Here is a 57,671-nt window from a genome sequence, read left to right on the forward strand (position 1 = left end):
TTATGGAACGGGAGAGAGCTATGGACACAAATACGGTACAGCAAGTGACCCTCGAGGACACCCCGCGTATAAAAAGAAAAAGCAGCTACAAGCAACCCTGGATGCTTCATTTCATGGTGCTTCCGGCCGTTGTGTTCGTTTTTATTTTTTCTTATGTTCCTATGTCGGGAATTGTTATGGCGTTTCAAGATTACAAGGCGGCATTAGGAATATCCGGCTCTCCGTGGGTTGGCCTGAAGCATTTTCGGTATATGTTCGAAAATGAATATTTCTTGCAAATTACATGGAATACGTTGTTCTTTGCATGTACTAAGATCCTGATGAACTTAATCATTCCGTTTATTTTCGCTTTACTATTGAATGAGGTAAGAAATACGGGATTAAAAAGATCCATTCAAACGCTTGTCTACCTACCCCACTTTCTTTCCTGGGTTATCCTTGCCGGGATTCTAATTGATTTGCTTGCCCAGACCGGACTTGTTAATCAAATGCTTACGCATTTGTTCGGCATTAAGCCGATTTTCTTTCTTGGTGACGGGACTTGGTTCAGATTTACGATTATCTTCAGCGACGTCTGGAAAGAATTCGGCTTCAATACGATTGTTTTCCTGGCAGCGCTTGCCGGCATTAATCCGGCGCTTTATGAAGCGGCAGAAGTCGACGGGGCAAGCCGCCTAAAGCAAACCTTTCATATCACAATCCCTTCCCTCGTATCGATCATCGTCGTTGTCGGAACCTTGGCGCTAGGCAACGTACTTAACGCTAACTTCGACCAGGTGTTTAATCTGTACACTCCTCTCATCTACAAACAGGGAGATATTATCGATACGTTCGTCTATCGGCAAGGTCTTCTTAGCGGACAATTCAGCTTCGCAACGGCAGTTAGCCTATTCAAATCTATGATCAGCTTAACCTTAATCGTTATTTCCTATCGTCTTGCCTATAAAATCGCCGGATATCGGATCTTCTAGCGTCCCAAGGCCGGCGAAGCCGTTTTAATTGAAAGGGTGACAATTCATGTACCACAAAGCGCTTTCTTATCGCGTATTTACAGTGTTTAACAACGTGCTGTTAACAACTACCGCCATTGCCTGCCTATTGCCGTTGTTTCACTTGCTGATGGTGTCCTTCAGCTCAACCGCCCCCGCCAACTCAGGACTGGTTACGTTTTGGCCGATCGGTTTTACATTGGAAGCCTACGCCAAAACATTTAACAACGCCAACTTCCTTTCCTCCCTGTGGGTATCCGTGCAACGAACCGTTATTGGAACGGCGCTTGCCATGTTCGTTAACGCGATAGCCGCTTACGCCCTTGCCAAAGACACTCGCATATTCCGGGCGCGCAATATTTATCTTTGGTATTTCGTCGTTACGATGCTGTTCACTGGCGGCCTGATTCCAAACTATATCCTTATCCTGAAGCTCGGCTTGATGGATACGTTGATGGCTCTTATCCTTCCAGGATTGGTTACGGTCTATAACGTCATTCTGCTGCTGAACTTCTTCCGCACCGTCCCCAAAGATCTTGAGGAATCTGCATTTATCGACGGTGCTGGCTACTTTCGCAGCTTCATTTCGATATACCTTCCGATATCATTACCGGCCCTTGCGACGATTGCCTTGTTTACGATGGTTGGACATTGGAACGCCTATTTTGACGGCCTGATCTATATTAAAGAATCAAAGAACCTTCCGCTTGCGAGCTTCATGCAGACGATTATCGTACAAGCCGATATGACGAAGTTCGATCCGGTAATGGTTGCCAATATGTCTCCGCGAACGATCCGCGCATCCCAGATCTTTATCGGCGCCCTGCCCATTCTGGCGGTCTATCCCTTCCTGCAACGCTTCTTTGTCAAAGGGGTCATTATCGGCGCGGTTAAGGAATGACCGCTTGGCGCAAATTCAAAGCCCTCGGCATCGAGCCGAGGGCTTTGTTTGTAAGCCGGTTTGCTTATATCTCGTAAATCCGAGCTTCATGGGGATTTAGCTCGATTCGGTCATTTGATGCAGCGTCGTTCGCTAAATAGTTGGATAACAATAATTTCAGGGAAAAGTCCTTATAAGCGGGAGACAATTGAATAGAAGATTTCTCATCCGAGTGGTTAAGCAGGATTAACCATCGGGTATCGCCCAAAGTACGGGTATACACATAGAGATGCTCGTTTTGCATCCACTCCGGCAACTCTTCAAATTGGCCATAAACCATAACTTCATTATTTTTGCGCAATGCGATCAACTTCTGATAATAACGATAAACCGAGTTCGGGTCCGATAGATCCTTTGCCACGTTAATCTCGGCGTAATTCGGATTCAGGTTAATCCATGGGGTTCCGGTCGTAAATCCCGCGTGAATCGTATTCTCCCACTGCATGGGCGTTCTGGAATTATCCCGGCTTAAGGCTTGAAGGCTTTGCAGCACCTCCTGCGGATCTCTGCCTTTACCGACCTCTTCCTCGTAACGGTTTTTCATCGCGATATCATTGTAATGATCGATGGAGTCGAACTTTACGCCGGTCATTCCAATCTCTTCGCCTTGATAAATATAAGGAATCCCCGGCAAGGTGTGCAACATGGTGGCTAGCAGTTTTGCGGACTCCACCCTGTAAGGGCCGTCGTTTCCAAATCGGGTAACTTGCCTAGTATGATCGTGATTGTTCAGAAACTGCGAATTCGAACCTTTGCCCCAGAGCCCCTTATACCAACGCCTCTGAATATCCTTGAATCGAAGCATGTCCCACGACGGCATCTCATCGCATACTTCAAAATGGAACAACATGTTTAGCTCCCCGCGGTGTTCCCCTACGTATTTCAATCCTTCTTCCGGCGTTACGAACGCCGTTTCGCCTACCGTCACGATATCGTAATGACGGAATACGCGTTCATTCATTTCCCGCAGATAGGCATGCAATCCGGGATGATTCGTTAAATACTGAATATCGTCGCGGTTTTCCGCATCGGGATATCCTTCCGGTTTGGCCAATAAAGCAATCGCGTCCAACCGGAAGCCGTCAATGCCTTTATCCAGCCAATACGTCATCGTGCGATAAATTTCCTCACGCAATTCCGGGTTCTCCCAATTCAAATCCGGTTGCTCGACGGCAAAGGAATGAAAATAACACTGCTCCGTCGCCTCGTCCCATTCCCACGTCGAAGGAGAGAAATAAGAACGCCAATTGTTAGGGACTTCTCCGTTTTTCGCATCTTTCCATATATACCAGTCCCTTTTGGGATTGTCTCTGGACGACTTTGACTCCAAGAACCAGGAATGTTGGTCGGATGTATGATTGACGACGAGGTCCATGATCAGCTTCATGCCGCGAGCATGAACCTCGAAGAGCAGTTTCTCCCATATTTCCATCGTGCCCGCTTTCGGCATAATAGCTTCATAACCGGAGATATCATATCCGTTGTCTAAGTCAGGCGACTCGTATACGGGGTTCAGCCATATAATATCGACGCCCAACTCGTGAATGTAATCCAACTTCTGGATCAAACCTTGCAAATCTCCATAGCCGTCCCCGTCGGAATCGTAGAAACTTCTCCAGTAAACTTGATAAACCACGGATTGTTTCCACCAATTTTTGTTTATATCCGTCATTAAACATACCCTCCGTCATTCGTGAAGCCGTTCTGATGTCGATCCTGGATGTCATCCGATCGCGAAAAACGTATTTTCATTTTACCGCTCCGGCCGCAATGCCCTTAATAATGTATTTTTGCGCGAAAAAGTAGAAAATCACTACCGGAATAATCGTCAAAGTCAACCCTGCCATAGCCAAGTTCCACACAATGGTGAACTCTCCGAAGAAATAGAAGGTCGACAACGGAATCGTGCGCAGGCCTTTATCGGATAGCGTCAAAGACGGAAGCAAGTAGTCGTTCCACATCGCGATAACGTCCAAAATCGCAATCGTGATCGTAATCGTCGTTAACATCGGAAACACGATTCTCCAAAACACGCCGAACTTGGTGCAGCCGTCTAAAGTCGCGGCCTCCTCTAGAGCGATAGGAACGGACTTGATAAAGCCGTGATAGAGGAATACCGCCATACTCGCATGGAATCCTATATTCATATAGATCAGTCCCCCATGCGTATTCAGCATCGGGATATGAAGATTGCTGCGAATCCAGTCCATAACCTGCATCAGAGGCATCATCAGCGTTTGGAACGGAATCAACATCGTGGAGACTAACGTCAAAAAGATGATTTTGCTTAGCTTATTGTCCGTCCTTACCAGCATCCACCCCGTCATGGAAGCCAAAATAACGACGATGGCCACCGAAACGATAGTGACGAATAATGAATTGCCGAAAGCGGTGAGATAGTTCATCTTGTCCATCGCTTTGGAATAGTACTGGAAGCTCAAAGAAGAAGGCAGCGCCAATGCGTTTTCATACAGCTCAGCACGGTTTTTGAAGGAGTTGACCACCATAATGTAGACCGGGGACAAGAAGGCAAGCGCAATAGCGGCAAGCAAAATTTCAAATATCAGTTTGCTTGATCTTTTCATTACATTTGCACCTCTTTCCGTTTCGTGATGGCAACTTGGGTTAAGGTAAGAATCGCCACGATCAAGAAAAATACGATGGCTTTGGCCTGACCAAGTCCGTAATGACCGTAGCCGAATATTTCATTAAAAATATTCATGGCGAACATTTCCGTGGCGTTATTGGGTCCTCCCTTAGTCAAGGACAGGTTAACGTCGAACATCTTGAATGCACCGGAAAGCGTCAAAAAGAGACAAATAGTGAAAGAAGGCATCAACAGCGGGAAAATGATTTTGGTAAGCCTGTGCCACATATTCGCGCCGTCTACCTTGGCGGCTTCAATCATATCGTCCGGAATTCCTTGAAGGCCCGCAATATAAATAATCATCGTGTAGCCAGCCATCTGCCAGGTAAACACAATGACCATCGCGTATAACGCAAATTGCGGATCGAGCAACCAGTTAAAGAAAATATTTTCAAGACCTGTTTTCTGACCGATTAATTTGAATGCATCCGTAAATATGAACTGCCAAATATAGCCGAGAATTAAGCCGCCGATAAGGTTAGGCATAAAGAATAACGTCCGTGCCGTATTGCTTACGCGCAGCTTGGACGTAACGAGCAGCGATAGCAAAAGTCCAAACAGATTAACGGCTATCAGCGATAAAACCGTAAATTTAATGGTATGCCAAGAGGAAGCGAGAAAGCGATCGTCATGGATGAGCTTGACATAATTATCGAAGCCGACGAACACTTTGGGATTGGCGGGAATGCCGTCCCAACTCACGAAAGAATATACGATCCCGATAATAAACGGTATGATTACGACGGTTGTAAAGACAAATAGCAACGGTACTGTAAATAAAACGAACCACGCTTTGTCTTTCTTTTTACTCATTATTATTCACTCTTTTCAGGTGATTTTGGAAAGGTCGTGCGGAAAAACGAAAGCCTAACGCTAATGTCTGTTAGGCTTTCGTCCTATTTCATGGCGAGTAGTTTATTTTGTAGCTTTAGCCCATACAGCGTCCAGCTTTTGCAAGAACTGTTGGCCAGTCATGTCTTTTTTAAGGAAGAACTCTTGAGTCGCCGGGGCTAGGTCATTAACGATAATCCCTGGCGGGAAGTCGTTAAATGCCCAAGAAACAGTTTGCCCGCTTTTCGTTGCTTCGAATACGTCTTTGGACAATGGATCCAGTGAGTCTGCTTCGATGTTCGTCATAGCCGGAATAAACTTAAACTCGTTCACGATTGCGTTTTTACCTGCATCGCTTGTCAACAGCCAGTTCAGGAATGCGCTGGACGCTTTGATTTCATCCGCGTCGGACTTTCCATTGATAACCCAGTTGCTAGCTACGCCAATGGAAAGTTTAGTATTGCCCGCCAACGGGAATGGCATCATGCCGACGTCGAAACCTAAATCCCCGTAATCCTTCAACATACCGTAACTCCAGTTTCCTTGATGAACCATCGCTGTTTTGCCAGTCGCAAAGTCGCCCATCTGGGAGTCATACTTAACTTCCATCGGATTACCGCTATTCGCTTTAATCGCATCCATGAATTTCGCGAACTCTTGAAACTCTTTCGTATCCGCCAGCTTGACTTCGCCTTTGTTCAGTTTTTCTATAAAGACTTTCGGGTCAGGCTGCAACGCAAAAGGCATATTGATGATGTGCCCGATCAAGAAGTAGGCTTCTTGAGAAAGGCTCAGACCGTTCTTGCCGTCTGCTTTAAGCTTTTCCAGCGTTGCGGTGAAGGAAGCTAGATCCGTTACGTTCTTAGGATCGACCAACTTTTTGTTGTAAACCAAACCGAAACCTTCAACGCCGTAAGGTACGCCAACGACTTTGCCGTCCAATTTTAATGCCACGTTGGGCGCAATATTGCTCACATACGGTTCATTGCTCAAGTCGTATAAGTACGATTTCAACTTCTCGGCTTCCGAACCGGTACCGACGCTGAAAATATTCGGGCCTTGGTTAGCTGTAAGCTTGGCTTGCAATTGCGTTCCGTAGGCATCACCAGCAGAACCCCATACTTCGACTTCATTACCGGTTTCTTCTGTATATTTCTTGGTCAAAGCTTCCAGCGATTCCGCTATTTCAACCTTCGATTGGAAAATCGTGATTTTCTTCTGCTTTTCCGGTGCTGCGGGCGAAGAATTCGAAGCGGAAGGAGAACTGCCGGAACCGGAGCTTGCGCTCGGGCTGGAATTGCCATCATTTGAGCTTCCACAGCCTACCATTGCCGCGATCAAAGCTGTCACTGTTAGTAAACCAATACCCTTTTTTACTTTTATCAATTTGTACGCCCCCTTATGAAAATAGGTAAAACGCTTACAATCACATTGTACTGCCATAACAATGGGGAGTCAATAAAATTTTACGAAGTTTTAGTATAATAAAGACAAAATTCGATAATATTTTACTTAAATTTTACTAAAAATCATGATTACTTCACAGTTTTTCTCCATTCGACTGTGGCGCCAAGCTTAAAAGGTTTTCTGTTTACTGTGCCTTCGATGATTCCCAGCAGCTCTTTAGCTGCTAAATAACCGCTTTCATAACGCGGAATGGAAATGGTCGTCAATCCCGCCATGACCGCCGCCTCGGAATCGTCGAACCCTGTAACGGAAATATCTTCCGGAATTCTGATATTGTTTTCTTCGAATGCTTTCATTGCTCCAATGGCCATATTATCATTCGCACAAACTAACACCTCAGGCAAAGCATTGCTCAAGATCATGATTTTTGCCGCCTGATACCCGCTTTTCTCGCGATAGTTTCCGTGAAAATAATTTTTACGGTCGAACTCGATATTGTTCTTCGCCAACGTATCCGTGAATCCGGTAAAACGCTCTTGATTATCCAATGTAAATTCCATCCCGCCAATAAATCCGAACCGCTTAAACCCCTTATCGACCAGCCCCTGCACCATTTCACACATCACGGGATAGTTGTCGATAATTACGCTTTTAGTATTGGCTAGTTCATTCGAGATGATTCTGTCCATTAGAACGACAGGAAAGTCAGGCTTAGAAACAGAGATCACATAATCATCATTCATTTTGCTGTCTAGAACGATGGCACCGCTCGCAAAGCTGCTACGCATAAAGTTTGAACTGGATTTATTGGTGCATATAATTAAGTCATACCCGTTTTCAGTAAGACAATCACTCATTCCGTTAATAATTTTCAAATAAAATTCGCGGTCAAAGTCGCTGAAGATAAAAACAATGGTCTTCGTTTTACTATTCGACTTCGCTTGCTCGCGTAAAGTCTTCGGATAATACCCGTATTCCGAACAGATTTGCAGAACGCGTTCCCTTGTCGCCTGTCCTACATTATTACGTCCGTTCAGCACATTTGAAACAGTCGAAACCGATACGCCCGCGATGTTTGCGATTTTCTTCATTCCATCCATAATAACTGCTCTCCTCTGCTGACTTTGTCCTTTTAATATAACATGTAAATTGTTTTATATAAAATTTACTTTTAAATTTTACTAAAATGATTAACTAATTATGAATCATGGAACAATTTCAAAAACAGTACCTTGGTTAGAATCAGCCACTTTCATAGAGCCATAAACCCCTAAATAGAGTCTGGTTTGATTCAGATTCGTTCCCAAACTAACATAATAAGCGGATTGAGACCCGAAATTATAATCGGTTTCAATCACGCTAAAATCATTTAGTTTACAATCTGTTCTTACCCTGGTATAAGCTAAAACCCCTCTAACCGGAAGTTGAGATTCTTTACCCCGAGCCAGATCGGTAAACACAACGTTTCCCGATAACTCCGGGATTTCATTTCCCATATATGGCTGTACTCCTGTAAGTGCAATTGCTTTAAACTTATCGGGTCGGGGATCTTCATGAAAATAACTGATTAGAGGCTGAAGACGCCGCACTGAAGTTTTCACTGCTTCATCGTAATAAGCAATTGTTTTCTCATTCAAAGCCGGATTTGCGGAGCAGCCTGTTATTATCGAAGTAGGAAAAGCACCTTCCCACCCTCGCCAGCCAAAGTTAATAAATCCTTCTTGGTCAGGTTCGGATTTCATTAAAAAAGCTTGAATAAGCTGGGTAACGGGTATTGGTTTATAATGAATGAATGAAAAAATCGACTCTACGAGATCCTGTCCGACAATTCCTGCGTATTTGATATACTGATTACGAAACCTTTGAAATGAAATGCCTGGTATATTGCGAACTCCTTTGGCGATTACCGTAAGAGTTTCCTGAATAGGTACGGGTAATTCGTTAAAACGTGTAACTACGGGTGGATTATCGATAAATGTATTCTTAACTACATCAATTTCGATTATTTTACCTGCTATTTCCATATCATCTTGGCTTAAATTAAATGGATCATAGCCTGATCCGCCATCACCGGTTGTCAAAACAAGTTTTCCTGTTTCAGGTGAAAAGTTTAAGCTATTGACACCATTATGGTTTAAAAATGGTCTTCTTATATTAAGTAATGTCCGCCGTTTTTGAGGTTGGCCATTCGATTGTAGAATCCATTCTTCAACTGTATCGATATGATCATATTGAATTTCTCTATTTATCCACTTTAGGTTTAAGGTTTTAGAATCACACGGGTTAGGCTTAAAAGATTCAAGAAGAGCGCCTGGAATAGCACCCGGACCTTGGGTCCCAGCTGCTGAATAATGGAGATAAAACAGACGATTATAATAAAATTGGGGATGAAATGCTAGCCCTAGCAATCCCCGTTCATCATATCCGCCACTAGAAACACCTAGTTTAATAATTCGTGGGCGAATATCTAAGAAAGTCTCTATAACTCCGTTTCCTATGTAAAAGATCTCTCCTACCTGGGTTGCAATAAATAATCTTTCGATTGAGTCACCCGGAAGAATAGCTGTTTTCAAAACAGTGGGTAAATTTAACTTACTAACAATGGGCCGCAAACTAACTTTAACTTTTATCAATTAACTTACACTCCTTTTTATTGTTTTCTTTTATAAAAATATGATTAAAATAGTTTATAAATACCCAATTGCGGCTTGGTGTCTGAGGATGCGGTGCACCTTCAATTCCAGTTCCCTCCCCAATTAGCCCAATGCATAAAAAAATAAAAAGCCTGCTATAGCAGGCTTCCATTAGCTATGAATCTCGTCGTTCACCCTCAGTCCATTCGTGATTAGGTAATAGCTTTAACCAAACTTAGTCCATAAGCCGCAGCTAACAGCATCGTCATATGAGCATCATGACCGCAAGCGTGCATTTTACCTTCCATATCAGAAACATACTCATGCTCGCTAAGTTCACGAATCGGCAATGCGTCCATAGGCTCTAATCGCGTAAACACTCGTCCCGTATCCACCGCTCTATCAGCTATTTACTTTGGCAACCGAATAACGGTTGGCCGGGATCGGCAACCCCAAGTTGCCGCGAAGCGTATCCGACTCATATTCGGTACGATAGACGCCGCGCTCCTGCAAAATCGGTATAACCAATTCCACGAAATCCCGAAGCCCGCTAGGCAGCGCGGAGTAAACAATAAAGCCGTCCGCCGCTTCTTCTTCGTGCCACTTCTGGATCAGATCCGCGACTTTCTCCGGCGTGCCGATGAATTGACCTCGAGGAGTCGCGGATTGCAAAGCGACTTGACGTAAAGTCAGTCCTTGCTCCTTCGCCGCCTTCTTGATCTTGTCCGTGCCGCTGCGGAAGCTATTGCTGCCCAGATCCCCAAGCTCCGGGAACGGTTCATCCAGCGGGTATTGCGAGAAGTCATGGTGCTCGAAGAAACGTCCAAGATAATCGAGCGCGTTCTGGATGCTGACCAAGCTAGCGATTTCCTCGTACTTGCGCTCCGCTTCCTCCTGCGTTCTGCCGATAATCGGAGCGATCCCCGGTAAAATCACGATATCGTCGACCGATCGGCCATTGGCGACCGCACGACCTTTAACGTCCTTATAAAATTCCTGCGCCTCTTCAAGAGTTTCGTGTCCGGTGAAGACGGCGTCCGCACCTTTGCCTGCCAGGTTCCTGCCGCTCTCGGAGGAACCGGCCTGGAATACGACCGGCTGTCCCTGTTTCGATCTTGCGATGTTAAGTGGCCCTTGAACGTTGAAATATTTCCCTTGGTGATCCAGGCGGTGGAGCTTGGAAGGATCGAAGAAAACGCCCGTTTCCTTGTTGCGAACGAATGCATCGTCCTCCCATGAATCCCACAAGCCCCGAGTAACCTCGAGATGCTCTTCCGCGATTTTGTAACGCTCGTCATGCGTAGGATGCTCCGGCTTACCGAAGTTTTTGGCCGATCCTTCCAGAGGAGACGTTACTAAATTCCATCCTGCGCGACCTCCGCTTAGATGATCAAGGGAACTGAATTGTCTGGCTACGGTGAACGGGTCGCTGTAAGAGGTGGACAACGTTCCTACTAAACCGATATTTGTCGTCACGGACGCCAATGCGGATAAAAGAGTAATCGGTTCAAACCGGTTCAGGAAATGCGGGATCGACTTCTCGGTAATATATAAACCGTCCGCGATGAACACAAGATCGACTTTGCCTGCTTCCGCGATTTGAACTTGTTCCTTATAATAAGGAAAATTCACGCTTGCGTCCGTCAGCACCTCGGGATGCCGCCAACCGGAAATATTACCGCCAACACCATGAACGAGAACGCCGAATTTAATTTGCTTACGTTTTGCCATTGTTTATTCCTCCCTCGATTTTATACGTTTAATAAAGTGGTTTCCCGTAAAGGAAGACGGTAGCTTTTAACGAGAATGTCTCCGTTCATGAACTCCTTATCGAAAGCCCTTTCGAAACCAAGCCGCTCATAAAGCCTTATGGCCGAGTCCATTAAGTCGGAGGTGTGCAGGTGGAGGGTATCCGCCCCCCATTCTAACGACAGCTTGGCGCTCGATCGGATTAATTCCGTAGCCACACCAAGCCCGCGCGCTTTCCGCGATACTCCGAGCAGGCGTATGATAGGGGTATGGATTTCCAATTGCGGCGCCCCGTAAGCAGTCTCCGACGAATCGTAGATGAACACGCTGCCTACGACCTCTCCACCCACCTCGGCGACAAGTCTCGCTTTGGTCGTCTCGGCGTTAACGGACAACAAAATACTTTCCTTATACTGCTCCCAGCGTTCCGCCGAAAGCGTCTCCGAGTATTGCTGATAGGCATCCAACAGAACTTCTCTCACCGAGTCGAGATCGGAAATCTCCGCGTAACGGATAATAACTTTTTTGTCCGACATTTTCTCCACCTGCTTTCTCATTTAGAAGTTAACGGTCTATTAAATCGCGCAGCTAGAATTTTGCGAACTCGATTCGCCTTGTTTGATTCTGCTGATCTGCGCGAGGTGAACTTGGACATGCGCGATGAAAGACTGAATAATGGCCGCCAAAGTCACCGTTTCACCCTTGAAATTAACCCCGGTTTTGTTCCAATCCTCAACGGTCAAACGACGAAACAACAAGCTGTTATAGATGAGCAAATTTCGGAAAATATCCAATATATCCGAAGCCTTTCCTTCATTCGCTTTCTGGCCGGCGACCCACGGATCCTGACTGAAGGCGGGCAATCGAACTTCGGAGCCGGATAACACTTCGCGAATGCGGAAAGAAACGACGATGTTATGATCCGCCAAATGCGCAAGCACTTCGGTCACGCTCCACTGCGCGTCCGTCGCTTTCCATTTCAACTGTTCGTCCGATAATCCTTCGATCGCTTCTTGCAATTGTTCGTACGTATGCAAGTAGGTGTCAATGTTAACAGATGCTAGACTCATAGGTATTCCTCCTTGAAAAAACGCTTAATTATCTTCCTGAGCGAAACGCCTCGCAGAGAACAATCCGACGTCCTGTCCCCACTTGCCAAGCTCGACTTGATCCGCAAGCATTTCACCAACAACGCTGGAAAATTTGAAGCCGTGACCTGAGAATCCTCCCGCCAGCAGCACGCTTGAAAACTCGGGATGAGTATCGATAATGAAGTTGTCATCCGGCGTGAACTCGTATTTGCAAACCGCACTCCGCAGAAGCTTTCCCGCAGCTCCCGGCAAGAACGACTCCAAAACACGTCGCAAGTCATCCTCATCCTCCGGATAGGTTCCGAAAGGCTCGAGCTCTTCACCGGGCCGCCATTCGACCCCGGTATCATGACGACCGATCTTGACGCCTGCTCCTCCTATACTCGGAAAGCCGTAATAACCGCCGCTGGCGTTTCCGAACGTAAATCCGGGAAAAGCGCCTGCATCGAACGATTTGCCGCTTGGCTCAAACCAACCAACTACTTTGCGGACGGCGCGGATCGGCAAATGAACGAATGGCTCAAGCGTCTTAAACCAAGCACCGGCGCTAAGTATGACTTTGGCCGCCATGAATTCATCGTCTTTCGTCGACACGGTAACGTAAGATTTCTCCGGCTTTATGTTCGTTACGAATGTATGGGTTAACAACGTCGCGCCTGCCTGCAAGGCTACTTTCTTGTATGCGGCAACGCACTTTTCACTATAAAGATAACCTGCATTCGGCTCGTACATCGCTCGAAAATGATCGGGCAATCGGACGCCTGACCACCGCTCATGGATTTGTTGCGCGTCGAGCGATTCGATGGAAACCCCATGAACGGCCGCGTCCTCAAACCGTCCTTCATAGGAATAAACGTCCGGGTCCGCAATGTTCAGTACGCCGGATCTCTCTAGCAACTTCTCGCCGGTTGCCTCTTCCAGCTCGAGCCAACGCTTATCCGCGCGAAGCGCCATCTTGACGTAAGCGGCGCCGCCTCCATAAGCATGCCGGATCAGGCGCGGCTCGCCATGATGGCTGCCCAACGGATGCGGTGGATCGAAGGCATCGATGAGCAGCGTCTTAAATCCGCGGCGCGCTAGCTCATACCCTGCGCTCATGCCCATCGAGCCGGCACCAACGACGATGACATCGTATAATTTTCGAATGATGCTACCCTCCTACTTAAGCGACTCCGTTAGCTTGCCTAATGCATCGACCGCTAGGGCGGCGAAGAATGAGGCACCAATGGGCAAAGCTTCCTCATCGATATCGAAAGCGGGATGATGCCATTCCTGCGGGCCGGACGTACCCAAGAAGAAGAAGCTCCCGGGCGTTTCTTTTAAGTAAAAAGCAAAATCCTCGCCCGCCGGAGAAGGAGCCGGTTCCACGACCGTCAGACCGATCGATTCAGCCGTCCTTGTCGCTAACTCAGCCCATTTCGGATCGTTCACGACGGCAGGCGGTCCTTCCAGCCAATTCACTTTCGCCTCGGTTCCGAACGCGGAAGCGACTCCCGTTACGATTTGCTCGAAGCGTTCACGCACCTTCACACGCACGCGTTCGTCGAATGTTCGCAAAGTGCCGTCGAATACGGCTTTATCGGCAATGACGTTCCACGCCGTACCGCTATTCAAGCGGGTTACGCTAACGACGGCGCTGTCCAATGCACTAACGTTGCGACTAACGATGGATTGCAACGCGGTAATGATATGGGCTGCGGTCACGATCGGATCTAAACCCGCCTCCGGTACTGCGGCATGCGTTTCACGGCCTTCGACTTCAACGATGAAGCCGTCGGCCGAAGCCATGATCGGACCGGATTTGATTCCGATCGTCCCGACGGACAAGTACGGCTTGTTGTGCAGTCCGAATACGGCACGCACCTCTTCCAATGCCCCGCTCGCGATAACCTGCGAAGCTCCCTCTGCCTTTTCCTCCGCCGGCTGGAAAAGGAATCGCACCGTCCCTTTCAATTCATGCTCCTTATTCTTCAATAAAAGCGCTGCGCCTAACACGATTGCCGTATGGAAATCATGTCCGCACGCATGCATCTTTCCCGGAACTCTCGAAGCGAACGGCAATCCCGTCTCCTCTTGGATTGGCAACGCATCAATGTCGGCGCGAATGGCAATCATCGGGCCGCCATTCAGTCCCCCCACCTCAGCCACAACGCCTGTTCTAAGCGGATAATCCGCGATGCGAATTCCCGCCTCGGTCAGCCATCCGCGAATGGCTGCGGTCGTTTCGAACTCCTCATGGGACAGCTCGGGATTAGCGTGCAAATGCCGCCGGAATGCTACTAATCGTTCTTCGAACGGCTTTGCCTTCAATTGACCCATCACTGACCCTCCTACGCAGGCTGCTCCTCGAACGCTTCCTTCAGCAATTCGAACGAACGTACGCGCTTCTCGAAATCAGGCACGATCGTCGTGAAGATAAGCTCGTCGACATCATATAATTCTCTTAATTCGAGCAATCTCTTGCGGACGGCGTCCTTCGTTCCCCTAGTGATGTCCGCATCGCGAACTTCTGCCGTATACGTCTCTCCCGCTTGCTTCGCGAATTCCTCCGCTTGCTCCAGAGAGCCGACGTTTACTGTCTTCCCGCTTGCCAGCGTGACGCGAACGCTCTTGAAATGGCCGGCGAGTTCATTGGCTTCCTCTTCCGTATCCGCCGCGATAACCGATAAGGCCAGTATCGCTCTCGGTTCGGCACCTTTGGCTCTATTGAAATGCTCCCGGTAAGTCTCGAAGGCAACCCGGGCCGCCTCCGGATCATTGTTGATAAATAACGCAAACGCGTATGGATACCCTCTCTCCGCTGCCAACTGCGCGCTGGAAACGCTCGTCCCCAATAAGTAAATATCAGCAGGCTGCACGGGCAATGGGTTTGCTTGAAGTCCGGCGAGCGGATGGTCTTCTCCGAACGATCCATGCAGGAGGTGCTCAAGTTCGACGAGCTTATCGGCTAACGAATCATGCTCCGTCAGCCCTTTCTGCAACGCCTTCGTCGAACGGGGCAATCCTCCCGGCGCGCGGCCTATACCTAGATCCACGCGTCCCGGCGCTAGCGAAGCGAGTACGTTAAAGTTCTCCGCAACTTTGTATGGGCTGTAATGCTGAAGCATCACGCCGCCGGAGCCGATCCGGATTTTCTCCGTTCGGGCAAGCAGATGGGAGATTAGAACTTCCGGCGACGCCCCTGCCATCTGCGGGGAATCGTGATGCTCCGATACCCAGAATCGCTCGAAGCCAAGGGATTCTGCCAACTGCGCCAGCTTAATCGTATTTCCAAGCGCCTCTGCCGGGGTCTGGCCGGGAAACACGATGCTTTGATCGAGAATACCGAATTTAAGTGCCACTTACGATCCACTCCAATCCATTAAATAGAATAGGCGCTTTCAGGGGTAATCCTTGCGAGGAACTGCTTCGTTCTCTCTTCTTTAGGCGATTGGAATATCACTTTGGGAGGCCCTTCTTCGACAATAGCGCCTTCGTCCATGAATACGACATGGTTCGCGACATCTTGGGCAAACCCCATCTCATGGGTGACGATAATCATTGTGATTCCTTCTTTGGCAATTTTACGTATAACGGCAAGCACTTCTCCTACAAGCTCAGGATCGAGCGCGGAGGTCGGTTCATCGAACAAAATCACTTCGGGGTTAAGCGCAAGCGCGCGAGCAATCCCGACCCGTTGCTGTTGCCCGCCGGATAGTTGACTCGGATAAGAGTCCAGCTTGTTGCCGAGCCCCACCTTCTCCAGCAGCTCTATGCTTTTATTGCGCGCTTCCTCTTTGGGCAGCTTCTTTACGATAACGAGCCCTTCCATGACGTTCTCCAGCGCTGTTTTGTGTCGGAACAAATTGTAATTTTGGAATACCATCGCGGTTTTCTGGCGAAGGGTATGAATGTCCTTCTTATTCGGTTTCCGGCAATGAACGGTAAATTCGTCGATTGATATTTCCCCGTCGCTCGGCTTTTCCAAATAGTTAATGCATCTAAGCAGCGTTGTTTTGCCAGAGCCGCTGGGGCCGAGGATCGCGACGACTTCCCCTTTCTCGACGGTTAGGTCGATACCTTTCAAAACTTGCTGGCGACCGAAGGATTTGGTGATCTGTTTGAGTTTAATCATGCTACACCCCCGCGGTTATACACATTAATGCGCTTCTCAAGCAAAGCCGTCGCTTTTTCGATCAGAATCGTTATTCCCCAGAAAATAATCGCGGCGGCAAGATAAGCCTCGAAGTATTTCCAGTTCGTCGAAGCGACAATCTCAGCCTGAGCGTTGATCTCTACAACCGATACGGTAAAAGCAAGCGTAGAACCGTGCAGCATTCCGATTAAGCTGTTGGACAAGTTAGGGAGAGCAGCCGCGAAAGCTTGAGGAACGACGATCCGGCGCAGCGCTTGGATGGTCGTCATTCCGATGGAATGAGCCGCTTCAAGCTGCCCCCTATTTACCGCCAGCATGCCGGAACGGATAACCTCGGCCAAGTATGCGCCCGCCGTAATGGAGAAGGAAATATAAGCAAAACCTATCATCGGTATGGATACCGAATTGAAGGACCACCCAAACTTGGCGGCCAAATCGTCAACAATTAGGGGTAAGCCGAAATAAATGAGCAATAAGTGAGTAAGCATTGGGGTGCCGCGAATGAAAGTGACATATGAAGTTCCCAACTGGCTAAGCACCGGCACCTTATAAATCCTTGAAAGTGCGACGATCGTACCGATAATAAAACCGCAAGTTACGGAGACGGCCGTAATATAGAGCGTGTTCGGAATTGCCGGAAGCAGTTGCACGAAGGCCGTCCATAGGAATGATAAGTCCACCGTCATAGACTAGAGCCTCCTTTGCTTAACGCGATTTCCGCTTCCAATGTGCGGTTCAACCATTTTCTGCCCATGGGCACTTTGTCTTTCTTGGAAACAAGAGATTCATGCCTGAGAAGCCGTCGCTCTGCCAGGTTGAATAATCTTTCCAGAATAAGGCTGAGAATAAAATAAACAAGAGCAAGCGCGATATAGCTTTCGACGAAATGTCTGGATACCGTAACCAGCGTCTGCGATTTCCCCGTCAACTCCATTACGCCAAGCGTAAAAGCGAGCGAGGTGTCCTTCAACGTCGCGATAATCAGATTAGCCAAGATCGGAATCGATATCGCAAGCGCCTGAGGGAATACGATTCTGGTGAATGCCTGGAAACCTGTCATACCGACCGCATATGCCGCCTCCACCTGTCCTCTGTCCACAGCCGTAACGGCAGCCCGGATACCTTCGGAAATATATGCTCCTGCATGCAAGCCATAAGCTAGAATAACGAAGAACAAAACCGGAACCTTGGATACATCGACGTTAACTAGCTTCAGTATCTCGGGCAAACCGTAATAGATCAGAAACAACTGAATCAGAATCGGGGTCCCTCGGAAAAAAGAAGCATACACCTGCGAGATTCGTTGCAGCACGGATATCTTATATAGCCTAGGAAGGGCGACGAGAAATCCGACGCCCAAGCCTACGAATATGGAACTGATCACGATGACAAGCGAGATTCTTATAAAGGGCAGCAGCTTCAGGAAATAATCATACACATAGGCGATATCGAATTGAGCACCCATATCGACTTCACCCTTTCTTAAAAGATGGACTATTTTTCCGAAGTCGTAGCATCAAAGCCGAGCCATTCCGTGCTGAGTTTAGCCAGCGTTCCGTCCGCTTTAATTTCAACGATCGCTTTATCTACCGCATCGGCAAGCTTTTGTTGGTCAGGATCGTTTTTACGGAATAAAAACAGGATGTCGGCTTCGCTCAGCTCTTTGCCTACTGTTTTCAATTTGCCTTCCGGATCCAAGATAGGTAACACGAAGTCAGCGCCGACCGTGGCATCTACGCGTCCTGACGTTATTTGCGATACGATATCGTTAGCTCCTCCGCTTGAATACACGATCTTCAGCGCGTTGTCATGATCTTTGTTATAATTCTCAAGAATTTGCGCCTCGGCGCTTGTCGGCGACGTGAAAAACTTTTTGCCTTTCAAATCGTCAAGCGACTCGATCGGATCGTTATTGGTTTTGGCTACGATGATTTTGTTTTTCCAATGCGCATAGGCTTCTTTATTAAACAAGTATTTGGCTTCGCGTTCCGGGTTTTTCTCGAATTCGTGAGCAGCCAGATCGATTTTCTTAGTCTCGAGGCTAAGCAATATGTTTTTGAACTCCAACACTTGAAGCTCGAATTCGTATTCGGGAAGACGCTTATCGATTTCTCTGACCAGTTCGACGTCAAAGCCCGTCAGCTTGCCGCTGTCGTCAAGAAAAGCCACTTTGGGAAATTGACTTCCCGTACCTACGACGATTTTCTTAACTTCCGCCGGAGCTTCGGAACTTGCGGCCGCCGACTCGCTTGGAGAAGCGCTTGGCGTTTCGGATGCTGCCGCAGAGCTGGCTGCGGGTGAAGTGGATGACGCGCTGCCGCTGTCATTGTTCTTGTTGCCGCATGCGGCTAAAGCCAATACGAAGATGAGTGCGAAAGCGAATAATGTTGTCTTTTTCATAAGATGATTCCCTCCACTTTTCTTTGTTTTTATTAAACTTATAATTCCTACTTGTTAAGTAAGGATTAACGTTGTGACTAACAATAACACCGACCGTTTGCATCGTCAATGCGTTTGATAATAGAGATATTCTATATATCGATTCAAAAATCCGATAATATCCAATTATTCATATTGTTTTAGTGTGTTTTGAGAAATAAACAAGGGGCTAACCTTAGTCTTATCGACTTTAAGGTCAGCCCCGCTTCCCAAGCCATGCGAAATTACGATGTTACGACTTTCTCCTTGGAACGGATCTCCAACCAGTTAATCTCCTCAGCCAACTCTTCGGCGGAACGATCTAAACGCTCCCGCAATTCTTCCGTCAGCTCGAATCCGCCGTTGTCCAGCCTTTGCACCCATTGATCGATCGCGAACACCCCGCCCAAAATGTTTCTGCTGCCGAGCACGGATAGGACGGGCTTTAATGCGTAATCCAAGCTCAACAAATGAGCTATCGTTCCCCCGATAAACAACGGAAGAGTTACCTTCCCTTTAAGTCCCGTCTGCGGAAGTAAATCCAAGAATGCTTTTAAGATACCTGTGAAAGAAGCTTTATAGACCGGGCTGGCGATTACGACGCCGCTTGCGGATTCCACCAAAGCTAATGCGGCTACAATCTGCTCGTCTTTGAAATTCGCATGAAGCAGCGCCTCGGGAGGCAAATCCGCTACCCGGATATGACTAATTTGGATATCCTGCCCCGCCCATTTACTCTCAATGTGCTGAATTAACCCGTTCAAACGGGACCCTGGCGTGGGACTGCCTGAAATAATAACAATGTGGCTCATCGATGATTCCTCCTATTGTTGAGTCAATACTTTGCCGATTTCCATAATCGCATTCAGAAACTGCGTATGCTCCCCATGATTGGAGATGAGGTTCGTCTGAAGCGAAATGCCGTCCGTTTCGGGAACACGAACGGGATAAAGCTTTCCGTCGGCCATTTCCTGCCGCACGCACAAGCCGGGAAGAAACGATATTCCGATTTTCCCAATGACCAGCTTCTTGGCCATTTCCGAATTATCCGTCTGAATTTGAATATTGGGCGGCTGGTCCAAGTTCTCGAATACCCGGTGAATCCGCAGCCAATCCAAGGCTCCACACTCGAAGAAGACGAGAGGCTGTACCGCTATTTCCTCGACCGTCAACCGCTCGGCTCCAACGAAGGGATGATCCTCATACGTATACAAAGATATCTGATCCTCGTAAAACTTAATGGATTGGAGATTAGGATGATTCACGTTTCGAACGAAGCCGATATCGACTTCCTTATTCAGCACCTTGCCCACGATATCATCGGTAATGCCCGTTACGATTTTGTAATGGGTATTCGGAAAATGACGCTTCAAACGGGGCAGCAGCTCCGGAATGATGTAGTTGGACACCGAAACCGTGCACCCGATTCTGAATTCCTCGGGAAGCGACTTCTTCCGGTTAACATGCAGCTTGCCCTTCTGATAAGTTAACAGAAGCTGCTGGGCATAAGGCAAGAAGCGTTTGCCTTCTTCCGTTATTTGAACTTGCTTTCCCTGCCGGTCGAACAACCTGCAATCGAGCTCCCGCTCGAGCGATTGAATGCGAGCGGTAACCGATGGTTGGGATAAGTATAACGCTTCCGCGGCTTTATTAAAACTTCCGCAGTGGATGACATATACGAACGCCTCGATGTTTTCTATGTTAACAAGAAGCACCTCCCCGGATTATCGTCTTGGCAGCTTTTACTTATCCAATAGGATAACTTGGAATTTAAATGATGTAAAGACAAATAATCAAAGGAAAATCACTGCTGCTTTACGGGATGTAGATTACAGGCTCCGATCCTTGAGAGCTATATCTCTCAGGCTGGGGGCAAAATCCTGGATTCCGCACGCGGAGCTCCTCTGTATATAAGGAATCTCGCTTGGCAAGCTCCACGAAATAGCTGCTTATGACATGATTGCCAGACACCGAGCCATTGTGGAAGGATAGGCCGTTCGAATCCCGGACATGTACGTAGTGATAAGTCGTCTCTCTCTTCGGCAGCTTGTATACATTGGGCGGCAAATGGGTTACGACATCGAAATGGTTATTGATCCGGAAGCTTTGGTTTACCTTGTCCGTGAACGCTCTCGCGAATGACGGATCGCCAACGCGAGGCGAACCATAGGTGTATACGACAGGATCGCTAAATGCAGAATTTTCCGCCATATCAAGTCCGCACAAAGTAGCGAGCGCTCCTCCAAGGCTATGACCGGTAATGAATAATGTTTTGTCAGCGGAAAGCTTGCTTAGAGCCGCCAATATTGGATCCCGAACCGAATAATAAATATCCGAAATTCCTCGATGGCTCTGCCCGGCGTCCTTCACGCACTTGTATTTCGACTGGCTTGCGATCGCGTCGGAAATCCAATCCGTCGTCGAACTCGTACCCCGGAACGCAACGATGATTCGATTGTCGGATTGCAAAATAAAGCCGAACTTCTCCAATTTGCCGGTTAAAGACTTTGCTCGGAATGTCGAAACGACCTCATAAGATTCAGGAACCACAAATTGTCCATCGGGATCGCTATATTGCGCATAAGTTTGACTGCACACGGAGGCCAGGAAGATGGCTGTCCGGTCATCGCATTGTTTAGTCGGCATTCGCTCGCTCAACCTCCGCTTGCTTTCTCTTCCATACATTATTAAGAAGAGAAGCAAGTGGTGCCTATGGCAAACATCCTATCTTCTGCCTATCTTCTCTCTAGGATCAGCGGCAGTTGCTTGACACCGAAGATGAATGAACTATCCAATCGTTCCAACGGGATTTCGCGATCTCCTTGAAAACATCGAATTTTATCCATGAACACATTCAGCGCTATTTTCGCCTCCAAACGCGCAAGCTGGGCTCCCAAGCAAAAATGGATGCCATGCCCGAATGCAAGATGCGGATTTGATTTGCGGTGTATATCAAAATATTGCGGACTCACAAAAACATCCTCGTCATGGTTGGCTGAACCAATCATAATATCGACTGTCTCCCCCTCTGCAAATTGATGTCCGTTTAGCACAACGTTCTTTCTCACCCTGCGCGGCATCGATTGTACCGGCGAACAATAACGCAGCACTTCCTCAATTGCCTGTGGGAGGAGTGAGCGATCGGCCGCTACTTCCGCATAATCCTCAGGCCTGCTTCCCAAACAAAGCAAGGCGCTCGAAATCAAATTCGTCGTCGTCTCATTGCCGGCCACCAGAAGTAAAATACAAAAACCGATCAGTTCTAGAGCGCTTAACTGGGCTCCTTCATCTTGCGCACGCACCAAATTGCTGATCAAGTCATCCTGCATGCAGCTGCGGCGCTGTTCGGCAATTAACGCGAAATAGTCGCTCATATCCTGCTGACATTGCAAATAATGCGCATAATCCGTACCGACCAGAGCATCCGACCATTGCTTGAACTTTTCCCGGTCCTCATTTGGAATGCCCAGCATTTCAGCAATAATCATAATCGGCAGCGGGCTGGCATAATCCCTGACGGCGTCTATCTTCCCTTTCGCTAAGGCGTGATCCAACATATTTTCTGCAACAGAATGTATTTGGGGGGCGAATCCCTCTATGACACGAGGAGTGAATGCTTGCATAACAAGCGAACGCAGCTGTTTATGCTTGGGTGGATCAGTTCGCAAAATACTCGCTTCAATCGGCTGTTCCTCGCTCGGAGTTTCAATAAATCGGGATGAGAAATGTTCATGATCAGCAATTACGATTTTTGCGTCGCGGTACTTGAAGACAGACCATGTTCCTGATGCAGGATCATAAGAAACTGGCTCGGTATTTCTCATTTTCTCATACCGTTCCAAAGATAATAATTTACGCAAAGACTCCAAAGTCATCACCCTTCGTAATTTTTGTACTGACCAGTCAGTTCAATTTTATACCACCTTTATCATTTTGTAAATATCTAGAAATCGTCAGCCCGGCAATACAAAAAAAGCTATCGCATAAGCCCCTCAGCAATCAGGCTCTATTCGACAGCTTCACTCTTATATGTAATTCCATAGATCCAATTAGCTTGAAGTCGTGTTTACAAAAAGTCCTGCAAAAAGCACAGTGTGCATAAACGATTCGATCTTCTCCCGGAGCCCCTCGTCCTTCTGGCGCAAATAGTGCTTGCACAAGCCTTCGAGCATACCGATCGTACCGGAAGCGGCGAGCTGGAAATTCACCGTTCGGACTATCCCTGCGCGGTGGCCCTCTTCCAGCAAACCGGCGACAAAGCGGATATGCTGCTCGCGCAGCACGGCAATTTCCTGCAAGATGTCTTCTTCAATGCCGTTCGTCAATTCGTTAAACACAATATGCGACATCTGGCCGTAATCCAAATATAAATCGATATGATGGCGAATGACTAGACGGATTTGTTCGTCCACCGGCAGGTCATTGTTCAAAGATTCCTGGATTTTCTCGGCAACTGTTGTAAGCCATTCGGTCACGAGCGCTTTAAAAAGCTGGGCTTTGCTTGGAAAATGATAATACAGCGTACCTTTGGCTACATTGGCTTCCACTGCAATGTCATCCATGCTCGCACGATGATAGCCTCTAGTCGCAAACACGGCTCCGGCCGCATACATAATCTTGTCTCTGCTCACCGGTTCATCACTTCCTCCATTATTCGCTCTGGAGCAACCCATTCCGTGGTGCGTCCCGACTTGCGAGTATTGCTGATCATGATTATATCATGACTTGTGCATTTCGTTGTAATGCCCGGTAATATCCCGCTGCCGTCTCGAATGGGTTAGCTGCAGCAATACAAATGGGATCAGCGAGAGCAACATCATGAAAAACGAAATTCCGAACAACAGGCTCGTTCCTAATATACGCATCGTGATAACTCCGCATAAGGGCGCCAAAATTCCTCGCACTCCGACCAAGGTCAGATAGATTCCGCTGAACGAAGTGATATGTTTGCCCGCCGAGCGGGAAATATAATTAATCCAAGCTAAATCCATCCCGGCAGAAGCGATTCCCGCGGCGAATGCCCCGCTAACTAGAAGCCCCATGCTGGGCGCGATCCAGTAAACGAAAGGCATTGCCGCGCCAGTCAAGGCAGACACGAGCAGCACCGGCATGGTGGAATACCGATCGATTATTCTCCCCCATATCGGATTAAAGACTAGCGCGGATGCCGTTGTCGCCATGCTGATTAGTCCGATCTGTCCATTCGTCAGATGCATCTTCTCTACTTGATAGAGAGGATAAGCCGACGAGGGTAATAGAAAGAAAAATTCATAAATGAAAATGCCGGCCAGTAAAAGCTGAAATCTCCGGTCATTCGTGAGTGCCGCGAAAGTATCCTTCCAACTGACCGCGACCGTATTTCTGACCGAATGCAGTCCAGGTTCGCGAATGCGGCTGAACATAACGATGCCGATTATGCCAAGGAAAAAAGCGAGGATCGCCGCCATCCGAAAATGGCCTTCGAACCACGCTCCCGCTGCATATATCCCTGCAAGGGTGGAAATCCCTCCGGACACGCGAACATATGCCATATATTTTCCACGAATCGAATCCGGGTATATCGATCTCATTAGTCCAACGTACGCGGGCATAGCAACTCCCTGCAAAACGAAGAAAAGAAGCGTTAGCACTACAATAACGCTAGAATTCACCGTAAACGCCATGAACAGAACCATAAACCGCGCAAGTCCGTGAAAAAGAAAAATTAAGCGCACTCGATCTGCTTTCTGCGTTAATCTCCCCCACACGATAGCGAGCAAATTCGCTGCTGCGGGAGCGGCCGCAATGATGGCCGTGTCCCATGCATCGCCACCGAACCGCAAAGCCATAACCGCTAGGAAAGGCAATACCAACCCAAGAAACAAACCGTTAACGACGGCTGCCGCAATATCGATGCGTAGATTATGGGCTGCCTGTACGAATAGCTTATCGGAGTCAGTTCGATCCGGATCCACTGGACACACCTTTCAACGAACGAATAACCGTTATTTCTTGGGGTGCTTCGATTTCCCCTAGCATCTCGTCATTCTCATCGAGATGCCATTGAACCTTAATCGGTCCGTGCGGCGTATTCACGATTCCTTGACACTCGCGCATACCGCTTACGGAAACCGGCTGAAAGCTAACGCTTGTAAAACCGGGTTCGATCGCCTGTACTCCGAGCACATTTTCACTGATCCATTTGACAGGAGTACTGGACCAAGCGTGGCATAGACTTATCCGATAGGAGCCGTAGCTGGTGTAAGTCGTAAGCGAATCATGGAAATCACGATCGCTATTTAGCGTATAAGCTTCCCAGAACGTCGTCGCTCCGTGCTCCAGCATACCGCCCCAGACGTCAGCAATCACCCTGAACGCCCGCTCGTGCAACCCGTATTTGGAGTAGCATTCCGCGAGCTGATAGGCAGACAATGGCGTCAGAGGATCTTGAAGTTCATACTGCTCTAGAAACTCGCGTGACTTCGGCTCGGAGACATAACCGCTTGCAATGCCTAGTACCTTTGTCGCGAGTTGGTTATCCGCACTAACGAACGCTTCCTCTTCCAACTCTGCGAGCGGCCAATCGCAAACGAGTCCCAGCTCCGGAACGGCAGCCAGCAACGCTTGAAGATCGGCGCGGGTTAAGGCGAAAACCGCCTGCAAGCCCAGCTGTTTCTCTGCGTCCGAAAGCGGAGTCCATTCGATGAGAATATTGGACTGCTGCTTGATGCCTCCATGCTTAGAATCGATATTTGCCTCAATCCAGCGCATATGACGAGCAAGCGGCTCTCTCATCTCCAGTACGAACGTCTTATCTCCGGTATGAAAATGGTATTCGCAAACCGTCTTAAGCCACCATAGCGTATACTCGCAAATCCCGTTCATCCATGAGCCGTATGGCGTTCCGACCCCGAGCTCGCTTACGGCACGACGTATGACTTTATAATCGTCCCATAGGAAATAACAGGATTTGGCCGCCAAGTAAAAATCGAACGTCCAGTTCAAGCGATCTCTCTTTATGCCGTCCCATAATCCGATTTGATGACAGATTTTATTCGTATGGGCAGAAACCTCGTATACCCGGTCAAGCAAACCCTTATCCGAATGAAAGCTTCCAACTTGCCGCAAGTCAACATGAATCGCTTGAAAAGCGACTAGCATCTGATAATCCCGATTTGGTGCACCGAGCATATAAATCCGGATATACCGCATTCCTTGAGGCAACGTATAATAAGTTTGGCCCGGCAATACTTCGAACGATTCCGTAATGCAGCCCTCATATTGCTCTAGTTCGTGGAGAGACTCCGCTCCGTTCCATACGATTTTCGCCGGGTGCTCCGCTAAGTTGTTCACATAGAACCGACAGTTATGCTCTTTACCCAAATCAACAGTAAGGGAAGATGCCGAGTCTAAGTTCATTTGCTTTTGCCTATCCCTCATAATCTTCCATTGCTCTTGCTTGCGCAAATGGTAGAATAGCTGCAGATTTTGCGGCTCGGGTTTGTCCAGAGTCGCGTCTTGCGTATAACTTCCCGTTATCAACAGCCGCCCTTGGTCTTGGTTGATGAGCATGCGGTTGCTTTCCAAGACGCGATAATCCGCTAAAGTAAAAGCTTTGATATCATCGAATCCCCCACGCACGAACCACTCGGGACCTTCTTCCAAATCTCCGAAAGGCTCTTCCCCAAGCCGGCATATCGTTGCGGCCGCCGTCCCGTTCGCCGTCCAGCGATCATCTGTAGTCAACCAGTAACCCTCAGTTTGCATAAAGGCGATCGCCCCTACACGCCTATCCCGCAAATAACTATTCACGTCCACTAAGGGGATGAATTCCGTGCACTCCAGCTCCAATTGAATTTCGTGTTCCCCGGCAGCTAATGAATCGGGGAAGGTTTTCAGCCGCATGAACGAATCCACGTTCCCAGCCTTCTCTTCAACCCGAGCCACGATTTGACCGTCCACCGACACGGTTGCCGCCCCCGTAAACGCAGCTTGGAAAGTTACGTTGCGCAGAGCGTGCTTCAGGTTGAACCGTCTACTCAGTATAATATGCGGCTTGCTCTCTCGATCCTCGTGCCAAATCCATAACGGTATCGTATGATCATAACCGTTGGTTTCCATTGTTGTCCTCATTTCTATGCCGGATCGAACGATTAGCGGCATACAGTCTATGATTTAACCGCTCCCGTGACCATACCTTCAATGTAATACTTCATACCAAACACGATAACCAGAATCGTAGGCACGCTCCCGATAATATAGCCGGCGAATGAAAGTCCGATATCGGATTGGCCCGATCGGTTCAAGCTAACGGCCGCCATCGTAAACGTCTGCTTCTCTTGGGCAAGAACGATAAATGGCCATAAATAATCGCTGTACACCGCGAGAAAGGTAACAATCCCGACCGTTGCAAGAATCGGAAGGCAAAGAGGAAGCGCGATGCGGGAATACAAGTAAAACTCGTTCCCTCCGTCGATCCTCGCCGCCTCGAACAATTCTTCCGGAAGCGACTCGAAGAATGTCCGGCATAGCAACACTCCGAGCAGCTGCGTACCTGCGATATACGGAAGAATGAGCCCGAGATAGCTATTCGTGAATCCTAGCTTGGCGATTGTCGCGTAAAGCGGCACGATGGTCAGCAAAGAAGGAATCATCATGACCCCGATTAGGAGGATGTACAGCAAACCTTTAAGTGGAAACTTATGTCTGGCGAACACGTAACCGGAAAGGGAACCGAGAACGACCGCTCCGATAACCGTTACGATGCATACATATAAGGAATTTCCAATGCTTGATTTTACGACGTTCCAAGCATCCGAATAATTGGCCCACTTAATGACTTCAGGCATGCCCCAGAAATCGATCAGAATCTCGAACTGGTCTTTAATCGAGAAAAAGAAAAGAATGATGAACGGAACTAGCGTGATGATCAAGAGGATGACCAATACGGCGGATCCCGTCCATTTCGACAAGCGCGCGGTCATGGCGATACCCCCTAATAGTCTGTTTTCAAAAACTTCAAGTTAAAGAACGTTAGCACGAGAATAACTAGGAACAGCGATACGCCAATGGCCGATCCGTAGCCATACTGCGAGCTGCCGAATGCCGCATTGTACATAATCATCGCCGGATTGGTCGTCGACACTCCCGGGCCTCCGGCCGTAAGAACCATGATTTTCACGAAATCCTGCAAGCTGGATATGATCGTCAAGATCGTAATGACTTTGAATTGGGGGATAAGAAACGGGATGTGCATTTTCGTGAACACTTGCCAACGGTTTGCCCCGTCGATCCTTGCCGCCTCGATCTGTTCCTGATTCATGCCGCCGATTGCGGCATAATAAATGAGAAACGGCAAACCCGCGATAAAGGGGAAGCCGAAGAAAACGATAGACCATATCGACGTTGTCTCATCGCCTAGCCAAGCATGGGTCCAGCTATCTAAACCTACCGCGATAAGCAATTGATTAATAAGCCCGTTATTCGGATCGTAGATGTTTTGCCATAATAGGATCGTGACGATCCCCGGCAGAAGCATAGGCAGAATAAACCCAGTCCGGAATAAATATTTGATTTTATTGCCGCCAATGAGGAAAATGAGTTCCGCCGCAACCAGCGGGAATATAAGCGCTTTGAGAATATCCGTAACGGTATAAATCAATTGATTGGTTGCTCCCGTCAGGAATACCGAATCGCTGAACATGACCCGGAAATTATCAAAGCCGATCCATTCCGACGTCACCAAATTCCACTTGGTGAAGGAGTGAATGAACGCCAGAATGACGGGATAATACAAAAACGTGAAAATAAACAAAAAAGACGGCACTAGAAACAGGTAAGAGATGCTGTATTTGCGCAATCTAGATGTACTCATTTGCTCCTTCTCCTTCCTTTGCGGTTAAAAACGGACAAGCGGGAGAAGGACGGCATTTCTGCCATCCCACATCCGCTTGGCTTTGCTATTCTTTATGGATTCGTTTTCGGATCCAAGTCCCATTTGTTTTCCGCGATGTAGTTTTCATTAGTCTTGGTCGTAAAGGCCGCTTTCTTCTTCAGGAATTCCTCTAAGGAAATCTTGTCGTTGTAATATTGCAATTGCAGTGCTTTCATTTCACTGTTCAGGTTGGCTTCACCCTTCGGATTGCCGTTCGCGATTTGACCGATGCCTTGGTTCATGTTACCTGCCGTTATGAAACCCGTCAGGTAGCTGTTGACTTCATCCGACAGCGTAACTCCTTTGACCAAGCTCGGTCCTTGAACGAACTGGCCCGCTTCGATCGTCGTGGTGTAGACGACTTGCGCTTCGGCCGGCGAGAACAGGAACTTCACGAAATCTTTGGCACGAGCGACTTTGTCCTCGTCATTCTTCATTTTATTCGTGATCGCGATTTGGTGCCCCGGTACGAGAATTCCGCGAGGATGATCCGGGAAGTTAGGATCAGGCGTCTTGAAATCCGGGAATTTGAACGTTCCCCATGCGAATGCCTTGTCTTTCAGAGACTTCTGGTCTTTCAGGATCGTACCGACCTGCCAGCTGCCGTTCCAGTAAGCCGCCGCTTTCCCGGCGATGAACAGCTTATAGGAATCCGCGTCGGACATCGTCGCATAACCAGGCTGCAGATATTTTGAAAGTTCCTTCAGAGTAGACCAATATTTTTTCTCGGCAGCGCCTTGCATGTCGTATTTGCCGCTTTTCCATAGAGCCATTCTTCTCTCCGGATCTTCAACTGCGCCGATATCGAAAAATGGATTGTCTGCCGCGTATTTGACTTTGGAATTAATAGCCTCAACATCCGGCGTATTGCGTGCATCTCCGGGTTGGACGAACACCTCAGGCAAGAGCGAACGAGCCGCCCAGTCCGTGAATGCTCCGATCATCCAGCCGGTTGTGTCTTGGCCGGGCACTTGAGTAAGTGCCAGCGGAATCACGCCGGAGTCTTTCAACTTCTGGAACGAAGCGAACATGTCTTCCCAAGTCGTAGGCGCTTCGGTAATTCCCGCTTTCGCGAACAAATCCTTGTTGTAATAAAATCCGGTACCTACAAGATCGAAAGGAACCATGAAGATGTCGCCGGCATCCGAGTAGGCATAAGGCCAGTAGGCTCCATCAACGCCATCCCACAAGGAAGTTCCGTTATTGTAAGGGTTTGGCTCCTTAACGTAATCATTGAGCGGAAGGATGAAGTTTTTCTTAATATTATTTCCCGGGCTATCGCCGAGCAAGTTGGCATGAACGATATCCGGGGCATCGTCGCCGCCGGCCGCCATCTTCGCTTGGAAGGAAGCTGTGTAAGTCGGGTTGTCTACGACGATATCGATTTTGACCTTTGTTTCCGGATGGAGCTTGTTATAATCTTCTGCCGCTTTTTTCAAGCCGTCCGTATAGTAGTTCTGAATCGTCGAGAAGACGATCGTTTTCTCCTCTTTAGGCGCTTCCGATGCGGAAGCCGAAGGAGAATCGGACGCGGTTTCCGATGCTTTAGAACCGCTTGGCGAAGCGCTTTCGGTTCCGTTCGAGTTGGAATTCGATTTCGAGCATCCCGCCAGAATGACTAAAACCATTACGATAGCCAACAACATGGATGATAACTGCCTTTTCTTCATACTCGTTTCCCCCTTGAGATCATTGTTGTGACGTTTGTTCGACACCGATAGTTCTTCTTGTGTTCCATTCGACATTAAAACATAAAAACGTTTTGTATTTCTTGTAAATTTTTACCCAAATCAATGACCTTTAACCCCATTCTCGCCCTTTTCGATAGCCGTACCGCCTCCATCTTGAACTCTAGAACTCATTGTAAGCACTTCCATTCACGTTCATGTGCTAATCATACCATCGTAAAGCGTGCCGGACAATATTAAAATAAAACGTTTTTTGTAAACGCTTAATTCCTTGATACTTCTAGGTTTATTGAGAATTCGTGAATAAAAATAATTGCAAATAATCGCTTGTACAAATAGTAATTGACCGAAATATGAGCGAGTGTTATCTTAAATAAATAAAACGTTTTTATATAAGGGAGACGCATTATGGTAACCATTAAAGATATCGCAAGGGAGGCTGGCGTCTCGATCTCCACTGTGTCGTTCGCCTTTAACGGAACGGCGCCGGTCGCGCCGGAAACAAAGGAACGGATTATGGAGGTCATCCGGCGCCTGAACTACCAGCCCAATTCCGCCGCCCGCGGTCTTGTCACGCGCAAGACGAACAATATATGCTTGTTCACCCCGCAGCCCGCTTCCGAGTTTTTCAACTTCTCGGGGAACAGTATATTCAACGATCTCATGCAAGGGATCGGGGAAATATTAGATCAAAAAGATCATAACCTGCTCATTTCGTGGGATAATCTCGGGCACAAAGCCAAGACGCCCAAATTGGTCAAGCTCATGCGGGAGCGCGCAATGGACGGCGTTCTGATCTGCCTGCCTAAACATGACTCATCCGTAATCGCCGAGCTTACCGAACAGAATTTCCCTATCGTCATCATCGGGAGCAACGATATGAAAAACCAAGTCAATTCCGTCGACGTTGACAACCATGAAATTGCTTACCGGAATACCCGTCATCTGCTTAATCTGGGCCATAGCAAAATCGCTTTTATCAGTCCGGGATCTCTGGAATATCTCGTTTGCGAAGATCGCTTGGAAGGCTACAAAAGCGCTTTGGAAGAGGAAGGCGTTAAGTTCCGCGAGGATTATGTGTATATCGGAGACGATAAGGAAACTAGCGGTTACCGGGCAATGGAATATTTTCGATCGCTTAAAGATACCCCAACCGCCATCGTTGCCGGACGTGATGCGCAAGCTATCGGCGTGCTCGAATATGCCCAAATGCATGGGTTGAACGTTCCGAAAGACATCGCGTTAATCAGCTTCGAGAATACGCCGCAAGCGGTTAAATACGGAATTACCTCGGCAACGACGAACGTGTACGAAAGTGGTAAGGAGGGTGCCAAATTGCTGCTGAAGCTGCTCAGCAGGAAAAAGGAGCGCCCGCCGCAAAATATCGTCATCTCTTCGGAGCTGATTATCCGATCCAGCTGCGGTGCAGCAATCGTCGGCAGCGAATAAGGGGATTTTCAATAAGGTACGAAGAAGCTGTCCCTGAACCTTATGGGCAGCTTCTTTGCTGTTTCTATCGATTATGGTTTTTGCGGGGATGTATCTCCTTCCGGTTGCTGTCAGAATCGTGAAATCTGAATTGGTAAACTCGTAACAAGGAGATTTCACGATTCCGAAGGCAAACGCTGTCGCTCCTACAGGAGATACACCCCTCTTTTTTTTCATCGATTAAAGCAAATAAGCCCATAAGAACGCAAAAAAGGGAACCGTTCTCCGGTAAAATGGATGTGGAGGTCGAGACAACTGCTATCCCAAGATGCTTACCAAGTTCATCATCTACGCCTATACCCAGTGCATTTCGGTTTGAGCATAATTTTCGATAAACGTGAGCTGCTCGGTAAGTGAACTTAGCTACTTTTAGGACAGCCTTATCATACCTCTCTACGAATACATGAGTTTAATCCCCTGCAATACTTCAAACGGTTCTTCCCCGATAGCGTGCGGCTTGTTAACCGAATCTATTATTAGCTCTTTCGGCTTGCTCCTGTTAGAGAGTCTGATGTGTATCGGTTGATTCGTCTTCAGGTTATAAATCCATTGTCCCTCAGAAACTCTCTGCCAACTAATCTCGACCAAACCTTGCTTATGAAGCAAAGGTACTTTCCCCGATGCCTGCGCAAGCGATCCGGGTTGAAAATCAAGCAGGTAACATCCTGAGGCATCCTCCGGCAATGGGATCAATCCCAGCAAGTGTCGCGAAAGCTGCCAAGTCGGCGAGCCTGACCATGCATGGCAGTGGCTCCACCTCGTATCGAACACTTCGAGGAGCGTTGTCGCCCCTTCATCCAACATCCATCCCCAGCAAATCCGGTACTGATTCAGCACGAAATCCACTTCACCCGCTTCCCATAACGCCTGCAAAGCAAAATGCGCGAAGCTGGGCGTAATGAGCCGATCGCTATTGGCCGATGGATTTGCGAGCCTTGGCGCATTCGGGTCATTAGGAAAACAGTTGAGCATATGGTCTTTCACGAAGGATACCGCATGCTCTCTCACCTCGCCTTCCTCCAACAAGCCGAACAATAGAGCCAGCACGGTGGCATGATATCCCGGTTTTCTCTCGTTGGCCGCTAAAATGCCTTCTTGTGGTACGGACTTCACCGGCAGACCGGACGGCGTGATATAAAACTTATTAATGATATCGCTTAGAATGTTGATCTGCTCGCGTCTCAACTCGACTCCAGTGTCGTTGCTCAATAATCGTTCCCACTCCAGCATATCTTTCAAGGTTTTCAGCAGCAGCAAATTCAGGCTCACATTCAATTCATTGTCCGGAATGGAATGCCCCCAATCGAGAAAATCCCAAGCGTCGGCAACTAAAACTCCCCTTTGAGTCATACCTGCCCAGAATATATTTAGCGTACCGACGGCTGTCTCATATACTTGTTCCAACAGCGTATGATCTCCGGTCAACCGACTATACCGCAAGCACCCGTTTATCCAATACAAGGCGAAAGAGGTCAAATAAGCTTCTTGTCCCGGACAAAGACCGGCAGCTAAACCATCTTCCCTTCGTCGATAAGACGCTTGAAGCAAGCTTCTCCGGATTAGCGAGAGATCCCCGAACGATACGGCAAGAACCTCCATGCCGATAACGGCGGCATCCCCGATCCATTGCCCTCTCTCGCGCGTAGGCGTATCGGTTAGCGCATCTTCGCAGCAAGCCCGCAGCGTGTCGACACCAACGCTCCATATTCGATTAAGAAGCGGATCGCTGCAAGTGAAAGTCCCTTTTGATATCTCATAAGCCGTACGCTGAATAGCCATTACGGATTCGATAGTGATTTTATTTGCCGGTGCGGCAACATGGAGTTCCAGATAACGAAAGCCTCGAGGAGAGAACGTCTTGAGCTCCTGAACGCCTCCCCGCGTTATCCAACGATCCATATGGCAAGACGCACCAGCCGACAACGTGATGACGGGATACACTCTTCCTTCCGTCAATGACTCGCCGTAACCTGCCTCGATAACGACTCCTTCCGGCGCATCCAATTGAATGGCCGGTCGGTGTAATCCGATTTTGCCGAAATCGTAACGAATCCAGAACCCGTCCTCCGGAAGCGACGGCTTTAGATCCCGGCTAATAAACCGTACGGGAAGATCGTCATTCACATATCCAAAGCGGTCGGCATATAAACCTTGCGCGATAACCGTTGATTGTACGGGAAGCCGAAGAACATCGCCGATTGTTTTCGGTACGACGGGGTGATCCCCAAGCGGATGAGGAATTTCCATAGGTTTAACCCAATCTGCGCCATCATATAGGTGCGTTAGATTGGGCAGCTTGCGAGTGTCGCACAATTCCGGCCAACCCAGTTGGGGATTGAGTCGACGATCGGAAAACTCGTAAGCATCCAACTCTCGGCATTTCCACTCTAGCGCAATCTCCCCATCCGCGCCTTCGACAACGCATTGCAGGAACGGGGCTATTCCCCCGATTAGAATACGGGTATGAACACCGTAATCATGCACGATAACGGTGAGAATATGCGAATGGCCTGTCAGCCTTACCGAATGTTGGTCATACTCCGGATGATCCGGCGCATATCTGGCTGGGCCTTCAGCGATTTCTATACCGTCTAAATAGACTCTGTACATGCTGTAACCGAAAATTTTGAGAATAACATCCCCAGCCGACTTTATAGCCAATTCACTCTGGAAAATGACGTATATGTTCGTGGATCTGGATGTTCCAGGGTGCCATAGACTTGGCGCTCGCAGCAATTATTTCACGCTCCTAACTTTGAATTGAAGCTACTTTATCACGTATAACAGGTAAAAGAAACAATAAAACTTCAAGTGTTTTTCACTTGAAAAAGCGCGTAATAATGCGGTTTTAGATAGTTATTGTAATAAAAATGATGATTTCTATTGAATTGGCACTAGAAAACCCTCATCTTTTGTGATACTATTCGTGTCATAAATAGTTACAATTTGTATCATCATCATTTTTAGATGGGGGTTTTTGCTTTGTTTAAGCGTGCGCTAGCTATGTATTTGTTCTGCTTTAGTTTATTACTGTTTAACTTCCCTATCTCGGTGTTTGCCGCAGGCCATATTGATATCACGACTCAACATAACGATAACGCACGGACGGGAGCCAACCTTCTAGAAACCTCTCTGAATACGTCCAATGTCAACGTTGAACAGTTTGGCAAGTTATTCTCGATTCCCGTTGACGGACATATCTATGCGCAGCCGCTCTATTTGTCGAACATGGATATCGGGGGCAAAACCCGCAACGTCATATACGTCGCTACCATGCACAACACCGTCTATTGTTTTGACGCGGATGACCCTGCCGGCGTGCCCTTATGGTCCGTCAATCTCGGACCGTCCGTCCCCCTTCCTGACGATGACATCGGTTGGGGAATGAATTACAAAGATATTATGGTGGAAATCGGAATTCTTTCAACGCCTGTTATCGATAGGGCTAACAACACCATCTATTTAGTCGCAATGACCAAGGTGGACGGCGAGTTCCGCTATCATCTTCATGCGCTTGATATAAGAACCGGTGAAGGGAAACTCGCAGAACCTAAGCTTATTGAAGCCGTTTATCCCGGAAAAACGAAAGACGGACATTCCTTTACTTGGCAATGGCGCAGCAACCGGCAATCCCAGCGGTCCGCGTTGACTTTAGCGAATGGAAGAGTTTATTTCGGCTCCGCAAGTTTCGCCGACACAGGGACCTACAATGGTTGGATTCTTGGCTACAATGCTCAAACCTTGGAACAAGAAGTTGTTTACAATACGACTCCTGATTGCGAAACGTTATCTCATTGCGAGGCTGAGGGCGGCGTTTGGATGTCTAGCCAAGGAGTTACCGTCGATGAAGAAGGCAATATCTATTTTATGACAGGCAATGGGGCGACCGATATTGTCGATGGTCCTAATCGCGGCAGCAGCATCGTTAAGCTGAGCGGCGCAGCGGGAACCCCGGCGGAAATCGTCGATTGGTTCACTCCGTTTAATTATGAGTATTTGAATTATCAAGACCTCGATCTGTCTTCCGGCTTGCTTCTCGTACCAGGTACGAATTTTCTCATTGGAGGCGGTAAAGAAGGTCGGTTATATGTAGTGGACAAGACTAATTTGGGTAAATATCATGTCGGTGACGACTCGCAGATAGTTGCGAGCATGCAACATGCTGCGGTAGGCAACATTCATAGCAGCCCCATTTATTGGGAAGGTCCGGCGGGAAACTGGTTCTACATCTGGGGAGAATCCGATCGCCTTAAAGCCTATAAGGTAGATTTCAATGCCGCGACAGGTCAATACTCTTTCCCTCTCGTTTCTCAAAGCACCTTTACCGCTCCGATGCACAAAATGCCAGGGGGATTCCTCTCGGTATCTTCCAACGGCAATCAAGCAGGATCGGGTATTATTTGGGCCAATATTCCCCAGTACGACGACGCTAATCAGAAAACGGTCGATGGCGTATTGCGTGCGTTCGACGCGAACGATCTGTCGAAGGAGTTATGGAACAGCGAATTGAATCCTGCCCGCGACGACTCGGGTAATTTCGGCAAATTCGCTGCGCCTACGGTTGCGAACGGCAAAGTGTATCTTGCCACCTTTTCCAATCAACTCATGGTTTATGGCTTACTATCATCGGATGCCACTCTGCAAAACCTGACAAGCAGCATTGTATCGTTGAACCCGGCATTTCATGCGGACCATTTGAATTATAACGTGACCGTCGGATCGGATATGGACAGCATCTCTTTAACGCCGACCGCGAATGAAATTCATGCTTCTATAAAGATCAACGATCAAACATTAGATAGCGGGACGTCTAGTGCTCCGATCAGCTTGAACTTGGGAGACAATACGATAAACATAGCCGTAACCGCTCAGAACGGAAACAAAAAGACCTATACGATCAATGTTTACAAGTCGAACAATAACGCTTATTTATCCACACTCTCCATGAGCGGCGGCAGTTTTGCGGAAAGCTTCGCAAGCGAATTCTTCAACTACTCCGCTACCGTTCCGAACGAAACGAATGCAATTACGCTTGCTTATACCCTTCAAGATACGAATGCAAAAACGGTAATCACGCTAAACGGTTCAGCCGTTACGGGGGCTATCCCTCTCACCGTTGGACCTAACGACATTCGGGTAGAGGTTACCGCGGACGACGGGACAACTAAGCAGACTTATAAAATCAACGTAACTAGGCTTGCTTCTCCCAATGCTTTTATTCATAGCATCACGTTATCGGGCATCACGATAAATCCCGGTGTCACTAGCGACATCTACGAATACCAAGCGACCGTTCCCAATGATATCGACACGACCCAAATTACGATAGTGCCCGCTGACAGCCAAGCGACGACCCAAGCATTCTTGGACGACTTGCCGATTAATCAAACGATTCCGTTAAAGGAAGGGTTGAACGTCATTAAAGCCGTCGTTACTTCTCAGGACGGTAATCACACGCAAACCTATACCCTGTCCATCACCCGTGACAGTCCCGTATTCAGCATGACTTTAAGCGGAATTGCGCTTAATCAATCCGTTCAAAGCTCCGTGTACGATTACACGGCCACTGTTCCTTATCATATCTCGAGTACGGTTCTAGACGCGAAATGGAACGGCCAACCAGGCAATCCCGTTCTCCAATTGAATGGTGATCCTATCATTAATCCGATCCCTCTGGACGTAGGAATAAATGAAATAACGGTGAAAATAAACCAATCGGCACAACCTTATCATATACAGGTGAAGCGAATCGATGATGTGGCTCCCCAGTGGCCTGCGGGCACGAAAGTCCATGCAATAGGCATCGCCTCCACCCAAGCGACTTTAAATTGGACTCCGGCAACCGACAATATCGGAGTAACCGGGTATCGTCTCTATTCCGTCCATGCAGGAACCTACACTCCAGTCCAAACGCTTGGCAATGTCCTTACCGCAACTCTTACTGGCTTGAATCCGGATACTCCATACACTTACACGCTGAGAGCTATCGACGGCGCGGGCAATGAAAGCGGCAACTCGCCGATCGAAACGCTTACTACAAAGCATAGCGACGATCCAGACCATAATGACGATGGTCATCAACATGGCCCTGGCGATCCTCCTGTTGGCGGTCCACCTATGGGTGGTCCTCCTGCTGGTCCCGGCCCTGCCGCACCTGTTGCCTCTCCGGACGTGAATAGCGATGAAAGCGATGCTCCAACTGAAGTAAAGATCAATCTGAAGAAGGCAGCTAAAGTTACGGAAGGCACAAACGAGCAAGGTCAGCCTAAGATTACGGTGACGATCGATACGGAGCTATTAGCTAAGGCTTTGGCAGCCAAACCTCAAGCTCAAAGAGTCATTATCGAAATCCCGGGCAGCGATGGGAATGCGCGACTGCTGGTACCCATTTCCACGCTAAAAGGCTTGTCCGGGAAAAACGCATTATCCGTTGTTTATAACCGCATTGCCGGGAGCCCTCTGGAGCAATGGAAGCAGGCAGCGCAGGAACAAGGAGTCCAGCTAGCGACAAATCCTTTTGTCGTTCACCTTTATATCGACGGAAAGGAAGTCGACGACTTCCCTGATGCTTACTTGGGAATCACGATCAGCGTGACCGGAGCAATTACGCCTTATCAGTCGACCGCCGTATCGATCGATCCGATTCATAAGCTGAGATTCGTACCCTCTTCCTTTACAGGTGGGGATGGGAAGGCGGAAATCACGATATTTTCTCCTTATAACGGTCCTTTCGCCATCACGAAAGCATTCAAATCATTCAGAGACTTGAACGGCCATTGGTCTGAACAAAATGTAACGGAGTTGGCGAATAAATTAATCGTGGACGGGACCGGGGAAGCGGAGTTCTCGCCAAATAAAGCCATTACGCGGGCTGAGTTTACGGCATTGCTCGTTCGTTCGCTTGGTCTTGCCGATAAGGCGTCCGATAAATCGTTCCGCGATATTCGGGAGGCCGACTGGTTTGCCGCCGCGATCGCAACCGCTTTGAACGCCGGCCTTGTCTCCGGAATCGACGAGCAGTCATTCATGCCCAACGAGACCATTAACCGCGAGCAAATGCTGGTGATGATTAGCCGAGCTTTGGAGCTTGCTGGCAAGGATAATACGGCCGATATCGGTATACTGGATTCCTTCAAGGATGTTGGCGATATTGCCGGATGGGCCAAAAAAGCGGCAGCGCAAGCGCTGGATGCGCATATCATTGAAGGAGCGCCAGGTAATAGCTTTAATGCCAAGCAAGATGCTTCCCGCGCTCAGGCCGCCGTTATGCTGAAACGGATGCTGCAGTATTTGCAATTCATCAACTAAACGATCAGTTTGAATAATGAATTCGGAAACGCTTCGATTTAATCGACCTAATTGAAAAAAACCGTTCGTCTCCTCGGAATTCCTTGGAGATGAACGGTTTTTTTCTTGCAATTGGGTTATTAGGATTAGGATTTGGGTTCCGCGCTTTTCGAAGGTTTGGCTCTCCGTTTCAGGTGATTCTGATACGAGGCTTCCAGCAAACGATTCATGCCTTCCGCGAATTCTTCGTCCGACTTCGACTTATCTATTTTGGAATCGGGAAAACGGATGTCTTTAATCTCCCAATTGTTCGTAGCTAGGTTATGCTTAAAGCCTTTGGATAGTAAAAACTTGCGTCTGTTGTCTTTGTATTCGGGTGCCTTAGGCTGCTCCGGTTGAAGCTTCCGAGGTTCCGGCGATTCCAGTGGCTCAACTACCGCCGCGGGTTTGATGCCACGAGCTTCGTCCGCTTTGAGCTTCTCATGCTCTGCTAGAGAAATAGGCTTCACGGGCTTATTCCCTTTGAGCCAATCGAGATCATAACGCATTCTCGAATTGATGACGTAATAGGATTTACCCTTGATATTTTCTTTCGGGATTTCGTCGTAGAGCTCTTTGCGTTTCTTGAAGCCTTCGATTACGAGCCTGATCTGTTCTTTCTCTACAGCAATCGGAACAACTTCATTCCCAGGCATATACACATCGCACATGACTTGTTTAAACAAAAATTCACCGAACTCGGAATCGAAATAATTAGTGAATGTTACCGCTATTTCTTTTTTATTAACCGTAATCGTTTGGTTCAAAGTAATCCTCCTCGAGACTGAGACGCCTTAACCCTTATTATATCCCAAAATAGGCGAAAGAGCAGTAGCAAAGGGGATTAATGCGATTTACCGAGCTTTTCTAAGTCTGATTCCGATAAGCCGGTTACTTTCATGATGAGTTCGGGGGCTAATCCTTCTTCGAGCATTCGGGCTGCGGCTTTCTCAAGACCCTCCTTCTCGCCTTCGATTTTGCCTTCTATTTTGCCTTCGATTTTGCCTTCATTTCTTCCTTCGATCAATCCTTTCTGAAACCCTTCCTTTGCGAATGATGACATAAATTCCATCAGATTTCTCTCCTTCTTCGGATTGCGTTTAATAAACTCGGAATGCGCTATATTTTTTTCACTCGATGATAAGGGCATATAGGTTTCAAAAAACACCGATAATAACTCCATTTTAGCAGGGTCAAGTTTCAAATCAAGCATTATCCTTATAAAGCCGCTATATAGCTCAATGCGTTCTCTTTCATTATATCCCATGCTGCTCAGAAGGGCAGCAGCTACAGGGTTGTTCGTTTGTACAAATTTCCGCCAATCTTGATGATGGAGCTGCAACGAGAAATACTTAAACTGTAGAACATTGAGGAATGAGAACTCCCACGTGAACGAATCCGCCTCTGGTTTCTTTCGCTTATGACTGAAGATGGCAATCGGTATAATCCTTCTCCGATACTTCTCATACAAGCGGCTTGCGTAAAGAAACATCCGTTCAGCAAAATCCTTTTCATAATACGATTGCGGTTCCAGGTGGATTAATATTAGAGCGTCCTCCCCCTTTAGTTTTGCTTCTACTAGTAAATCTACACGCCCTTTTTTGCCGCCTGTTAAATCGGTGAATAGTTCCTCGGATAGGAACTTTACATGAGCAAAGTCAATCGCCTCAGCCGCTTCCGGAAAAAACAACTCCACAAACTCCTTGAAAAAAGTCTGGATGAGTTCCTTGTATAACCGATCATGATCAATCACCCTAACCTCGCCCCCCTTAATTTGTCGCAAAACGACAAAACGCCACCCGTTGACTCCTTAAGAGGAGAACGAGCGGCGTGTGCTTCACGACCGATGTTTAATAATAGAATGATAATAACATATTTGTTGTATATAAGAACAGTTAGCCTTTGCCTATTTAATCATAACCTGCATCAGTATTGCCAATATTTTCGCTGTTTCTGCACGGGTTGAGTAATCCTTCGGTGCAAAGAACATACCCGATTGGCCGATGGAGGTTTTACCGCCTATAATCCCAGCCTGCTGTACAGAACTCAAAGCACCTATCGCATATTCAGACACCTTGTCATGATCGACGAAAGTTACGATCGCCGCTTTCTGTGGAAGCGAGATCTTCATAACGGAAGCATAGCGGGCAATCATCGTTACCAACTGCTCGCGCGTGACATGAGCTTTCGGGTTGAACATTCCATTGCCGATCCCGTCGGCAATGCCATTGTTAACCGCCCATTCGACCGTTCTAAAATAGTAGGCGCTGGAATCCACGTCCACGAAACTTGAAGTTGCGTATTTACTCAGATCCGCATCCGCCATCCGCGCTAATATAACCGTGATATCCGCGCGAGTCATCAGATCCTTAGGGGCGAATTTGTTGTCGCCGATACCGCCGATAATGTTTCTGGCCGAGAGGTAGGTAATATAATCCTTGGCAAAGCTCGAGCTTGTATCGCTAAATGCCAGCTTATTATAGCCCACCGCATACTTGGAAAAATGCTTGACGCTAAAGTTCACTTTACCCGTCGCTGCATCATATATACAGTTAGGCACCATGGCGATCTCGCCGGCATCGGAAATATAATAGATGACGATGGCATGGATATCTTCGCCTGCAGATAACGTATACGGAACGGTGACGTCAACTGAACCACCGCCGAATGTAGAAACTGTCTTACCGTCAGCCGTTACCGTGAAGTCGAAAACCGGTTTACTGCCGACTGCCGCAGCTATAGCATCTTTGGACGCTTGAGGAAAATCTCTGGTGACCGTCGCAGCGTCCGTTTTCTTAATCGTAACGGATACATCACCTTTACTTGCCGCCGCCGAGACAGTGGATAGGGCTGTTTTGTCCAATGAAACCGAACCAACGCCCGCATCGACCGTTACCGCCGACACGCCGCTTCCCGCGATCTTCGCCAAGGATTCGGCAGGAACACGAACAACGGCTTGCGTTGCATCTCCGGTGACCGTTGCTTTGAATTCCAGAACCGCCGGCTTCCCATTTGAAGCAGCCTTGCTCAACGCATCAAGAGACTCCGTTACTTGTTTGGCAGTAAATGTCGCTTCAGCTTTGCCCGATGCATCCGTCGTAGCTTTGGCTTCTGCTGTCACCTTCGTCTCATCGCCCGTAATTACCGGAGCTTTAGGCGTCTCCGTCCCGCCAGCACTTCCATTGTTGCCCGTGTTACCTATATTGCCAATATTCGTACTCGCCGCCCCGACCGTCACGGTTGCTTGCGCTTCTCCATATCCGTCCGCACTTAGAGCCATGATCGTTGCCGTCCCTACTGCAACAGGAGTAACATTCCCGCCTGCGTCAACGGTCGCAACCGCCGGGTTAGAGGAAGACCAGGTCACAGTCGCCGCCCCGCCTCCGACTGGAGTTACGGCAGGCGTGATTTTCATTGCGGCATCGCCGACTTTAATGGAGAGCGACTTTTTATCTAAGACGACTTTCGTTACGTTTAATTGCAATACAGCCACCCTGCCGCCAACTTCGTACGCGACTAGTAATAGAGGCAAGCCCGTTGGGCTATCTGCCGCCGGGATAAATTCAAGTCCTTCCGGACCCGTATCCGTATTCAAAACATCCGTTACTGTAAAATCCCTTGTATTCGTGTAATTCGCAAAGGTTGGGGCGGCAGGATTCGAAACATCATACGTCATGACGCCTCCGATTCGCTCCAGTCCAACAAAGGCGAACGTTTTATTTCCTACTTTACCGGTCTTAATGTCTTCCGGCTCAGGTCCCTTTTTTCCACTGCGGCTATCTAAATCTTTGTTGTTATGGCCTGCATTAAAGTAAGCCGGTAAACGAAGAGCCGTAATTCTCTCAAAATCGCTTCCGCTGTCGTACACTTGGGTTAATGTATCGGCATCCCAGATAGAGAACGAACGTCCGCCATACATGTAGATGCTGTCTTTGCCCATATCATTAAGCACTTCGACCTTATCGTAAGTGGTTCCCTTATCGCGCAGGAAGACCTCCGCCTCCGAGTTTAGGGTCAGGCTGCCTTTAATGTCTTTAATTGTAGTTGTGCTTGTTCTTGTTAAGGGCTTAATGACTGGCCATTCTGTTGCATCGCCTTCATTGGCAGTAAACAAGTAAGTTTTTCCGCCAATACTATGAGCCGCTATACCATCCGGCATGTACAGCCCTTTGAACGGCACGTTTTCTAGCTTAATCTTGGGGGTTGATTCCTTGATTAAATCCAGAACGTTCTTAGGATCATTGAAATCCTTGAAGCCGAGCGACTTAACCGATGTTATCGTCTTGCTAGCAATATCCACTGTGGCGACTGCATTATTCTCCTGCAGGGATACATAAGCTTTCGTATTGTCCGCGGACAAGGCAATGTATTCAGGCTCGAAATCGAATAACGCATCTGCCTTCGATCCAGATCCAGTGATTTTACCGTCGGGCCCGGAAGCACCGCGGATGTGAACATCGTTATCAATGACAGCCTCGTTATTGAATTTAGCTCGAGAGACCGATTGATTGATCGTATCAACGATCGTAATGGATCCCTCTGGATCTACGATACCCGATCCGGAACCGCCACGGGGCTCCCCTTCGTCAGCAGTCAGAATATATCTGCCATCGGAAGTCGTCTTAATCATGTCCGGTTGAATGCCGGCAGCATAGGTTGTTATTAGATTTCCATCATAATCCATTACAAGGATTTTACCGGCTTTGGTATAATCCGCTTCTTGAATGGACGTGTAGATGCGTTTCGTAGTCGTATTGATATCTACGCTAGTTAGATCTCCATAAGCAAACCCGCCACCCGACTCGGATAAAGTCTTGACGTATATACTCTTTTCCTTGGTCATGTTCAAATTAGCGCTGAGGGTAACCACGTCCAATGTGGGTGGAGTTCCCGATCCGACAACCAAGTAAAATTTCCCGTTATCTTTGTTATACTTAACGATCTCCGCAACGCCGCCGTCCGCATTCGTGCTACCCACGGAGTAGGAACCGATTTTGGAAACGTTCAGAGTATCTACGTAATTAATAATCGCAGGAGATACCGTGAGAGGGAGGGTTTTGGTTATAGTCGCTTTGACAGGCGCAGCGTTATCGGTAACCGTTATCACAACTTGAACCGTTCCCGCTCTCCCCTGTGTGGGAGTTCCTGATATTTCACCAGTGGTCGCATTGATTGTCAAACCAGACGGCAAGCCAGTTGCTGCATAAGTGTAGGGTGCAGTACCTCCTGTTACGTTAACGGAAGGTACTGGAGTGTAAGCGACACCTACTGTTGTATTAGGTAAGGACAGTGCGGTCGCCGATAATACCATTGGCGCTGCAGTAACTGTCAACGCTAGCGTTTTTTTCACATTAAGTGGCGTGTAAGAGTTGTCAGTGACCGAAAATTCAACCGAAACCGTACCCTCGGTTCCCACTGCCGGTATACCGGTTATGGCCCCAGTTACAGCATTCAACGTCAAACCGGCAGGAAGAGTGATCGATGAGTAATTATAAGGCGGAGTACCTCCTGAAATTGTGATGTTACCAGTATAAGCCGAACCTACGATTGCATTTGCTAAAGCTGTATTCGTAATACCGATAACTCCGCTACGAGGCTTCATCGCCTCATATGTCGCAGCATTATAGGGGTCATAAGCGACTTGTTTAAAATCATTAACGTTATTGTCAGTGTCTATAACTTTACCACCAACAACATTACGGCGAATGGCTTTTTTCTTAGAGGTTCCGGTTGAACTGCCTGAGGGGTAAAGTCCTCCCGTACCTTCATATGCATCCACTGTGCTTCCCGGATCATTACTACCCGTGCCAATCATGTCAACATAACCTGCAGGTAATTGGGCAGGGTTGGTAGAGTATGGATTTGCCATATTTAGCGCCGCTTGATTGCTCATAAGAGCAACCTTCATGCCTTTATTGGCAATAACGCGATCCCAATGCTGATCGCTAACCGAGAGGTCAAGCATTGGGGTAGTTGCCCCCGTAAACTTGCCGGTTATTAAATATGATGATTGGGCTTTGATCGTTCCAGTGAGATTCAACTGCTCCCAAGAACCAAGAGGGGCAGTATATTGATAAGTCGAGTCGGTAACCGAGGAGGTATCTCCTCTATCTGCATAGTGCAGGGACCAACCGCTCAGATCAACATCCGCATTCGTTGGATTGTAGAGTTCTATAAAGCCGTTGGAAATGAGCCCAGCATCAGTCACGTACCCATAGCCATAAACCTGATTAATGATGACATGAGGAACCGTCACATCGTATACCCCGTTCGAATCGTATGGCGTACCCGGTACTACGATCGGACCAGCCGTAGCAACGCTTCCGGAAAAAACCGTACCTACTAAAACAGCCGCAGATAACAATAGAGACATGCTCTTTTTGCTAAAATTGTTCAAGCTTTACACTCCCTATTCTGATAGTTTTACTCATTGTATAGGCAGTCCGTTATCTCTAACCCCTATGTTATGTTAAGGAAATGTTAAATTAAGGATTTAAGGTATTCATAGAACCAATATGGTAATCTAAATTCATCGGTTTCACATCAAACTCTAGCAGGTGCATTCGTGAAAATATTTTTACAGCTTAATACGATTTTCCTTAGCATGATTATGGAGGCTATCCCATTCGTGCTTGTCGGCGTGCTGATATCGGGATTGATCCAATCGTTCATAACGGAACGTTGGATTGCCAGAATCATGCCTAAGAACCGGTTCCTAGCATCGCTGTTCGGTTGCAGCGTGGGCATCCTGTTTCCATCGTGCGAATGCGGGATCGTTCCGATTACTCGCCGTCTATTAAACAAAGGAGTTCCCCTGAATGCCGGAATAGCTTTCATGCTCACGGGTCCTATTATTAATCCTATCGTTTTATTTTCCACATATATAGCATTCGGTAATGATTGGAAAGTCGTGGCCATTCGTGCCGGCATGGCTTTCGCGGTCGCGCTTGCCGTTTCGATGTCCGTCGCTCTATTATTCCCGGTGCTTCCTCTGAGAGTGAACGAGCAGCAGATTGCCGCCGCATCTGAATTGCCGATAAAAGTAAGCAAACGACCGCCTCCAATGGCTAGGCTAGGGTCCGTATTGACGCACGCAGTCGACGAGTTTTTCTCAGTGGGCAAATACTTGGTGCTGGGCGCATTCATCGCCGCTAGCATGCAGACGTTCATCCCGACTTCGTCTTTGCTGCATCTTGGAAGCAATCCAGTGATGGCTTCCTTGGTTATGATCGGTCTAGCCTTTACGATGTCGCTCTGCTCGGAAGCCGATGCCTTTATCGCCTCCTCCTTCCGCAGCACGTTCTCGATGGGATCTCTATCCGCCTTCCTCGTATTCGGACCAATGGTCGATATTAAAAACACCCTGATGCTGGCTAGCGCTTTTCGCACCAAATTCGTAATTGTGCTGATCGCGCTCGTTACCTTCTTCACTTTGGTTGGATCCTTAATCGTAGGGAGGTTTGTTGGATGATCCGATTTTATATTCTATTCGGCTTCGCTTTTATGTTTATGCTCATCCATTGGCAGGGTAAATTGAATAAGTATATTAATACGAAATATAGCTATCTTTCCATTAGCGCTATCGTAATTCTGCTGCTTCTGAGTCTTATTGAAGTCGTACGGATGTACCGTCTGGAGCAAGCGGAGAAAAATAGAGCTTTGGCGGCGGAGCATCAACATGAGCACGAAGGCGAGCACCATGAACATAGCCATGAACATAACCATGAACATGAACATGTCCATGACCATACGCAGGTACATGAGCACAATCATGAACACAACCACGGTCATTCCCATGGTTCATCCTCCAAGTGGAAGCGGGCGATCGGCTACTTGGTCTTGAGTTTCCCAATATTTACGGGCATTTTCTTGCCGGTGCAGACGCTGGATTCAAGCTTCGTGAAGGCCAAAGGCTTCTCCTTCCCTAGCATGAACAGCTCTATTTCCGACAGAAACCCAGGCCAGCACCAGTTTCTTAAGCCGGACTCTAGCGTATTCTACGGGGAAGAAGGCTATGAAGCCGTTAAGAATAAAGAACTATCCGAGTTCCGGAACCTGCGGGAAATCTCGCTTGACGATCAGAAGTATATGAAGGGAATGGAAGTCATCTACAATTTCCCCGGAGAATTCATGGGAAGGACGATCTCTTTCGATGGGTTTGCCTATAAAGGCGAGCAGGTGGACGGTGAACACTACTTCGTCTTTCGGTTCGGCTTTATCCATTGCGCTGCCGATTCGGGCGTATTCGGGATGCTGGTAGATTTTCCGAAGGGAACTCAGCTTCATGATGACGATTGGGTCCATGTGACGGGCGTGCTGACATCAGAGCTGTATCAGCCTTTCAAACAGACGATCCCCGTACTTAAAGTAAGCTCATGGACGGCGATACCTGCTCCTAAGGATCCTTACGTATATCGAGTGAATTAAGCTAAGAGGAGGTTTACATCGTGATTTTAGACAATATAACAGTCCTCGATTTCGAAACAAGCGGACTGGACCCGGCCCGCGACCGTGTCATTGAGATGGCGGCCATCCGCTGCTACGGCGGAGAGATTGTCAGCCAGTTCAGTACGCTTATCCGTTTCAAGGGTGCTCTTCCGCCTAAAATAACGGAGATAACAGGCATCACTTCCGAGGATCTCGTGAACGGCATGGACGAAGAAACGGCTTTCCGCATTCTGAATCGGTTGATCGGAGACAGCACAATCGTCGCCCACAACGCCATGTTCGACCTGAGTTTCTTGCACCATACTTTGCTGCGGCTCGCTAACCGATCTTTTAACAACTCATTCCTTGATACGCTAACGATTTCCCGTAACCGTCATACATACCCTCATAATCTGAAAGAGATGTGCGATCGCTACGGCATCGTGCTGGAAGGGGCGCACCGATCGATCAACGACGTCTATGCCTGCTGGAAGCTGCTGGAGAAGATGAATGAGGAAAAGAGCGTGGAAAGTGACTTGAACGTGCTCGGTTACATGAAAAAATACGGAATGCCCAAGTGGTATCCCACGCATGCGAGCATGGTTCCGGTTGAGATTAAGTATGCTTGATCCGGGACAGAATGTAAGAATGCTTTATGCTATAATTAATTTTATCCCATGAAAACAAGGAGGATCTGGCATGTCACAACTCAGCGAGGAGCAAACTCAAACCATTTGCAATTTTCTAAGCTTGCAGTTAAACGCAGATACCGTCATCTTGTTCGGATCAGCAGCCAAAGAACAGCTCAGGAATGATAGTGACATCGACCTGGCATTTATATCAGACATAACGTTTAACGCTTATGATATATTTATGGCTGCGCAACACTTAGCCGGTATCATTCACCGCGAGGTTGATTTAATCGATTTTCGCCAGGCAAGCACCGTATTTCAAGCTCAAATTGTAGGCTCAGGCATTGTCATTCTAGATAAGAAGCCCTTAATGCGACAATATTCATTCATGCGGTCATTTAAGGCATACGCCATGCTTAATGAAGAAAGAGATGTCATTATGCAGTCGTACAGAGTGAATGGGGGAGTGGACAATGACCTTAGATATCATCTTGAACAAAACGGAAACGATCCGGCGATGCATTCAGAGAATCCATGAAGAATACCAACAGAACGAAGAAAATCTAAATATCCTCACTAAACAGGATTCCATTATTCTGAATCTGCAAAGAGCATGCGAAGCCTGCATTGATATTGCCATGCATATTGTGTCTGATCGCAAACTCGGAATTCCTCAGAATAGTCGCGACGCTTTCCAAATTCTCGAACAACACAACTTGATTACCAAAGAGATTAGCAGCCGTATGAATGCCATGGTCGGATTCAGGAACATAGCCGTACATGACTACCAAACCATACAGTTAATAATCGTAAAAAATATTATTACACATCACATCAACGATTTCTCGTCCTTCGCAGAACAATCCCTTAGTATCGCTAAACAGTAAAGCCCGAAACTCCTCAAGAGTCTCGGGCTTTTACTTAGCCATACTGCTGAATGAGTTCAAGAAAAGCCTGGCCATACTTCGCGTATTTCGCGTCCCCGATACCTTTGACCGCCCGCATCGCCCGCTCCGTCATCGGCATTGCTATGCACATGTCCCGAAGCGTGGAGTCGTGGAAAATAACGAATGGCGGCAAGTTCTCCGAATCGGCGATCCGTTTGCGAAGCTGGCGCAGCGCGTTAAACAAATCGGTATCGACAGCGACCCCGTTCGACGCGCCGGCTGAACTGCCATAACGCGAAGAAGACCTTGTGCCGCGGGAAACAACCGGTGCTTCCGGTTCGACCTTCCGATAGACGCGCTCTTCCCCGTTCATGACGGCCAGCACCTGCTCCGTCAATTGAACGACTGGGTAGGCCGTATCCGACATTCGCAAGTAACCGTCCGCAACGAGAGCATGAATAAGCTGCACCAATTGTTTCTCCGGCATCTGCTTCATCAACCCGTACGTCCTCAACCTATCAAAGTAAAATTGCTTGATCTTCGCATCGTTCGCGCCTCGAAGCACCTTAGCCGTCAAAGTTACCCCAAACCGTTGACGCATTTCGGAAATGCACGCGAAAATGAGCTTTGCATCCTCCGTGACATCCTTCTGCTCCCTCGTATCCGTACAGTTAGCGCAAGTCCCGCAAGGCTTACTAGATTCCTCACCGAAATAACGCACGATCGTCTGTTGCAGACAATCCCCGGTATGCGAATATTGAACCATCTCGTTAAGCAGCCGATAGTCGTTTTTCTTCCGCTCTTCCCCGGCTTCGCTCTGATCGATGAAAAACTTCTGCGTCACCACGTCCTGCGGCGAGAATAGCAGCACGCATTCTCCCGGCTCTCCATCCCGTCCGGCACGGCCCGCTTCCTGATAGTAGGCTTCCAGATTTTTCGGCATATTGTTATGGATCACGAAACGGACGTTGGACTTGTCGATTCCCATTCCGAAAGCGTTCGTCGCAACGATAATCTGCAAATCGTCCCTTTGAAATGCATCTTGAGTGGCGCCGCGTTCCTCTTCACTTAGTCCTGCATGATACTTGCCTACCGGTACTCCCATCGAGTGTACGAAAGAAAATACGCTTTCCACCTCACGACGAGTCGATGCATAAATAATGCCTGCCTGATCCGAATGCTCCCGGATGAATCTTGCGACATAATCGCGTTTATCCGCATTGCGAACAACGGTCAACGCAAGATTATCGCGCGCGTAGCCGGTCGTTATTCTTACAGGCGCGCGAAGCTTAAGACGCTCAACGATATCGTCCTTAACGACATCCGTAGCGGTTGCCGTGAACGCCGCCATAACCGGACGAGGCTCGATGTCTCGCAGCAGCCGAATAATCGTCATGTAGCTCGGACGGAAATCATGTCCCCACTGGGATACGCAATGCGCTTCATCAACCGCAATGAGCGGCACTTCAAGCCGTTGCACCATCTCGCGGAAATACTCGGATTCTAATCTTTCCGGCGCGACATACAACAGCTTGTAATGGCCCGCGGCCACGTTCCGCATCCGCTCATTCGTCTCTTTCAGGGACAGCGAGCTATTGATGAAAGTAGCCTCGATACCTGCTGCATGAAGCGCATCCACCTGATCCTTCATCAACGAAATTAGCGGCGATATAACCAAAGTAACGCCGGGCAGTAGCAATGCCGGCACTTGATAACAGATTGACTTCCCCGCGCCGGTCGGCATAATGCCGAGCACATCTTTACCGGACAAAATGGCTTCGATTAACGTATTTTGTCCCGTGCGAAATTGATCATAACCGTAATAAGTCCGTAGAACTTCCAAAGCCGCTTGATTCATTTCAGCCTCCTTGCTCAGGCAGCCAAGGAGAAGCTTCGCCTGTATGGTAGATGTGGAGAACGTGCAGGGCACGGGTGCAGACGGTATACAGCAGCTTGCGATCCTTCTCTTTGCCGTAGCGCGCTGATGAGGCATCCCATACGAGAACGGCATCGAACTCGATGCCTTTCGCCAAGTAAGAGGGCAGAACCGACACGCCCTTCGGCAGCTCGGCCGATGCTCCGGTTACAAGCGTAACCGGCACCTCGTCCGCCAGCAACTCCTTCAGCAATGCCGATGCGTTGCCCGTTTCATGAGCTGTCTTCGTAATGACGCCAATCGTACCGTAGCCTTTGGCAAGCAGCCCGTTAATATCTTCGGCAACCTTGTCGCCTAATTGTCCGCCGTCCTTGCATGCAATAACCTTAGGTGCTTCCCCTTTACGCTGAAAAGGAATAATGCCAACCGCATCCTCCGCGGCTAGAATGCCTTTCGTATATTGTACGATCGGCTCCGTCGAGCGATAGCTTGTTGTTAACCGCAATACGGAAGTCACATCCGGCGCCATCAACCGCGTCCATCCGCTGAATCCGCCGCTTTCCTGCGATTGAATATAGATCGCTTGATTGAAATCTCCAAGTACAGTCAGCCGAGCACGCGGATACCGCCTACGTAAATAGGCCGCTTGGAACGGCGAATAATCTTGCGCCTCATCCACGAACACATGAAGAATATCGCCTTCAACAAGGCGGAATCCTTCCAAAGCTTCAAGTACATACATGAGCGGCGTTGCATCCTCATGATCGATCGCCTTGCGCCCCATCGTCTCTTCCGAGCGCTGCGACATCCACTCCCAACCAAGCGGCAGCTTGCCGTCCGGCGAACAGGACGTGAACAAAGTTCGGCTTTCGAACAGTTCCCGATAAGTTGCTACTGCATCCAGGAACCTGTAGCGCCGAACCGCTTTGACAAGCGGATCCACTGCAGCTTCCGCTACCCTCTTCTTAAGCCTTACGCTCATCTGCTCCTCATCATCGAACACTTCATCGTGGAAACCGCCTCTCCGCCTTACATCGACATAGGCTCGCTGAATATCTTCGCTATCTACTAACTCCGCTGCCTCTTCAACCCAAGCTTCATCCAGTTGGGATTCCACCCATGCTTTCAGACGCTCAAGCAGCCAACGCCGCAACCCGGATGCACGTGCGCCGAAACCTTCCGATGCCCGAACGCTATAAAACCGTTCAGCCATCTCCTCTGCCGATACGATCGTTTCCGTGCGATACCGTAACGAGCGAAACCGAACGCCGTCTTGCTCAAGCCTTTTTAAATAACTTTCGACCGTAATGAAGAAATGCTCCGAGCCTTTGTACCGAACCGATCGCTCTCTCGCTTCGCCCTCAGGCGTTCCATCTTCAGCCGCCAAAATCTCCGTCTGCGAGAATAAATCCTCCACCTCGAAACGCCGACCTATCCGGGCTTCGATCAACTCCCGGAATGTCATTTGTCTCATATTCGCTTCGCCTAGATCCGGTAACACACGGGAAATATATCCCTTGAACACAGGATTCGGCGAGAACATAATAATCTGATCCGGCCCCAACGACTGGCGAAACCGGTAGAGCAAATAGGCGATCCGCTGCAAAGCGGCAGATGTTTTCCCGCTTCCCGCGGCACCTTGAACGACAAGCAGCTTGTGTTTTTCATCACGAATAATCCAATTCTGTTCCTTCTGTATCGTGGCAACAATGCTTTTCATCGCTGTATCCGAGCCTTCGGATAATACGGCCTGAAGAATTTCATCTCCGACCGTCTCGGACGTATCGAATAAGTGCTTTAATTGCCCGCCTCGAATGACGAACTGCCGTTTAAGTTTAAGCTCGCCCTCCATTTCCCCATCAGGAATGCGATAGGAAGCCGGTCCTGGCTCATGGTCATAAAACAGGCTGGATACCGGAGCTCGCCAATCGTAAACATAGAACGTTTCGCCGTCTTCCCCTACAAGCGATGCACGTCCAATGTAGATGACCTCGTCCTCGCCGCCCTTTTCCGCGAAATCAATACGCGCAAAATAAGGCGAATCGAACTGACGAGTCAGTCGTTCCACCATTTCCGATGCAACCCGGTGGCTGCGTTCCCGCTCCGCAAGCAATTCCGCCTGCTGCACGATGCTGCTCCATGTCTCGCCAACTTCCGTTGAATCGGAGAAATTCATCCGCACGTCATCCCAGAAATCTTGGCGAATGCCGACAACGTCCTCCCGCCGATCCCCGAGCAGAGACAACTCCTTGCGCATACGACGACTCACCTGTTCAAGCACGACAAGCAGCCGTTGTTCTTCCTCATCTCGAGATGAAACTTGTTCGTTCAATATTTCTCCAACTCCTTACACAAAACCTTCGTATTCTATGTTGTATCATGCTCATCGGATGAGTGCAACCTACACTCTAAAAAAGAAAAACAGCGTCGCAACTTATCATAGTTGTTTCGCTGTATCTGGATATGGATGCTTTATGATTTGTTCGGAGGATTAATCCACCTTAAATCCATATTGTTTAGCTTTGCAATCCATTCCGTTGGAGGTGCTTGATCAGATACGATGATATGGATATCTTGAAGATCGGCAATTTTGGCTACCGTACGTTTAACGATTTTAGAGTGATCAGCGACAACGATAGCCGTCTCTGAACTGCGAATTAATTTACGTGTGAATACGGCTCTATCGTAATCGTAGCTCGTCACGCCATTTTCCAAGGAAACGCCGTCAACGGAAACGAATGACTTATTCACATAGAAGTCTTCCATAATTTTCTCAGCAATTGGGCCGGATACTCGCAGATGTTTTGCGTTGACTTCCCCGCCGATAAAAATAATTTTACCATCGAAGGAGCCTCGTTTTTGGTGTTCAATAAGCAGCATAAGTGCGGGTATGGAGCTTGTTAATATCGTCAAATTGTGTTTGTTATCCAAGAAATGAATAATCTGCAGCGCCGTGCTTCCTTCATCAACAACAATGACATCGTTGTCCTCGATTAAGCCTGCTGCCAGGAAACCGATCTTCCGTTTAGCTTCCGCATGAATGAACTCTCTTTCGTAATGCGCGGGCTCTACTTCAACTTTGAATTTAACAGCGCCGCCATACACTTTTTTTAATTTATTATCCTTTTCAAGCTCGTCGAGATCTCTGCGGATCGTTTCCGTAGTAACATCGAAAAGCTGAGCAAGCTCATTTGCAATCACTTTCCCTTTTTCATTGAGTAAATTCATGATGCTCGATTTTCTCTCTTCACCCGCGAGCGACACCCGGCTCTTCCCCCTTCATATTTATAAACAATTATACCACAATCCCCCTTCCGCATTACCGGTATTGCAGTAGATTAACACCGTTATCTGTCATATCGAAAATGTGAAATTTACGCTCCTTGAATTTGATATAGACGTTATCCCCCGAATTAACCTCAATTTCATTGCCTGTCAGTATTCGAATCATCGTTTCGAGTTTATGTTGCGGATCAATCGCTTTTACCAGCTTACCGCTGCCTAAATGTTCGACCAAATCAATCTTCATCTTAATCGCTTGCATGTCTGTCGAATCGCAGATCATAATGTCATGCGGTCTGATCCCGAACAGAACCTGTTTTCCCATATGCGTCTTATCCAGCCTTCTATCCTCTGGAAGCACATACTCGAAGCCATTCGTCGCGACAACTTGATTGCCGGATTTCTCCTCAAGCGTACCCTTCACCAAATTCATCGGAGGATTGCCGAGAAAGCTTGCCACGAAAAGATTCACAGGATGGTTGAACAGCTCGTTCGGAGGCGCGTACTGCTGGATTTTGCCGCCGTTTAAGATCGCGACCCGATCGGAAATCGCGAGTGCCTCCTCTTGGTCGTGAGTGACGATAATCGTTGTCACGCCCAAATTACGCTGGATTTTGCGAATTTCATCACGTACGTCCAATTTCAGACGTGCGTCCAAATTTGACATCGGCTCATCGAGCAGCAATATTTCCGGATTTTTGGATAAAGCCCGAGCCATAGCTACACGTTGCTGCTGTCCGCCGGAAAGCTGGGCGGGCTTACGGTCAAGCAAATGATCGATTTGCAAGATTTTGCTCGTTTCTTTCGCACGTTCATAAGCTTCCAGCTTAGGAATTTTTCTTTCTCTAAGCGGAAAGGCGATATTATCTCTCACTGACAGATGAGGGTACAACGCATAAGATTGAAACACCATGCCAATGTTGCGATCTTTCGGCTCCACATGATTTACCAGCCTGCCGCCGAAATAAATTTCACCCGATGTCGGCTTAAGCAGCCCCGCAAGCATCATTAAAGTCGTTGTTTTCCCGCATCCGGAAGGTCCAAGCAAGGCGACGAATTCGCCCTTATTTATCTCGAGATCCAGACCGTCCACAGCTTTGTTACCCTCTTGCTTACCTTCGTATTCCTTCACGATATTTTTCAAAGTAATCATACCTGCTTAGCTCCTCCCAAGTTAACGCTCATGAAAATCTTTTGGGTGAATATATAGAACACAACGATCGGCAGCGTATAAAATAATCCGATGGCGGTAATCAGGCCGTAATTGACGATTTGATTTTCTTTCGTAATTAATTTAGACAAATAGCCTGCCAATGTCAGCATATCGTCATTGAAAATAAGCAGCTTGAACAAAAACCACTCCCCATAAGCTCCGAGAAACGAGAATACGGCAATCGCGCCGATCCCGGGCAGAACGTAGGGAACCAGTACTTTTTTAAATGCTCTGAACCGGGTACAACCGTCGACCATTGCCGCCCATTCGATGTCCCAAGGCACATCGTCGAAAAAGCCTTTCATAATATAAACCCGTCCAGGAAGAGAACCCGTGATCGCCACCAACAAGACGCCTAAATAAGTGTTGACCAACTGCATTTGAACTAGGATAAAAAAAGTAGCGATAATTAACGTAATGCCCGGAAAGGATCTCATGAGAAATAGAAACTTCATCGCAGCCCGTTTCCCTTTGAAATCCAATCTGGAAAAGGCGTACGCCGTAGGAACGGAAATGCATACCTCGACGGCGACGATTAACAGCGAATAAATAATCGTATTGAATACGATCGGCCAAATTAACGGCAGCTTCACTCCGGAATACTCCACCGGCTCTTGGAAAAAAGCGAAATTGTCCAATGAAAATTGCCCTGTTGTAAAGTTCATCGTTGCCGATAGAAAATACCATACAATCATCGCTATAATCGGCAATGTAAACAACGTCATGTACGTGTGAACGAGCGTTTTTTTCAGCGTACTGGGTGACATCAAGTTACCTCCGTTGGATGCTAATCTTCAATTCTCGATGGTCTAATCATTTGGTCGAAATCAAATAGGCGTAAAAAGAATAAGGTTAGAATGAATGAGATAAACACGACGATTAAAGACACTGCGGCGCCATAGCCGTAATACTTCAAGTTAAAGGCTTGTTGATAGGCATATAAAGACAGTGTTGTTGTATCCCTCATCGGCCCGCCGCCCGTCAATAGCATAATGAAGAAATAAGACGATACGAAGCCAATCAACTCCGAGATCGTAATATACATTAACGGCCACTTTAAGGTTGGCATAATAATTTTCGTAATGACCGATTTCTCGCTTGCGCCATCCACCCGAGCAGCTTTGTATAAATCTTCGGGTATCGAGTTGATCGCTGCGGACAACAGAATCATGCCTCCGGAAATAGTGGAAACGATCGTCGCTAAAATAACAATTGCCATTGCACCTTTCGTAAACCAAGACACCGGATCGGATACAATCCCGAATTGCTGCATTAAGCTATTGAGAAACCCTTCCTCGGTTGGATCGAATACATATTTCCAGAAGGTCACATAGACGACAGCGGGAATAATACTTGGAATGAGCCATAACACTCTGTATAGGACAGCTGATAATTTACCTTTAAGAAAGTACTGTGTGGCAATCGAAATGATTAATGCGAAGAGCAAAGAGATGGCTAATGATAGAACGGCAAAGATTGCCGTATTCCATAATATTTGCGGAAGATTGTAATCGGAGAAAATCCTTGTGAAATTGGTCACTCCGACGAATTTGGGTTTCATAGAGGCGTTCAAATCCGTGAAGGACATGACGATCGTTGCGATGGCAGGCAAAATAAAAAACACAAACACAAGTAACGCAAACGGTGCTATAAATAAATACGGGTATATTTTTTTAGTAAACGGTTTCTTGTAAATTTGCCGAGACGCCGCATTTTCCATGCCAACTTTTCACCCGCTTTCTTGATGTTAAATGGAAAGGTGCTCTAACCTATGATTAGAGCACCTTTCCATAGAATGAATCCACTTACTGCTATTTACTCAATGATGACATGATCCGCAGGGACGTTTTGCTTGACTTCCTTCTTGAATAAATCGTAAGCTTCTTCGGGAGATTTACCCTTAGTTAGGATAGCATCAACCCCTAAAGTATAGCCCTTAACAAAAATGGCATAATCCGGCTGCGGCGGACGAGCGCGGGTGAACTCGACTAAGTACGCATGGTCTTTGTAAAAGTCCATCGCCTTAAAGCGCGCATCCTCTTGAGCTTCCGGCGTTACAGGCAATTTACCGCTCGCTACTGTATGGTTGACCTGCAGAT

The 57,671-nt window shown here is 47.9% G+C and carries 47 protein-coding genes (1 of these 47 cut by a window edge); 9 read left to right on the forward strand and 38 right to left on the reverse strand.

The features are described from left to right. The first annotated feature begins 20 nt into the window (after window positions 1–20). Together K7P76_RS13835 and K7P76_RS13840 are read left to right on the forward strand one after the other, a co-directional pair. On the forward strand, window positions 21–971 hold the full coding sequence (locus K7P76_RS13835; RefSeq protein WP_232185885.1) for an ABC transporter permease: 951 nt from the start codon (window positions 21–23) through the stop codon (window positions 969–971). Window positions 972–1,017: 46 nt separating this feature from the next. Continuing rightward, complete coding sequence (locus K7P76_RS13840) at window positions 1,018–1,890, forward strand: carbohydrate ABC transporter permease (protein ID WP_232185886.1); 873 nt, start codon at window positions 1,018–1,020, stop codon at window positions 1,888–1,890. A gap of 64 nt (window positions 1,891–1,954) precedes the next feature. Here the strand turns inward: K7P76_RS13840 and K7P76_RS13845 are convergent, their stop codons facing one another. The 27 genes from K7P76_RS13845 to K7P76_RS13975 all read right to left on the reverse strand — a co-directional run bounded on the left by K7P76_RS13845 (window position 1,955) and on the right by K7P76_RS13975 (window position 30,423). Then, the gene (locus K7P76_RS13845) at window positions 1,955–3,592 is read right to left on the reverse strand and encodes a glycoside hydrolase family 13 protein (RefSeq protein ID WP_232185972.1); all 1,638 of its coding nucleotides are present in this window, start codon (window positions 3,590–3,592) and stop codon (window positions 1,955–1,957) included. An 85-nt stretch (window positions 3,593–3,677) separates the two neighbouring features. After that, complete coding sequence (locus K7P76_RS13850; RefSeq protein ID WP_232185887.1) at window positions 3,678–4,514, reverse strand: carbohydrate ABC transporter permease; 837 nt, start codon at window positions 4,512–4,514, stop codon at window positions 3,678–3,680. Further along, a complete protein-coding gene (locus K7P76_RS13855) occupies window positions 4,514–5,389 on the reverse strand; it encodes a carbohydrate ABC transporter permease (RefSeq protein WP_232185888.1) in 876 nt (291 codons plus the stop codon). Before K7P76_RS13855 ends, K7P76_RS13850 begins: the two co-directional genes overlap by 1 nt. Before the next feature lie 102 nt (window positions 5,390–5,491). Beyond that, window positions 5,492–6,793, reverse strand: coding sequence for a sugar ABC transporter substrate-binding protein (locus tag K7P76_RS13860; protein ID WP_232185889.1), 1,302 nt, complete (start codon window positions 6,791–6,793; stop codon window positions 5,492–5,494). A gap of 149 nt (window positions 6,794–6,942) precedes the next feature. Further along, window positions 6,943–7,914 (reverse strand): LacI family DNA-binding transcriptional regulator, encoded by a 972-nt coding sequence (locus tag K7P76_RS13865; RefSeq protein ID WP_232185890.1) that lies wholly within the window; start codon window positions 7,912–7,914, stop codon window positions 6,943–6,945. 105 nt (window positions 7,915–8,019) lie between these two features. Continuing rightward, window positions 8,020–9,447, reverse strand: a complete 1,428-nt coding sequence (locus K7P76_RS13870) for a PQQ-dependent sugar dehydrogenase (RefSeq protein WP_232185891.1) — start codon at window positions 9,445–9,447, stop codon at window positions 8,020–8,022. Window positions 9,448–9,659: 212 nt separating this feature from the next. Next, entirely contained in the window at window positions 9,660–9,827 is a 168-nt protein-coding gene (locus K7P76_RS13875) for a M20/M25/M40 family metallo-hydrolase (protein ID WP_373692391.1), read from the reverse strand. Between the two features lie 22 nt (window positions 9,828–9,849). Next, window positions 9,850–11,178, reverse strand: a complete 1,329-nt coding sequence (locus K7P76_RS13880; RefSeq protein WP_232185892.1) for an LLM class flavin-dependent oxidoreductase — start codon at window positions 11,176–11,178, stop codon at window positions 9,850–9,852. A 20-nt stretch (window positions 11,179–11,198) separates the two neighbouring features. Then, window positions 11,199–11,732, reverse strand: coding sequence for a GNAT family N-acetyltransferase (locus K7P76_RS13885; protein ID WP_232185893.1), 534 nt, complete (start codon window positions 11,730–11,732; stop codon window positions 11,199–11,201). A gap of 39 nt (window positions 11,733–11,771) precedes the next feature. Then, window positions 11,772–12,266: a DinB family protein gene (locus K7P76_RS13890; protein WP_232185894.1), complete on the reverse strand. Its 495-nt coding sequence runs from the start codon at window positions 12,264–12,266 to the stop codon at window positions 11,772–11,774. A gap of 24 nt (window positions 12,267–12,290) precedes the next feature. Then, a complete protein-coding gene (gene solA, locus K7P76_RS13895; protein WP_444880218.1) occupies window positions 12,291–13,433 on the reverse strand; it encodes an N-methyl-L-tryptophan oxidase in 1,143 nt (380 codons plus the stop codon). Between the two features lie 12 nt (window positions 13,434–13,445). Then, a complete protein-coding gene (locus K7P76_RS13900; RefSeq protein WP_232185896.1) occupies window positions 13,446–14,606 on the reverse strand; it encodes an amidohydrolase in 1,161 nt (386 codons plus the stop codon). A gap of 11 nt (window positions 14,607–14,617) precedes the next feature. Next, window positions 14,618–15,628: an LLM class flavin-dependent oxidoreductase gene (locus K7P76_RS13905; RefSeq protein ID WP_232185897.1), complete on the reverse strand. Its 1,011-nt coding sequence runs from the start codon at window positions 15,626–15,628 to the stop codon at window positions 14,618–14,620. A gap of 20 nt (window positions 15,629–15,648) precedes the next feature. Further along, window positions 15,649–16,401: an amino acid ABC transporter ATP-binding protein gene (locus K7P76_RS13910; protein ID WP_232185898.1), complete on the reverse strand. Its 753-nt coding sequence runs from the start codon at window positions 16,399–16,401 to the stop codon at window positions 15,649–15,651. Then, complete coding sequence (locus tag K7P76_RS13915; RefSeq protein ID WP_232185899.1) at window positions 16,398–17,108, reverse strand: amino acid ABC transporter permease; 711 nt, start codon at window positions 17,106–17,108, stop codon at window positions 16,398–16,400. Before K7P76_RS13915 ends, K7P76_RS13910 begins: the two co-directional genes overlap by 4 nt. After that, window positions 17,105–17,887 (reverse strand): amino acid ABC transporter permease, encoded by a 783-nt coding sequence (locus K7P76_RS13920; RefSeq protein ID WP_232185900.1) that lies wholly within the window; start codon window positions 17,885–17,887, stop codon window positions 17,105–17,107. The genes K7P76_RS13915 and K7P76_RS13920 overlap by 4 nt, the downstream gene beginning before the upstream one ends. Before the next feature lie 29 nt (window positions 17,888–17,916). Next, a complete protein-coding gene (locus K7P76_RS13925; protein ID WP_232185901.1) occupies window positions 17,917–18,822 on the reverse strand; it encodes a transporter substrate-binding domain-containing protein in 906 nt (301 codons plus the stop codon). 263 nt (window positions 18,823–19,085) lie between these two features. Further along, complete coding sequence (ssuE, locus tag K7P76_RS13930; protein WP_232185902.1) at window positions 19,086–19,652, reverse strand: NADPH-dependent FMN reductase; 567 nt, start codon at window positions 19,650–19,652, stop codon at window positions 19,086–19,088. 12 nt (window positions 19,653–19,664) lie between these two features. Further along, on the reverse strand, window positions 19,665–20,555 hold the full coding sequence (locus tag K7P76_RS13935; RefSeq protein WP_232185903.1) for a LysR family transcriptional regulator: 891 nt from the start codon (window positions 20,553–20,555) through the stop codon (window positions 19,665–19,667). A gap of 100 nt (window positions 20,556–20,655) precedes the next feature. Continuing rightward, on the reverse strand, window positions 20,656–21,486 hold the full coding sequence (locus K7P76_RS13940; protein WP_232185904.1) for a lipase family protein: 831 nt from the start codon (window positions 21,484–21,486) through the stop codon (window positions 20,656–20,658). Window positions 21,487–21,575: 89 nt separating this feature from the next. After that, window positions 21,576–22,664, reverse strand: coding sequence for a cytochrome P450 (locus K7P76_RS13945; RefSeq protein ID WP_232185905.1), 1,089 nt, complete (start codon window positions 22,662–22,664; stop codon window positions 21,576–21,578). 225 nt (window positions 22,665–22,889) lie between these two features. After that, the gene (locus K7P76_RS13950; protein WP_232185906.1) at window positions 22,890–23,471 is read right to left on the reverse strand and encodes a TetR/AcrR family transcriptional regulator; all 582 of its coding nucleotides are present in this window, start codon (window positions 23,469–23,471) and stop codon (window positions 22,890–22,892) included. An 87-nt stretch (window positions 23,472–23,558) separates the two neighbouring features. Then, window positions 23,559–24,794 carry an MFS transporter gene (locus K7P76_RS13955; protein ID WP_232185907.1) on the reverse strand — a complete coding sequence of 412 codons (1,236 nt, stop codon included), beginning with the start codon at window positions 24,792–24,794 and terminating at the stop codon, window positions 23,559–23,561. Further along, window positions 24,775–26,940, reverse strand: coding sequence for an alpha-L-rhamnosidase C-terminal domain-containing protein (locus tag K7P76_RS13960; protein WP_232185908.1), 2,166 nt, complete (start codon window positions 26,938–26,940; stop codon window positions 24,775–24,777). The genes K7P76_RS13955 and K7P76_RS13960 overlap by 20 nt, the downstream gene beginning before the upstream one ends. A gap of 47 nt (window positions 26,941–26,987) precedes the next feature. Further along, a complete protein-coding gene (locus K7P76_RS13965) occupies window positions 26,988–27,803 on the reverse strand; it encodes a carbohydrate ABC transporter permease (RefSeq protein ID WP_232185909.1) in 816 nt (271 codons plus the stop codon). 11 nt (window positions 27,804–27,814) lie between these two features. After that, window positions 27,815–28,693, reverse strand: a complete 879-nt coding sequence (locus K7P76_RS13970) for a carbohydrate ABC transporter permease (RefSeq protein ID WP_232185910.1) — start codon at window positions 28,691–28,693, stop codon at window positions 27,815–27,817. Window positions 28,694–28,785: 92 nt separating this feature from the next. Further along, window positions 28,786–30,423, reverse strand: a complete 1,638-nt coding sequence (locus K7P76_RS13975; protein WP_232185911.1) for an ABC transporter substrate-binding protein — start codon at window positions 30,421–30,423, stop codon at window positions 28,786–28,788. 426 nt (window positions 30,424–30,849) lie between these two features. Between K7P76_RS13975 and K7P76_RS13980 the strand changes: the two genes are divergently transcribed. After that, window positions 30,850–31,890 carry a LacI family DNA-binding transcriptional regulator gene (locus K7P76_RS13980; RefSeq protein WP_232185912.1) on the forward strand — a complete coding sequence of 347 codons (1,041 nt, stop codon included), beginning with the start codon at window positions 30,850–30,852 and terminating at the stop codon, window positions 31,888–31,890. 432 nt (window positions 31,891–32,322) lie between these two features. On the opposite strand, the gene K7P76_RS13985 is transcribed toward K7P76_RS13980, so the two are convergent. Next, window positions 32,323–34,665 (reverse strand): family 78 glycoside hydrolase catalytic domain, encoded by a 2,343-nt coding sequence (locus K7P76_RS13985; protein WP_232185913.1) that lies wholly within the window; start codon window positions 34,663–34,665, stop codon window positions 32,323–32,325. 246 nt (window positions 34,666–34,911) lie between these two features. Between K7P76_RS13985 and K7P76_RS13990 the strand changes: the two genes are divergently transcribed. Continuing rightward, window positions 34,912–39,237 (forward strand): cadherin-like beta sandwich domain-containing protein, encoded by a 4,326-nt coding sequence (locus K7P76_RS13990; RefSeq protein WP_232185914.1) that lies wholly within the window; start codon window positions 34,912–34,914, stop codon window positions 39,235–39,237. 125 nt (window positions 39,238–39,362) lie between these two features. On the opposite strand, the gene K7P76_RS13995 is transcribed toward K7P76_RS13990, so the two are convergent. The 3 genes from K7P76_RS13995 to K7P76_RS14005 form a co-directional block, all read right to left on the reverse strand. After that, entirely contained in the window at window positions 39,363–40,022 is a 660-nt protein-coding gene (locus K7P76_RS13995; protein WP_232185915.1) for a hypothetical protein, read from the reverse strand. 77 nt (window positions 40,023–40,099) lie between these two features. Further along, on the reverse strand, window positions 40,100–41,008 hold the full coding sequence (locus tag K7P76_RS14000; protein WP_232185916.1) for an Rpn/YhgA-type helix-turn-helix domain-containing protein: 909 nt from the start codon (window positions 41,006–41,008) through the stop codon (window positions 40,100–40,102). A gap of 153 nt (window positions 41,009–41,161) precedes the next feature. After that, window positions 41,162–45,652 carry a choice-of-anchor I family protein gene (locus tag K7P76_RS14005; protein ID WP_232185917.1) on the reverse strand — a complete coding sequence of 1,497 codons (4,491 nt, stop codon included), beginning with the start codon at window positions 45,650–45,652 and terminating at the stop codon, window positions 41,162–41,164. 207 nt (window positions 45,653–45,859) lie between these two features. Between K7P76_RS14005 and K7P76_RS14010 the strand changes: the two genes are divergently transcribed. The 5 genes from K7P76_RS14010 (at window position 45,860) to hepT (ending at window position 49,201) form a co-directional block, all read left to right on the forward strand. Beyond that, on the forward strand, window positions 45,860–46,726 hold the full coding sequence (locus tag K7P76_RS14010; RefSeq protein WP_232185973.1) for a permease: 867 nt from the start codon (window positions 45,860–45,862) through the stop codon (window positions 46,724–46,726). Beyond that, window positions 46,723–47,682: a TIGR03943 family putative permease subunit gene (locus K7P76_RS14015; RefSeq protein WP_232185918.1), complete on the forward strand. Its 960-nt coding sequence runs from the start codon at window positions 46,723–46,725 to the stop codon at window positions 47,680–47,682. The genes K7P76_RS14010 and K7P76_RS14015 overlap by 4 nt, the downstream gene beginning before the upstream one ends. 20 nt (window positions 47,683–47,702) lie before the next feature. Further along, window positions 47,703–48,311: a 3'-5' exonuclease gene (locus tag K7P76_RS14020; RefSeq protein ID WP_232185919.1), complete on the forward strand. Its 609-nt coding sequence runs from the start codon at window positions 47,703–47,705 to the stop codon at window positions 48,309–48,311. 70 nt (window positions 48,312–48,381) lie between these two features. Further along, window positions 48,382–48,852: a type VII toxin-antitoxin system MntA family adenylyltransferase antitoxin gene (gene mntA, locus K7P76_RS14025; protein WP_232185920.1), complete on the forward strand. Its 471-nt coding sequence runs from the start codon at window positions 48,382–48,384 to the stop codon at window positions 48,850–48,852. Then, a complete protein-coding gene (gene hepT / locus K7P76_RS14030) occupies window positions 48,788–49,201 on the forward strand; it encodes a type VII toxin-antitoxin system HepT family RNase toxin (protein ID WP_232185921.1) in 414 nt (137 codons plus the stop codon). Before mntA ends, hepT begins: the two co-directional genes overlap by 65 nt. Window positions 49,202–49,235: 34 nt before the next feature. On the opposite strand, the gene recQ is transcribed toward hepT, so the two are convergent. The 7 genes from recQ to K7P76_RS14065 form a co-directional block, all read right to left on the reverse strand. Beyond that, window positions 49,236–51,059, reverse strand: coding sequence for a DNA helicase RecQ (gene recQ, locus K7P76_RS14035; RefSeq protein WP_232185922.1), 1,824 nt, complete (start codon window positions 51,057–51,059; stop codon window positions 49,236–49,238). 1 nt (window position 51,060) lies between these two features. After that, window positions 51,061–53,409 (reverse strand): RNA polymerase recycling motor HelD, encoded by a 2,349-nt coding sequence (gene helD, locus K7P76_RS14040; protein WP_232185923.1) that lies wholly within the window; start codon window positions 53,407–53,409, stop codon window positions 51,061–51,063. Window positions 53,410–53,549: 140 nt separating this feature from the next. After that, complete coding sequence (locus K7P76_RS14045) at window positions 53,550–54,341, reverse strand: DeoR/GlpR family DNA-binding transcription regulator (protein WP_232185924.1); 792 nt, start codon at window positions 54,339–54,341, stop codon at window positions 53,550–53,552. Between the two features lie 55 nt (window positions 54,342–54,396). Continuing rightward, window positions 54,397–55,512, reverse strand: a complete 1,116-nt coding sequence (locus tag K7P76_RS14050) for an ABC transporter ATP-binding protein (RefSeq protein ID WP_232185925.1) — start codon at window positions 55,510–55,512, stop codon at window positions 54,397–54,399. Beyond that, a complete protein-coding gene (locus K7P76_RS14055; RefSeq protein WP_232185926.1) occupies window positions 55,509–56,339 on the reverse strand; it encodes a carbohydrate ABC transporter permease in 831 nt (276 codons plus the stop codon). Before K7P76_RS14055 ends, K7P76_RS14050 begins: the two co-directional genes overlap by 4 nt. Before the next feature lie 20 nt (window positions 56,340–56,359). After that, a complete protein-coding gene (locus tag K7P76_RS14060; RefSeq protein WP_232185927.1) occupies window positions 56,360–57,292 on the reverse strand; it encodes a carbohydrate ABC transporter permease in 933 nt (310 codons plus the stop codon). Window positions 57,293–57,387: 95 nt separating this feature from the next. Next, window positions 57,388–57,671, reverse strand: the 3' portion of a protein-coding gene (locus tag K7P76_RS14065; RefSeq protein WP_232185928.1) for an extracellular solute-binding protein. It continues 1,111 nt past the right edge of the window; the window shows 284 of its 1,395 coding nt (coding positions 1,112–1,395); the start codon falls outside the window, past its right edge; its stop codon occupies window positions 57,388–57,390.

It is taken from the genome of Cohnella silvisoli, from assembly GCF_021190915.1.
In the GTDB taxonomy this organism is placed as follows: domain Bacteria; phylum Bacillota; class Bacilli; order Paenibacillales; family Paenibacillaceae; genus Cohnella; species Cohnella silvisoli.

What these genes read in the sequence shown, in the direction of transcription:
- K7P76_RS13835 (WP_232185885.1), top strand. Translation starts at nt 21, where the DNA reads ATGGACACAAATACGGTACAGCAAGTGACCCTCGAGGACACCCCGCGT.
- K7P76_RS13840 (WP_232185886.1), top strand. Translation starts at nt 1,018, where the DNA reads ATGTACCACAAAGCGCTTTCTTATCGCGTATTTACAGTGTTTAACAAC.
- K7P76_RS13850 (WP_232185887.1), bottom strand. Translation starts at nt 4,514, where the DNA reads ATGAAAAGATCAAGCAAACTGATATTTGAAATTTTGCTTGCCGCTATT.
- K7P76_RS13855 (WP_232185888.1), bottom strand. Translation starts at nt 5,389, where the DNA reads ATGAGTAAAAAGAAAGACAAAGCGTGGTTCGTTTTATTTACAGTACCG.
- K7P76_RS13865 (WP_232185890.1), bottom strand. Translation starts at nt 7,914, where the DNA reads ATGGATGGAATGAAGAAAATCGCAAACATCGCGGGCGTATCGGTTTCG.
- K7P76_RS13880 (WP_232185892.1), bottom strand. Translation starts at nt 11,178, where the DNA reads ATGGCAAAACGTAAGCAAATTAAATTCGGCGTTCTCGTTCATGGTGTT.
- K7P76_RS13885 (WP_232185893.1), bottom strand. Translation starts at nt 11,732, where the DNA reads ATGTCGGACAAAAAAGTTATTATCCGTTACGCGGAGATTTCCGATCTC.
- K7P76_RS13890 (WP_232185894.1), bottom strand. Translation starts at nt 12,266, where the DNA reads ATGAGTCTAGCATCTGTTAACATTGACACCTACTTGCATACGTACGAA.
- K7P76_RS13900 (WP_232185896.1), bottom strand. Translation starts at nt 14,606, where the DNA reads ATGGGTCAATTGAAGGCAAAGCCGTTCGAAGAACGATTAGTAGCATTC.
- K7P76_RS13910 (WP_232185898.1), bottom strand. Translation starts at nt 16,401, where the DNA reads ATGATTAAACTCAAACAGATCACCAAATCCTTCGGTCGCCAGCAAGTT.
- K7P76_RS13915 (WP_232185899.1), bottom strand. Translation starts at nt 17,108, where the DNA reads ATGACGGTGGACTTATCATTCCTATGGACGGCCTTCGTGCAACTGCTT.
- K7P76_RS13920 (WP_232185900.1), bottom strand. Translation starts at nt 17,887, where the DNA reads ATGGGTGCTCAATTCGATATCGCCTATGTGTATGATTATTTCCTGAAG.
- K7P76_RS13925 (WP_232185901.1), bottom strand. Translation starts at nt 18,822, where the DNA reads ATGAAAAAGACAACATTATTCGCTTTCGCACTCATCTTCGTATTGGCT.
- ssuE (WP_232185902.1), bottom strand. Translation starts at nt 19,652, where the DNA reads ATGAGCCACATTGTTATTATTTCAGGCAGTCCCACGCCAGGGTCCCGT.
- K7P76_RS13940 (WP_232185904.1), bottom strand. Translation starts at nt 21,486, where the DNA reads ATGCCGACTAAACAATGCGATGACCGGACAGCCATCTTCCTGGCCTCC.
- K7P76_RS13945 (WP_232185905.1), bottom strand. Translation starts at nt 22,664, where the DNA reads ATGAGAAATACCGAGCCAGTTTCTTATGATCCTGCATCAGGAACATGG.
- K7P76_RS13960 (WP_232185908.1), bottom strand. Translation starts at nt 26,940, where the DNA reads ATGGAAACCAACGGTTATGATCATACGATACCGTTATGGATTTGGCAC.
- K7P76_RS13965 (WP_232185909.1), bottom strand. Translation starts at nt 27,803, where the DNA reads ATGACCGCGCGCTTGTCGAAATGGACGGGATCCGCCGTATTGGTCATC.
- K7P76_RS13970 (WP_232185910.1), bottom strand. Translation starts at nt 28,693, where the DNA reads ATGAGTACATCTAGATTGCGCAAATACAGCATCTCTTACCTGTTTCTA.
- K7P76_RS13975 (WP_232185911.1), bottom strand. Translation starts at nt 30,423, where the DNA reads ATGAAGAAAAGGCAGTTATCATCCATGTTGTTGGCTATCGTAATGGTT.
- K7P76_RS13980 (WP_232185912.1), top strand. Translation starts at nt 30,850, where the DNA reads ATGGTAACCATTAAAGATATCGCAAGGGAGGCTGGCGTCTCGATCTCC.
- K7P76_RS14010 (WP_232185973.1), top strand. Translation starts at nt 45,860, where the DNA reads ATGATTATGGAGGCTATCCCATTCGTGCTTGTCGGCGTGCTGATATCG.
- K7P76_RS14015 (WP_232185918.1), top strand. Translation starts at nt 46,723, where the DNA reads ATGATCCGATTTTATATTCTATTCGGCTTCGCTTTTATGTTTATGCTC.
- mntA (WP_232185920.1), top strand. Translation starts at nt 48,382, where the DNA reads ATGTCACAACTCAGCGAGGAGCAAACTCAAACCATTTGCAATTTTCTA.
- hepT (WP_232185921.1), top strand. Translation starts at nt 48,788, where the DNA reads ATGACCTTAGATATCATCTTGAACAAAACGGAAACGATCCGGCGATGC.
- recQ (WP_232185922.1), bottom strand. Translation starts at nt 51,059, where the DNA reads ATGAATCAAGCGGCTTTGGAAGTTCTACGGACTTATTACGGTTATGAT.
- K7P76_RS14050 (WP_232185925.1), bottom strand. Translation starts at nt 55,512, where the DNA reads ATGATTACTTTGAAAAATATCGTGAAGGAATACGAAGGTAAGCAAGAG.
- K7P76_RS14055 (WP_232185926.1), bottom strand. Translation starts at nt 56,339, where the DNA reads ATGTCACCCAGTACGCTGAAAAAAACGCTCGTTCACACGTACATGACG.
- K7P76_RS14060 (WP_232185927.1), bottom strand. Translation starts at nt 57,292, where the DNA reads ATGGAAAATGCGGCGTCTCGGCAAATTTACAAGAAACCGTTTACTAAA.